Here is a 56,090-nt window from a genome sequence, read left to right on the forward strand (position 1 = left end):
GCCAGGGCAGTACTACCTGGCCAACGATGGCAACGTCTATTTCGTACCCGATTACGGGCCTGTCAGCACACTGACCTCGTCCAGTGTGATCTCGTCGCCGACATTTGCACCGACCATGGGCACATCGGGTGGCGATACGCTGGTTGGTGGGATCGGTAACGATACGATCTATGGCGGGTCCACGACCAGCCAGACCGGTACCGGCAACGATGTGATCAGCGGTGGCAGCGGCAATGACGTGATCTTTGCCGGCGACGGCAACGACACGCTGCAGGGTGGCGCGGGTGCCGATACGCTTTACGGCGGCTCGGGCACCGATACGGTGAGCTATTCCGGCTCGGGCAGCGCGGTCAATGTCAACCTGTCCACGAACACCGCGGTCGGTGGCAACGCGACCGGCGACGTCCTGAATTCGATCGAAGGTGTCATCGGATCGGGCTTCGACGACACGCTGACCGGCTCTGCCGGGCCCAACTACATCGATGGCGGGGCAGGCGCGGATTCTATCTCGGCGGGCGACGGCAACGACACCGTGCTGGGCGGGAACGGCAATGACACGATCAATGCCGGAGCGGGCAACGATTCCGTCTCTGGTGAGAGTGGCAATGACTCGATCCTCGGCGGCACCGGCAACGACACGATCGATGGCGGCAGCGGCACGGACACGATCCATGGCGGCGACGGCGCCGATTCCATCCTCGGCGGCGACGGCAACGACACGATCTATGGCGGCGCGCAGACCGCGACTGCCACTCAGGAGCATCTGAGTTGGATCGGCCAGGGCGCGGGCGGAACCAACCTTGCCGGCGGGTTCACGCAGGATACCGGCCGCATGCATGTGACCGCCAGCTTCGTGAACGATGGCAGCAACACCGCGATCCAGACATCCGGAACAACCCAGTATGTCGGCGGGGGTGAGCCGTTCAGCACGACCTCCGGCCTCTACCTGACCGGTACTGGCGGCCCCAACGTAACGGCATCGCTGACATTCGATGCCGAAAGCGGCAGCGGGCTGACCAGTTCCGTGTCCAACGTGTCGTTCCGCATCAATGACATCGACATGCAGGGCTGGCAGGACATCATCACTGTCACTGCCTACGACATCAACGGCAACCCGATCACCGTGAACATCACGATGACCGGAAACGATTCCCTTTCCGGGAATACGATCACCGCTGCCTATAGCGACGACACGGCAAGCAGCGTGAACGGTTCGGCACTGATTTCCATTCCCGGCCCGGTCCACTCGATCCAGATTTCCTATTCTAACGGCGGCACGGCCGGTCAGGCGCTCTGGGTCACCGATGTCCACTACACAACTGTGCCCGTCTCTAATGCTTCCGATACCGGCGACACCATCGATGGCGGCACCGGGGCCGACCTCATCTATGGCCAGACGGGTGACGACACGATCAACCTGACCGGCACTTTCGGCAACGACACGATTGTCGGTGGCGAGACGGGCGAAACCTCTGGCGATCTGATCAATTCGTCAACGGTGACGCAGGACACGACGCTGACATTCAGCGGCAATGAAACCGGCACGCTGACAGACGGCGTGTCGACCGCCGGCTTCAGCGAGATTGAGCGTTTCCAGCTCGGTTCAGGCGATGACGTCGTCAACGCAACGGCTACGACAGTCGGCGTCAATGTCGATGGCGGGGCCGGAGGCGACACGATGACCGGCGGCAGCAGTGCGGACAGCCTGACCGGCGGCAGCGGCGCAGACAGCCTGTCGGGCGGCGCGGGCAAAGACACTTTGATTGGCGGAGATGGCAACGACACCCTCACCGGAGGTGCCGGAAATGACAGCCTGTCGGGCGGTGACGATCAGGATGTTTTCATCCTCGGTGACGGGTTCGGCAACGACACGATCGATGGCGGATCGGGTGGCGCGGACTGGGATAGGATCGACCTCGGCCCGGCCACGACCGGCGTCACCGTCACCGCGACCGGAAATGAAAGCGGAACAATCTCCGCCGGGTCCGACACCACGACCTACAGCGACATTGAAGAACTGCACCTCGGCAGTGGCGACGACATCTTTGACGGAACCGCCGATACAGACGGTGCGATTGTCGAAGGCGCGGCGGGCGATGATACTCTGATCGGCGGCAGTGGCGACGATCAGTTCAGCGGTGGTGCCGGGGCCGACAGCATCACAGGCGGCGCCGGGGACGACACGATCGATCTGGGGCTGAATGACGGCGTAGCCGATACTGTCGATCTTGATGACGGCAGCGGCAGTGACGTCATCACCAACTTCGTCGCGCCGACCGATAACGGCGACGGCACCTATACTGGCTATGACCAGTTCGACGTCTCTGACCTGACCGATGCCGGCGGCGATCCGGTCAATGCCTGGGACGTGACAGTTTCCGATACGAATGGCGACGGCACCGGCGATGCGATCCTGACCTTCCCCAACGGGGAAAGCGTAACGCTTGTCGGCGTGACCCCGAGCCAGGTTGATAGCGCGGCCAAGCTGAATGCCATGGGCATCCCGTGTTTCACCCGGGGGGCCATGATCGAAACGCCGCGCGGTGAAATCGCGGTTGAGGACCTGCAGGTCGGCGACACGGTCTGGACCCGCGACAGCGGCGCACAGACAATCCGCTGGATCGGCTCGAAACGCATTGCCGCCATCGGACCGCTGGCACCGGTTCTGATCCCCGAAGGAGTGTTGGGAAACACGCGTGACATCAAGGTTTCACCCCAGCACCGCATGCTGATCGGCGGCTGGAAAGCCGAACTCTACTATGGCGAGCCCGAGGTGCTTGTGGCCTCGAAACACCTCGTGGACGGCTCAGTGATCCGTTTTGTCCCGGGCGGCGAGGTGGAATATTTCCACATCCTCTTCGACCGGCACGAAATCGTCGTCGCCGATGGCGCTCCAAGCGAGAGCTTTCATCCCGGAGATCAGGGTCTGAGCGTTCTGGACCAAGAAGCGCGCCGCGAAGTGTTAACGCTCTTCCCCGAGCTAGAGACGAAAGGGCTCGCATCTTATGGCCCGGCCGCTCGGCGCAGCCTGAAGGCGCATGAAGCGGTCCTGCTTCGCATGGAACCTGCACAATCCGCATCCGCCTTGGACCTTCGCAGAGCGTCGGGCTGATCATTCAAGGCAGTTTTCCCGGCGGATCCGCCTCAGGCGATCCGGCGGGATGACGCAGTCCCCGCGCCCGCGGCCCAGTCGTGCACGGCCGCACCGAAAGCCTCAAACAGAGGTCGTGACACCGGGTCCGCGGCGGCGTTCCATTCGGGATGCCACTGTACCGACAGGGTAAATCCCGTCGCACCTTCGACATATAGCGCCTCGGGCGTCCCATCCGGCGCCCAGCCATCGACGACGATCCGGCGCCCCTCGGTCTTGATGCCCTGACCGTGGAGCGTGTTGGTCATAACCTCGGATGCGCCGAACAGCCCGTTGAACACGCCGCCCTCTGTAAAACGCACCGCATGGCGCAGGGCGAATTTCTCCCCCAACGTACCGTCCGGTGGCATCCGGTGGTTCATCCGCCCGGGCAGGTCGCGGATTTCTGGGTAAAGCGTGCCGCCCATGGCGACATTGACCTCCTGAAACCCCCGGCAAACCCCCAGAAAGGGCTGTCCACGCTCCACACAGGCGCGGATCAGCGGAAGCGTGATGGCGTCCCGGCAACGGTCAAACGCCCCATGCGCCTCGGTCGCGGTCTCGCCATATTCCTCGGGATGCACATTGGGCCGCCCGCCGGTCAGGAGGAACCCGTCGCAGGCCTCCATCAGTTCTGCAACACTCACCAGCCGTGGATCGGCAGGGATCAGCAGCGGCATGCAGCCCGAAACCTGCGCCACCGCCTCGGAATTGATCACGCCCCCGGCATGAACGGGATACTCGTCATTGATAAGGTTCATGTTGCCGATGATGCCGACAATGGGCCGTGTCATGTCCGTCCTATCCCGCTGCCCCGTGTCCAGAATAGACCGCAAGTCCGGCAGGGTCGAGTATAGCTGTGCGCAATAGGCCGCGCGTCACTGCACAACGCTCACCACTACCATCGCCTCGCAACCGGTGTCATCCGATACGCCGTAGCGGTGCGGGAAACCCGCTTCAAAATACATCGAATCCCCGGCTTCAAGGCGATGTGTGCGGCCGTGAATCAGCACATCCAGACAACCTTCGATGACATAAATCACCTCATCCCCGGCATGCTGGTGTGGCTCGGTCATCGCGGCCCCGGCGTCGAACCGCGCCCGGTACGCTTCCATCTGCCGCCGGGTGACCGGGAAGTCGAGACTCTCGAAATGAAACGCGGGCTGCCCGTCGGGCCGGTTCGGCAGGCTCAGGCGTTCGTCCCGTCGCACAACCGCCAGAACCGGCGCGGCGCTATCGGCGAAGAAGTGTTCAAGCCCGACGCCGAACACCATGGCGATGCGCATCAGCGTCGGCAGAGTGGGTACCACCTGACCGGTTTCGATCCTGGACAGCATGCCCGCCGAATAGCCGGAATGCTCGCCCAACTGCGCCAGGCCAAGCCCCTTCGCAAGCCGCAGCGCTCGAATCTTTGCGCCGAGTCGGTAGCTTCCAAGCCGCGTGTCCAGTGTATCCGAAAGCACGTGAGTACCCCCCCTTTTTGCCTGTAGAGCATGGTCATCGCCAAAATTTTCACCAGCGACAATTAAAGTTCATATCACGAAATCGTTCCTTTTGTGAAAAACTTTTTAATGATCTGAACATGGCAGTCGCCCACCCCCGGGCTTTGGAAATGAAAGGAAAGATCATGAACTTCCGTCTTCCGTCCCTTGCCGCCGCCGCGTTCGGCGCGTTCGCGTTTCTCACCCCTGCGGTCCACGCCGCCGACATGGATATCGTCGACACTGCAGTTGAAGCCGGCAGCTTCACGACGCTCGCAGCAGCGCTTGAAGCTGCGGACCTTGTCGGCACCCTGAAGGGCGAAGGTCCGTTCACAGTCTTCGCTCCGACCGACGACGCCTTTGCGGCGCTGCCCGCGGGCACAATCGACGACCTTCTGAAGCCCGAGAACAAGGACAAGCTCGTCGCGGTGTTGACTTACCATGTGGTGCCGGGCGCGGTGATGTCGGGCAACCTGACCAATGGCATGACGGCCACCACCGTGAACGGTGCGAGCGTCACCATCATGACCGAAGGCGGCGTCACCGTGAACGGCGCCAACGTAACCGCCGCCGACATCGGGGCCACCAACGGCGTCATCCACGTCATCGACGCGGTCATCCTGCCGCCCGCGCAATAATCCCGAACGCGCCGGGGTCACCCTCGGCGCGTTACCCCCAAGGTGACCAATGACATGCAGATGCTGAACACAGTGACGCTCGTGCTCGTCATCGTGGGTACGCCAAACTGGGGCCTCGTTGGGCTGGTGAATGTCGATCTGGTCGCCGCAATATTCGCCGACGGCACCATTCTCGCGTGGCCTATTTATGTGCTGGTCGCACTATCCGGCCTTTATCAGGCACGGAACCTGACTTCGGCCCGCGCGCTCGCCCACTGATTGCCACCGCGCGGCGGCGAAATCAGGCTTCGCCGACAAAACCCGCCGCCACAATCCCTGCCAAAGCCGCCTCGGCATCGTTGTCCGACGTGTCACCGGTGACACCCACAGCCCCCACGATTGCGCCCACCGCATCGCGGACCAGCACGCCGCCCGGCACCGGAAGGATTTTCCCTTCATAGACCCCACTGAGCGCGGCCATGAAATAGGGTTGCGCTTCGGCCCGTGACATCTGCGCCCGCCCACCGAGGCCAAGCATCACAGCGCCGTGCGCCTTGGCCCGGGCAATGTCAAACCGCCCAGGCGAGGACCCATCGGACCTCTCAAAGGCCAAAACATGTCCACCCGCATCCAGAACCACCACGGACAAAGGTTTCATCCCCGCCGCCTGCCCGGCCTTCAGCGCCTCGGCGATGATTACCCGTGCCGCCTCAATTCCCAACATGACCAGCCTCTTCTTCTTGTCCAAAATACTCCGGGGGAAAGGGCCGTCAGGCCCTTGGGGGCAGCGCCCCTTATCCTGCCGCCTTCACCTCGATCCGCCGCCGGTGAAGAACAGGTTCAGTGTAGCCCGACGGCTGCTCCCGCCCAAGAAAGATCAGATCGCAGGCGGCCTGAAAGGCGATGCCCTGAAATCCGGGCGCCATCGGACGGTAGGACGGATCGCCGGCGTTCTGACGGTCGACAACCGCAGCCATCTTGCGCAGGGCCTCCATCACGTCTTCACGGCTGACCACGCCATGGTGCAGCCAGTTCGCGACGTGCTGGGCCGAAATACGGCAGGTCGCGCGGTCCTCCATCAGGCCCACGTCGTTGATATCGGGCACCTTGGAACAACCGACGCCCTGATCGACCCAGCGCACGACATAGCCGAGGATACCCTGACAGTTGTTCTCCACCTCTCGCGTTACTTGCGCCGGGTTCCATTTGCGGTAGGCCGCCAAGGGAATGTCGAGGATCGTATCAACATAGGCCCGCCGCCCGCCTTTCCGCAGCTTTTCTTGCACCGCGAAAACATCGACGCGGTGATAATGCAGCGCATGAAGTGTCGCCGCCGTCGGCGAGGGTACCCAGGCGCAATTGGCGCCGGATTTCGGGTGGTCGATCTTCTGTTCCAGCATCGCCGACATCAGGTCGGGCATCGCCCACATGCCCTTGCCGATCTGAGCCTTGCCCGACAGCCCGCATTCGAGGCCAATATCGACATTCTGGTTTTCGTAGCCGCCGATCCAGGCCTTGCGCTTGATGAAATCCTTGCGGCTGAACGGACCCGCCTCCATCGAGGTGTGGATCTCATCCCCTGTCCGGTCAAGGAAACCGGTATTGATGAAGGCTACCCGGTGCTTCGCCGCACGGATGCATTCCTTGAGGTTGACAGACGTCCGGCGTTCCTCATCCATGATGCCGATCTTGACGGTGTATTGCGGCAGGCCCAGCGCGGCTTCAACGCGGGTGAAAATCTCGTCGGCGAAGGCGACTTCCTCAGGCCCGTGCATCTTCGGTTTCACGACATAAACCGAGCCCTTGACCGAATTCCGGGCCCCGCCGGTTTTCTTCAGGTCATGCATCGCGATCATCACCGTGACCATCGCATCCATCAGCCCCTCGAAGACCTCCGCGCCCTCTTCATCCAGAATGGCTGGATTGGTCATCAGATGGCCGACGTTACGAACGAGCATCAGCGCCCGGCCCTTGACGGTAAACTCCGACCCGTCCGGTGCGATCCAGACGTGATCGGGCTCCAGCCGCCGGGTCAGGGTCCGCCCACCCTTTTCGAACGTATCATCCAGATCGCCCTTCATCAGGCCCAGCCAGTTGGCATAGGCTCCGACCTTGTCCTCGGCATCAACGCATGCGACGGAATCCTCACAATCCATGATCGCGGAAATCGCGCTTTCCATCCTGACATCAGCCAAACAAGCCTGATCGCGGGCGCCGATGAAATGGGCTCGGTCGAAGACCAGTTCGACATGCAGCCCATTATTGCGCAACAAAACCGCTTCGGGCGCGCGAGGATTGCCGCGGTAGCCTGCGAATTTCTCGGGGCTGACGAGCGGCATATCGTCGATCAGAAGGACGCCGTCCTTGACGTAATAGCGCCGGACGTCGGCATGGCTGGTGCCCTGAATCGGAAAGGCCTCATCCAGAAAAACCCGTGACCGCGCCACGACCCGCGCCCCGCGGCCACGCTCGTAACCACCTTTCGGCGGCAGCGAGCCCATCGCATCGGTGCCGTAAAGACAATCGTAGAGGCTGCCCCACCGGGCATTGGCGGCGTTCAGCGCGTAGCGCGCATTTGTGATCGGCACCACGAGTTGGGGACCAGGGACGCTCGCGATCTCCGGATCGGTATTCGAGGTTTCGATCTGAAAATCCGGCCCTTCGGGCAACAGGTAGCCGATCTCGGTCAGATACGCCTTGTAACCTTCATGATCATGCGGCTTACCGGCCCGGTCCCGATGCCACTGGTCGATCTGCGCCTGCAACTCGTCCCGCCGCGCAAGCAGCGCGCGGTTCTTCAGGGTCAGGTCGGCAAGGATTCCGGCAAAACCTTCCCAGAACTGCTCAACCCCGACCCCGGTCCCAGGCAGTGCTTGATCTTCAATAAAGACGGCGAGCTCCTTCGCCACTTTCAACCTGTTGCGTTCCACCCTCGTCATATGTGCCCCACTCACTCCCGTATGCCGCCGTATGCCATGCTTCCATGACCTATCGCAGCGGTGTGCATGCAGCAACATAGTCACGGTTGAAAATAGTCATGATCAAAAAAGTTAGGAGATCGCCTAAGTTTTAGTTGCGACTCACTCCGCAAACCAGATAGTTAGGAGATGACCTAACTAATATGACGACGATGAACCTTTCTCCCGGCCAACTCGACCTTCTGTTCCAGGCACTCGGTGATCCGACCCGCCGCGCAATCCTCGAACGCCTGGCGCGGGGACCGGCCTCGGTCAGTGAGCTTGCGGCACCATTTGATATGGCCCTGCCCTCGCTAATGGGCCATGTGCGGCGACTGGAAGAGTCCGGGCTGGTGACGAGTACGAAAGACGGCCGCATACGCACGGTTCAATTGGTAACCGGCGCTTTCACACCCGTACGGTCATGGCTCGATGAACAGCGCGCGATCTGGGAAGGGCGACTCGACCGTCTGGACGATTATGTAACCCGCCTCATGAAGGACCGCGAAGATGGATCTTGATCCGGAAACTGACCTCAGCTTCACCCGCACGCTTGCCGTGCCCCGAAGCCTCGTCTGGGAATGTTGGACATCGCCCGTACATATCCCGCATTTCTTCGTACCCCGCCCCCACAAGGTGACCGCGTGCGACATCGATTTGAATGTCGGCGGCCGGTTCAACACGACGTTTGAGGTGGACGGCAACCTGATGGACAACAAGGGCGTCTTCCTTGAGCTCATCCCCGACGAAAAACTCGTCTTTACTGACACCTATTCCGAAGGCTGGAAACCTGCGCCCGACCCGTTCATGACCGCGATTCTGCTCCTGTCGGATGCTCCGGGCGGCGGCACAACCTATACCGCCATCGCCCGTCACCGTTCGCCCGAGACCCGCAAGACGCATGAGGAGATGGGGTTCTACGGCGGTTGGGGCACAGTCGTTGATCAGTTGGAAACGTATGCGCGCGGTTTGCTGAAATGACCGATGCCAACCGCACAATGGTGATCGAGCGGATCATCGCCGCCCCCGTCGCAACCATCTGGGCGGCGTGGACCGATCCGAAGGCCCTGCCGGAATGGTGGGGGCCGGACGGCTTTTCCTGCCGCACCACGCGCATCGACCTGCGGGACGGCGGCGAATGGGTTTTTGACATGATCGGGCCCGATGGCACGGTCTATCCGAACCATCACAAAGGCATCAGGCACCGCCCGATGGAACGGATCGACTACACGCTCCTGTGGGGAGAGAACGGCCCAAAACATGCCGATGCTTCCGTCCGTTTCGAGGATCTGGGTGACCGTACCAAGGTTACCTTGTCGATGACCTTCGTGACGGTCGAGGAATACGAGACGGCCAAGGGTTTCGGCGCCGCTGAACTGGGCCAACAGACACTCAGCAAGCTCTCTGCCCATATCGGGGTCGCCTGACATCGGCCCGGTTGCGGCGCGGGGTCTTAGCGCCTAACGTCCGCTCCGAGATCACCCGGAGCACCTGATGAAAGACGCCGCCCCGCAGCCGACGCTGCTTGCCGATTACGCCCCCTACCCGTTCACAATATCCGACGTCGCACTGACCTTCCGCCTCGATCCTGACGCCACCCGGGTCATCGCGCGGATCGCCTTTGCGCCCAATCCTGAACGGCCCGGGCGCCATGACCTTCGACTGGATGGCGAACATCTGAAGCTGATTTCGGCAAAGGTCGATGGCAAGGCGGTGAAACCGGTGCAGGACGGAACCGGCCTGACGCTATCGGCGGACCAGTTGCCTGAGGGCGCATTCGTCTGGGAGGCCGAGGTGGAGACCGCCCCAAAGGCGAACACCGCCCTGGAAGGGCTTTACATGTCGGGCGGCATGTACTGCACCCAGTGCGAGGCCGAGGGCTTCCGTCGCATCACCTTCTACCCCGACCGGCCCGACGTGATGGCCCCCTTCAAAGTGAGGATCGAAAGCGACCTGCCGGTCCTGCTGTCGAACGGAAACCCGGCGGCAGCTAGCCCCGGCTGGGCGGAATGGCATGACCCCTGGCCAAAGCCCGCCTATCTCTTCGCGCTGGTGGCCGGCGACCTGAAGGCGGTCTCCGACACCTTCACCACATTGTCGGGCCGCAAGGTCGACCTTAACATATGGGTCCGTGACGGCGATCAGGACCGTTGCGCTTATGCAATGGATAGTCTCATCCGCTCGATGAAATGGGATGAGGAGGTGTACGGCCGAGAATACGACTTGGACATTTTCAACATTGTTGCCGTCGATGACTTCAATATGGGCGCGATGGAGAACAAGGGATTGAACATTTTCAACTCCAAGCTCGTTCTGGCCAGCCCGGAAACCGCAACGGACCTCGATTTCGAGCGGATCGAGGGTGTCATCGCGCATGAGTATTTCCACAACTGGACCGGCAACCGCATCACCTGCCGCGACTGGTTCCAGCTGTGCCTGAAAGAGGGGCTGACGGTCTTCCGTGATCAGCAGTTCACCTCCGACATGCGCTCGGAACCCGTGAAGCGGATCGACGACGTGCTGACGCTCCGCGCCCGCCAGTTCCGCGAAGATATGGGCCCCTTGGCCCATCCCGTTCGGCCCGACAGCTATATCGAGATCAACAATTTCTATACCGCGACGGTCTATGAAAAGGGTGCCGAGGTGATCGGCATGCTGAAGCGGCTCGTCGGCGATGACGGCTACCGCAAGGCGCTCGACCTCTATTTTGACCGCCATGACGGTGACGCCGCCACGATCGAGGATTGGCTGAAGGTTTTCGAGGATGCGACGGGCCGCGATCTGACCCAGTTCAAACGCTGGTACACCGATGCTGGCACCCCGCGCCTGACAGTATCCGAGGCGTGGTCGGATGGCACCTATACGCTGACATTCATCCAGAAGACATCGCCGACGCCGGGGCAGGACCAGAAACCGCCCCGCGTCATTCCCATCGCTGTCGGCCTCCTGAACCCCAACGGCGACGAGGTGGTCCCGACCACCGTTCTGGAGATGACCGAGGCCACCCAAAGCTTCCGTTTCGACAATCTGGCCGCCCGCCCCACCCCGTCGATCCTGCGCGGATTCTCGGCACCGGTCGTTCTGGACCGCAATGTCAGCGCGAAGGAACGCGCGTTCCTTCTGGCGCACGACACCGACCCCTTTAACAAATGGGAGGCAGGCCGGGCGCTGGCCAAGGATGTACTGATCCGCATGATCACGGATGAGGAGGCACCCGCCGACAGCCTGACCGACGGGCTCGGCCACGTTCTGGACGACGAAACCCTCGACCCCGCTTTCCGCGCACTCTGCCTGCGCCTGCCGTCCGAGGACGATCTGGCGCAGACGCTGCATGATGCGGGCCGCACGCCTGATCCCGAGCGCATTTCGTCCGAACGGACGGCACTTTCCAAGATCATCGCCCGACAATTGCAGAAACAGCTGACCCAGACTTATGACGGCATGTCGACCGACGCCCCCTTCTCGCCCGACGCCGCCTCGGCCGGGCGGCGGGCGCTGCGGCTCGCCTGTCTCGGACTTCTCAACAAGAACGACAACGGCACCCGCGCCGCTTCGCTCTTCGCCATGGCCGACAACATGACCGATAGCCATGGCGCGCTGGCCTGCCTGATCGACGGCGGCCGCGGCGCACGCGAAATTGCAGCCTTCTATGATCGATGGAGCGGGAACCGACTGGTCATCGACAAGTGGTTCGCAGTGCAGGTCGCCCATGCCGAACCCGACAAGGCCGCCCAGATCGCCGACCGCCTGTCGCAGCACCCGGATTTCGAATGGAAAAACCCCAACCGGTTTCGCGCGTTGATGGGTGCGCTTTCCGCCAACCATGCCGGATTCCACCATGTCTCGGGCGCAGCCTATCGGTTTTATGCCGACTGGCTGCTTAAGCTCGACACCGTGAACCCGCAGACCACCGCCCGCATGTCCACCGCGTTCGAGACCTGGACGCGTTACGATGGCAACCGCAAGGCGTTGATCCGGGCTGAACTGGAACGTATCGCCGCCGCGCCCGACCTGTCGCGCGACACGTCAGAGATGGTGACACGCATTCTCGCGGCCGATGCGTAAGGCGGCACTCATCACCGGCGCCTCAAGCGGGATCGGCCAGGAAACCGCACGGCAGTTCGCCCGTTCGGGCTGGGATGTTGCCATTCACTACAACAGCAATCGCGCCGGTGCCGATCTGACCGCCCAGGCCGTGACCGAGGCGGGGGGGCGTGCGGTCATCCTTCAGGCCGATCTCTCCGATCCGATGAACGCCCAGCGGCTCATGGCGGACTACGATGCCGCGTTCGACCGCATGGACGCGCTGATCAACAACGCGGGCATCGTCGATGTCGCGCGCCGGGTGGAAGAGATGTCGCCGGAACGGCTGATGCGGATGTTCACGGTCAACCTGACCGTGCCGTTCCTTCTCGCCGGGCTGGGGGCAAAGCGCATGTCCACGCGCCACGGCGGCAAGGGCGGCGTGATCGTCAACGTCTCATCGGTTGCCGCGCGCCTTGGCTCTGCCGGGCAGTATGTCGACTATGCCTCAGCCAAGGCGGGGCTCGATACGCTGACCAAGGGGCTTGCCGGAGAGGTCGCGGGCGAGGGCGTTCGCGTCATCTCTGTGCGTCCGGGCATCGTCGACACCGAAATTCATGCCAAAGGTGGCGAACCTGATCGCGTGAAACGTCTGGCATCGGTGATCCCGCTCGGGCGGGCGGGTCATCCTTACGAAATCGGTCGCACCATTCTGTGGCTTGCCTCCGACGATGCATCCTACATCACCGGCACCGTCATTGATGTCAGTGGCGGCCGCTAACCCGAATCAAGGAAAAAACGCAGATCCACGCGCCAGACCGGCGGAATTGCGGGCCAAGGCGCGGCAAGTCCGGGGCGAAAATGTGGCATTGTTCACGAAATAGGCCTCACAGCCCTTCGACGGAGCGTTTGTACTGTTCGCAAAGACGCTCCGGTATTATCCTCAGTGTGTGGTGGCTGGATTTAATGCGATGGTACTTGTTGAAACATTTGAATCCCGTGGTCAGGCCCGCCGTGGCCGGACCTATCTCGCGCTCGGGCTGGGCATGGCCGCGCTCTATTACGCGCTCAAGCATGACATGGACCCGATCGTTCCCGCGCTCGCCGGTGTCTACGTGGCCCTTGTCCTTGTGCGTCTCATCCTTAATCCGACACGCGGGTTCCGACTCGGTGAGAACCGGCTGACCTGGTATGCGGGCCTGCGCCGTTACAGCCTGTCATATGATGATCTCGACACGGTCAGTATCGGCCGCAATCCGAACGGCAAGACGATCTGCGTGGTGACGACGCGGGATGGCCAGACGCTCTCGCTGCCGGGTGTGGAACGCTCCGACCCGGGTAAGCTGATGCGCGAATTCGGGCTTCATGGCGTTCCGATCATGGGCCTTTCGCCTCGTCCGATGGCGGTCTGAAACCTACAGCGGCCTGAGTTCTCATTGCTTCAGAATTCGAACCATTTTCGTTCGGATTCTGAGGCTTAGCGTTTCAAGCAAACTCGGAAAGCGTTACCCGCAATAAGACTGCGCGCGCGTCCATGCTGCGATATCGTCGCGCTTCTTTTCGCTGCGCATCGGGGCCCAGTCGCGGGCAATGCCGCGCCAGCCATCGCCATCGCTGACAATGGCCCCGTCGCGCCCGACCTGCACCGCCGCAATCTTCACCGCACAGGCGAGGTTGGCCTTGCCGTCCGTCAGGCCCTTGCCCTCCGGCAGATCGCAGTCATAGGCATCGGCCGTGCGGGGCGCGATCTGCATCAGCCCGATCCAGCGACCGCCACCGCCCTTGGCCTTCGGGTTCCAGGTGCTTTCATGCTTGGCCAGGGCCGAAAAGAGCCCCGCCCAGAAGGCCCGCCGCTCGGGCAGGGTCGCATCCGCGTATTTCGGGCAGAACTCGTCCACATCAACCGGCACGGTCGAGGCCAGCACCGCGCCTTCCGAACGCAACGCCGCAAGCGTCGCTGCGGTCCAGTCGTCGGCCTCGGGTCTGTGATCCCAGCGCATCGCCGGCAGAAAGGCCTGTTGCGTCACCTCCGGCGCCTCGGCCGTCATGCAGCCAAGGGGCAGAAGAAGAAAGGCAAAGGCCAGCGGCCGGACCGGGCGAAAAGGCATGGGGACTTCAGCCAGTTACACCGGACCTGCGCGCCGGCGGGGGGAACGTCCGCTAAAAGCAGAAACCGCGCAATATGGCCTGACAATCATAGGCGGAACCCCGCCTGATTTTCGCCGCTTTGTCGCGCAACTATTCGCGACAGCAGCCACTTTGGCCACCACGTTATTTAAGTTCAGGAGCGCTTCATGCCCGTCATTCTCGGCCTTCTCGGCGCAATTACCTTGGCCTTCATCTGGATCATGCGCATGCGCAATGCCGCTGAAATGACACATGAAATTGCCGGTGTCGCGCAGGATGTTCTGTCCGCCGCCCGCCGCCTCGGCTTCCGGCGCAAGCTCAACACCCACCCGGTCGACTCGCTGGACGAGCCGAAGCTGGCCATCGGGGCGCTTGGCATCGCGTTCCTTGAGCTTGGCGGCCTGCCCACGGCCGAACAGCAGAACGCGCTTTTGAAATCCTTGCAGGCCCATACCGGACAAAACCTGAGTGACGCTGAAGAGACGCTGATTCTCGGCCGCTGGCTGGTCAATGAAGCGAACGGGCCTGAACCGGCGATCACCCGGCTGTCGCGCCGGTTGGCGAAACTCGATCGCGCGGGAAGTTTCACGCCGCTGATGGCGGTCCTGAACGATGTCGCCAAGGCCAGCCGCGACGGCTCGGTCTCGGACCGCCAGCGCGATGCGCTGACCGAAATCGCCCGGGCCTTCAAACTGTCCTGACCGCTCGCCAGAACGTGAAGCCCCTAAGGCGCTGGTCGCGCTATGAAGGGGGAAACCGAAAAGGTCCCCGATGCGCCGCCTTGCCCTGCTCGTCTGCCTCGCCGCCCTGCCCGCCCCGGCGCAGGATCGGGACGGCAACGACACGCCCGGCGACTGGGTGGTGACGCATCAGAAGCATTTCGGCCTTTGGGATTCCGTCTGCGACGAACGGATGGAAGGCGAGGCGATGCATCAACGCTGCTACATCCGCTATGTCGATGTCTTCTCCCCCCGCCCCGATTTCGCCGCGCATTTCCTCTTTGTCACGCCCGGACCGGACGGGGTGCGGGTCGAATACGGGTCAGAACCCGGCACCCGCTTCGTGCGGGATGGCAACCGGATCGAAACCGATGCCGCGCCGCTCTGGACCGCGACCCAGAACGGGTGCCTGACCGGCGGGTCCTGCGTGTTCGTGGGGGTCGAGGCGGCGTTTCTCTACGAAGCGCTGAAATCCGCAGAAAGCTGGCGTTTCCAGTTTGCCGACCGCCACGGCAAGACACAGGACCTGACCTGGGACCTTGCCCCATTTGCCGCTGCCGCCGAGGATTTCGAGGCCGAGGCAGCCGCACGCGGGCTGCGCTGACCGGCTCAATCTCCGATCACGTCCGGGGTGTGTTCAATCCCCCAGTCATAAAGCGCATTCATGACCGGGCCGAAAGCACGCCCCTTTTCGGTCAACGCATATTCGGCGCGCGGCGGATGCTGCGTGTAGACATGACGCGACAAAAGCCCCGCCTCTTCCAGCTTCTTCAGCCGCGCTGACAGCGTATTGGGCGACAGGCCCAATTCCGCCTGCAAATCAGCAAAGCGCCGTTTTCCCTCAAGAAAGAACTCCCTGAGGATCAGAAGCGACCACTGGTCGCCAACGATATTCGTTGCCCTGAGGATCGGGCAGTTTTGCCGCGTCACGCGTTTCATGAGAACGAGCATATCAGCCTAATTACGGATTCGGAATTGACTACTATATTTATAGTTACTACGAAATATGAACGAAAGGAGATTCGTCATGTTCCAGCTTTTCCTCGAATTCTATGTCCACGCATTTGCGGTTCTGTTGCCCGCTGGTGCGACCGCCATCATTGCGATCTATGCCCTGCGCGCGGGTCTGCCACGGCGCATGATCGTGACGGCCACCCTTGGCCTCGCCACACTATTCGCCCTCTGGCATGCCGGCGCCGCCGCCATGACCGAGGCCGGATTGATCATGCCCCCGCCCACCCTTTTGGATCCGCCCTATGTGATGATGTTCCTCATCGGTGGTGCCGTCCTGCTTTGGGCCCTCGCACGCCTGACGTCGGCCGGCCGCAGCATCACTGATACGATGGGACAGGACGTTCTGATCGGCGTCCAGAGTTTCCGCGTCATGGGATGGGTCTTTGTCCTTGGCTGGGCGCTCGGCGCGATCCCGTGGCAGTTTGCCCTGCCTGCAGGTCTTGGTGATATCTGGGCGGGAGTTGCGGGCTACCGCGCCATGCGGGCCGTGAACCGGGGCGCCCCGGATGCCGACGCGATGGTCTTCCGCGCCAACATCATCGGCCTTGCCGATTTTGCGGTCGCGGTTTTCACGGGCCTCATTACGTCGCAGGGCTTCCTGCACCTTTTGGCACAAGACAACCCCAACATCATCAATGCCTGGCCGCTTGGCCTCTTCCCGGCGTTCTTCGTGCCGATCTTCATCGCCTTCCACCTCTTGTCGCTTGGCCGCCTTCGGGCAGCACGGCACCTGCCCGCAGCGGCCTGACAGCGTGACACTGGCCCTTGCCGCTTCCGGCCCGCTCCCTTAGAAAGCGGGCCGGACAGCCGAAGGACCGCCCCATGCTCGATCTGACCTATGAAGCCCCGAAACCCAAGGTGATTTCCGGCGCCAAGGAAGACTGGGAACTCGTGATTGGGCTTGAGGTCCATGCGCAGGTCGCCTCCAACGCCAAGCTTTTCTCCGGCGCCTCGACCGAATTCGGGATGGAACCGAACTCCAACGTCTCCTTCGTCGATGCTGCCATGCCCGGCATGCTGCCCGTGATCAACGAGTTCTGCGTGGCGCAGGCGGTCAAGACCGGTCTGGGGCTGAAGGCGAAGATCAACCTGACCTCTGCCTTCGACCGCAAGAACTATTTCTACCCCGACCTGCCGCAGGGCTATCAGATTTCCCAGCTTTACCACCCGATCGTGGGCGAGGGCGAGGTGATCGTCGACATAGCCCCGGGCATCGCCCGCCGGGTGCGCATTGAGCGCATTCACATGGAGCAGGATGCGGGCAAGTCGATCCACGACCTTGACCCGACCATGTCCTTCGTTGACCTAAACCGCACCGGCGTCGCGCTGATGGAAATCGTCTCGCGCCCGGACATCCGGGGGCCCGAGGAAGCCGCCGCCTATGTCGGCAAGCTGCGTCAGATCATGCGCTACCTCGGCACCTGCGACGGCAATATGCAGAACGGCAACCTGCGGGCCGACGTCAACGTCTCGGTCTGCCGCCCCGGCGATTATGAGAAATATCAGGCGACGCAGGATTTCAGCCATCTCGGCACGCGCTGCGAGATCAAGAACATGAACTCCATGCGCTTTATCCAGCAGGCCATCGAATATGAGGCGCGGCGCCAGATCGCCATCATAGAGGATGGCGGCAAGGTGGTGCAGGAAACCCGTCTCTACGATCCCGACAAGGGTGAGACGCGGTCGATGCGCTCGAAGGAAGAGGCGCATGATTACCGCTACTTCCCCTGCCCTGACCTCCTGCCCCTGGAGATCGAACAGGCATGGGTCGATGACATCGCCAAATCGATGCCGGAACTGCCCGACGCCAAGAAGGCGCGGTTTGTCACCGATTACGGCATGACCGAATATGACGCCAACGTCCTGACCGCCGAGGTTGAGAACGCCGCCTTCTTTGAAGAAGTGGCGAAAGGCCGCGACGGCAAACAGGCCGCGAACTGGGTGATCAATGAACTTTTCGGACGCCTAAACAAGGAAGGCCATTCGATCGGCGATAGCCCGATCTCAGCGGCCCAATTGGGCGGCGTCCTCGACCTCATCGGCAAGGGCGAGATTTCCGGCAAGATGGCCAAGGACCTGTTCGAGATCCTCTGGACTGAAGGCGGCGACCCGGCCGAGGTGGCCGCGCAGCATGGCATGAAGCAGGTCACCGACACCGGCGCAATCGAAGCTGCGGTGGACGAGGTGATCGCCGCGAACCCCGCGCAGGTCGAAAAGGCCAAGGCCAATCCCAAACTCGCGGGCTGGTTCGTCGGTCAGGTTCTGAAGGCGACCGGCGGTAAGGCAAACCCGGCAGCTGTCAACGAACTGGTGGCGAAAAAGCTCGGCCTCTGAGGGTCGAAGCGGCATCGCCACCGGTTCACCACCGACATGTGAAATGCGCCATAGCCTGACAGGCGGCTCTCTGAAAACGACAGGATTTCAAAATCCTGCCGCTCATTTCTCAGATCAGAACAGCACCTTTCCGCCAGAGGCCCTCTTCCGTCATACTTGCCCGACACCCCCGTTTCCTTTAAGGGCGGGGTCCGGGAAGGCAGGCGAAAGAGGCTTTCGATGCAGCTATATGAATACAGGGTGATCCCCGCCCCGAACCGGGGCGAGAAGGCGCCGGGCGTCAAGACCGGGCCGGATCGTTTTGCCCATGCCCTCGCCTCTGCCATGAACGACCTCGCGCGCGATGGATGGGAATATCTGCGCGCCGACACTTTGCCATCCGAGGAACGGTCGGGCCTGACCAAGCGGACCACAGTCTATCACTCTGTCCTCGTCTTCCGCCGGGCCGTCCCGCGCGTGGCCGACGATGCGCCGCGCCGCGTCCTGACCTCTGCGCAGCCGCAGGGGCGCGCGCCTGCGCTCACACTTGAGCCCAGCGCGCGACAAGACCATCCTGCGGAACCGCAAAGCCAGCCCACGGGTTCAGAGTCCGAATCCCGCTAAACGGGGCGAAACGACGACCGGACCCTGCCCGCCGGGTTCCGTCAGCAATAAACAGCCAGATGAATCGTTGTTTACATTCGAAAAACAACGCCGCCCATGGCCGGTCACTTCGCTCAAGTCATACTTATTATTTTAGAAACATATATTTACACAGCACTCCGCAAGCACTGCGACCCAATAGCGGTGGCAATCGGACACCTTTTTGCCGCATTTCCTTTTCCGCCGCCGCCGCAGGGTACATAATGGCTCGGTAGCGGTGGTGAGAACCAGACATGTATGAGTACAAATTCATTCCGACCCCTCAGCAGGTCAACCTCAATGGAAAACTGAAGAGCGAACGCGGTGGACTTGCGGGCACGCTCGACAGCGAGGCGACATTCCTGTCTGCCTCTGGATGGGAGTTCATGCGCTTTGACCGGGTGCCGGTCATACGCCGCCGCATGCTTGTCCTAAAAGTCAGCGATGAGGAACAGGTCATGGTGTTCCGTCGTCCGGTGAACGAAAACCAGCCAAGCAATATCCCGGCCGCCCCGGCGCCCTTGCCCGAACCTCAAGTTCGGCCGCATCGCCTGTCGCGTGGCCGCAAACGCTATATCCCAGAACGGCTGATGGTTCCCGGTCCGGAAGCGTAATTCCGCGCGAAACCCGGTCGTCCAGGCGGGCTGGAACCGTCAGGTTCCGGCCCTTTGATATGCACAGCCCTATGCGGATATTCTCACAACCCGGTATTTTTCTGCTTCTCCCCCTTCTCTGCGCCGGGAAATAGCCTAAACTCTGGCCCCCGAGTCGAAAAAGCCAAAGTCCGAGGCCAGAGCATGACCAGACCCGATCCTTTCGGTTTCGATATTTCCGCCGCCTCCGACAAGAAGAAGCGGGCGAAGGGACGGCGTGGCATGTCGGGCGCGTTCGAGACATCGACGCGGGCCTGCGACCATGCAGGTTGCGAAGAGGCGGGCCAGTACCGCGCCCCGAAATCACCAGATCAGCTTGAGGACTATTTCTGGTTCTGCAAGGAGCATATCCGGGAATACAATCTCAAATGGAACTTCTTCCACGGCACCAGTGATGAGGAGTTTCAGAAGTTTCTCGACAAGGACCGGGTCTGGGGGCGTGAGACCAAGCCCTTCGCCAAGAAGGGCGACGAGGATCGCGCATGGGCGCGGCTGGGCATCGAGGACCCGATGGAGATCCTCGGCGCCAATGCGACGCAGAATCCCGGCCGCGCCGTGGTCGGCCGCAAGCTGCCGCCGACCGAGCGTAAGGCGCTGGATATCCTTGAGGCGAAGGACAGCTGGACCAAGCCCGAGATCCGCAAGCAGTACAAATCGCTGGTCAAGGACCTGCATCCTGACATGAACGACGGCAACCGCGACGACGAGGAAAGGCTGCAGGAAGTGGTCTGGGCCTGGGACCAGATCAAGGACAGCCGCAACTTCCGCGACTGACCTCAGCCCTCCTTGATAAGTTCACCAATGAACTTGCGATCTTCGTCGCTCCATGCCGAAGGATCCTCACCGTGGGCAATTCGGGCGTGGGTTTCCAAAAGCTGCCAAACCTCAGCCTCCGTTGCGGCGGTCACCTTGCCGGGGCAGTCCTCCATTCCTTCGTAATCAGCGCAGGCATAACTGTAGGTCTTGGCCATTTCGGGCCTCCTTTCCTGTTGCGGGATCGAACGATTGTCAGGGAAACTTCGGAAATGCTTTCAAGGCTTCGTCGAGCACGACCCATGGCTGCTTGTGGTCAAGGTAAACGTTTGTCGTCGGCACTGCGGCAGCCGGATCGTCGAGCGTCGCGGTCATGACGGCGGTATCGGTCCAGTCCTCCCCGGCATAGGTGAGGGATGTGCCGCATTTGCCGCAAAACCCGCGCTCCACACCGGGCGAGGATCGGTAGATCGCAAGCTTGCCCTTGGTGACGGCAAAGTTTTCCGGCGCGACAGCCGAATAGGTGACAAATCCGGCCCCGACAGCACGCTGGCACGAGCGGCAATGGCAATGGGCCGAGTAGGTAAAGGCTCCGGTTAGCCGGTAGCGCACAGCACCACACATACAGCCCCCGTCGTGTACATCGATCGCCATGATCACCCCCGGTTCCCACTTCACGCCCGCAAGTTTTCCAGACCACCCGAAAGAAAGCGATTAAGTAATTTTTGATATCTGTTAGATTATCTGACAGATGAACTGGACCGATATGCCCCCTTTAAACAGCCTGCGCGCCTTTCTCGCTCTGGCCGAGAACGACAGCTACACTGCCGCCGGACGTAAACTGAACGTCTCGCACGGCGCGGTGATGCAGCAGGTTCGAGCGCTTGAGCGCCGACTTGGCGTGGTTCTCGTCGAACGCAGGGGCCGGGGCGTGATCCTGACCGCCGAGGGCCGGACACTGGCACGGGATCTGGCGGACGGGTTCGCGATCATAGAGCGCGGAATCGCTCATCTGACCGGCGATGAGGATCGACGTCCGGTAACGGTGTCGATGTCACCGGCATTCGCCACCAGCTGGCTGATGCCCCGGCTTCCCGACTTCAAGCGCCGCCATCCGGGCATCGCGCTTACGCTGATGCCAACCTCCGAAATTCTCGAGCTCCAGCACGGCGGTGTCGAGCTTGCGGTGCGATACACGGATCGCCGTAACCTTTCCGATCTCGCCGGGGTCGACTTGCTGCTCCTCGCTGACATGGTGGCGGTCTGCACGCCTGACATAATTGGTGGACGCGAGATCACCCGACCCAGCCAACTGGCCGACCTGCCCTGGCTCGAAGAGCTGGGTACCGACGAGGCATCGGACTGGATGCGACGCAAGGCGGGCGAGACCGCCAAACCACCCGCGACATCGCAGATGCCGGGCAACCTGATCATGGAAGCCGTGCGGCGAGGAGACGGCGTTACCTATACGGCACGACCATTCGTCGAGGCTGAGCTACGCGCTGGTACTCTTGTCGAGTTCTTCCCCGATCCACATTTCGGCGTCTATTTCCTCGAGACCGTTCCGGAACCGTACCGTGCTCCGGTCCGAACATTCCTGCGTTGGCTTCGCCGGCAGACCGGCCCGGTCAAGCGGGTTTGAACACCATTGCCAGACCATTCATGCAATAGCGTTTGCCGGTCGGTTTCGGGCCGTCATTGAAGACATGGCCCAGATGCCCGCCACAGCGTCGGCAGTGAACCTCGGTCCTCTTGCCAAGGATGCCCCAGTCGGGCTTGGTGCCGATGGCATTCGGCAGAGGCTCCCAGAAGCTCGGCCAGCCGGTGCCGCTGTCATACTTGGTCTTGGATGAATAGAGCGGCAGGTCGCAACCCGCGCAGTGGAAAGTGCCCTTGCGCTTTTCGCGGTCAAGCGGGCTGGAGCCTGCCCGCTCGGTATCCTCCTCGCGCAGAACCCGGTACTGGGCGGGCGTCAGGATCTTGCGCCACTCCGCCTCGCTTTTCATCACTTCGAAACCTTCGGCGGCGGTCATCCGCTTAGCCCCCGCCATCACGGCGAGCGCCCCGACGCTGAAAGCCAGCATAGCCCTGCGTGTCACCATCATTCCACTCCATCTCTCATCCCGGGCATGATCGGACCGACTATGCCCTGAACCACGGCTGCCCTGCGGTAAAAGATACCCCCGATCAGATAGCAATCGCGTGATCACGGGAAATGGCTGGCCCTATCAAATGTCGGAAATTGGCAGCCCGACTTCGCCCCCTGCCCTTGCACCCCAAGCCGTTATGCTCCATCAAAGCGCGGTGGCGCCCGGGGCCCGTCCGGGGCGCGTTTTGGACATGGGCAGGACGATGCTGGATACGACCGCGAAACCCACCGAGGAAATCTCCGTCCGCGAGGTCTTCGGGATCGACACCGAGATGAAGGTCAAGGGCTTCGCCGACCGCTCCGACCGCGTGCCTGAAATCGACCCGACCTACAAGTTCGACCCTGACACGACCTTGGCCATCCTCGCGGGCTTTGCCTATAACCGCCGCGTCATGATCCAGGGCTATCACGGCACCGGCAAGTCGACCCATATCGAACAGGTGGCCGCGCATCTCAACTGGCCCTGCGTGCGCGTGAACCTCGACAGCCATATCAGCCGGATCGACCTCATCGGCAAGGACGCGATCAAGCTGCGCGACGGCAAACAGGTAACTGAGTTCCACGAGGGCATCCTGCCCTGGGCGCTCCGCAACCCAGTCGCCATCGTTTTTGACGAATACGATGCAGGCCGCGCAGATGTCATGTTCGTGATCCAGCGCATTCTGGAACATGACGGCAAGCTGACGCTTCTCGACCAGAACGAGATCATCACCCCGAACCCGGCCTTCCGGCTTTTCGCCACCTCTAACACCGTGGGTCTTGGCGATACGACCGGGCTTTATCACGGCGTCCAGCAGATCAACCAGGCGCAGATGGACCGCTGGTCGCTTGTCGCCACGCTGAACTACCTCAGCCACGATGCCGAGGCCGCGATTGTTCTGGCCAAGAACCCGCATTACAACACCGAGAAGGGCCGCAAGCAGATCGGCCAGATGGTGACGGTCGCCGACATGACGCGCACCGCCTTCATGAACGGCGATCTTTCCACCGTCATGTCGCCCCGGACCGTGATCAACTGGGCCCAGAACGCCGAGATCTTCCGCAATCTGGGCTATGCGTTCCGGCTGACCTTCCTCAACAAATGCGATGAGCTTGAGCGGCAGACGGTGGCCGAGTTCTACCAGCGCTGCTTTGACGAGGAACTGCCGGAAAGCGCGGCAAGCCAGAGCATAAGGTGATGGGAGTGCGCGGCGGGACATGGGCATTCTGCCTGTCCTGCCTTGCGGCATCGTTCGTGCAGGCGGGTGGCAACGCAGCCCTGTTTGAAGCACAACAGGCCTGCTCGGCCCATTTTGAGGCCAGATCAGATTGGCTGGCGGCCATTGAGGGCAACGAAACGACAGTGGCAATGCTCGCCGGATATTCTGACGAACTGCTCAGTGCTGCGGAGTTCTGGCAGCCCGGTGAAGACTGGGACATGGTCGTGGGGGCACAGGAGGCAGCGGGACACACGCTCGCGGCGCGAAAGAGGGACGCGGCAATGGAGATCATGACCGATTTCGCCCTGCGCGGCTTCAGCGGTCGTGACGTTCCCCTCTGCATGGAAGACGAAGACTGCACTCGGTGCATGGGTGTATTGAAGGCGGCACGAGAATGACCCAACGCTCCGACAACCCAGCCGATCCGTTCAAGAAGGCGCTCGCCGAGGCCACCAAGACCATGGCCGACGACCCGGACCTGACGGTCTCCTACTCCGTCGATCCGCCGGGCATTGCGGGCGAGAATATGCGCCTGCCGCAGGTCTCGCGGCGGATGACGCGGGATGAGGTGCTGATTGCGCGCGGCACGGCCGACGCCTTCGCTCTCCGCCACCGCTACCACAACCCCAAGACCGCCGCGAAATACCTGCCGCAGGGCCAGATGGCTCGCGATCTTTACGAGGCGATGGAAACCGCGCGGTGCGAGGCCGTAGGCGCCCGCGACATGCCCGGCACCTTGGGCAATATCGACGCCAAGATCGGGGCCGAGGCCGCCAAACGCGGTTATGACCAGATCCGCGCCGCGCAGGACGCGCCGCTGCCGCAGGCGGCGGGCTACCTCGTCCGCCACCTCGCCACGGGCCGTCCGATGCCCGGCGGCGCGCAGAACGTGATGGAGCTTTGGCGCCCCTTTATCGAGGAACAGGCGGGCGGCACGCTTGACCATGTGGGCGACGTTCTGGCCGATCAGGCCGCCTTCGCCCGCCTTGCCCGGCAGGTGATCAGGGATCTCGGCTACGGCGACCAGCTTGGCGACGACCCCGACATGGAGGACGAAGCCGAAGGCGACGAGGCCGACACCGAAGAACAGGAAACGCCCGAAAGCGAAGAGGGCGACGACCAGTCCGAGGAATCGGAAGCCAGCCCCGAACAGTCCCAGGAAGATCAGGACGACCAGAGCCAGGCCGAAGTCTCGATGGACGAGATGGCCGAGATGGAGGACGGCGACGAGGCCGAGATGCCCGAGGGCGAAGCGCCATTGGAGCCGCCACCCCCCGCCCCCTATTCGGATGCCGACCCGAACTACACCGTCTACACGACTGATTTCGATGAGGAAATCAAGGCAGAAGAGTTGGCCGAACCGGCAGAACTGGAGCGCCTCCGCGCCTATCTCGATCAGCAGTTGGAGCCCCTGAAGGGCGCCGTATCGCGTCTGGCCAACAAGCTTCAGCGCCGCCTTCAGGCACAGCAGAACCGGTCATGGGAGTTTGACCGCGAGGAAGGCATTCTGGATGCCGGCCGCCTTGCCCGCGTGGTCGCGAACCCGACAACGCCCCTCAGCTTCAAGGTCGAGAAGGACACCGAGTTCCGCGACACCTGCGTGACGCTTCTCTTGGACAATTCCGGCTCCATGCGCGGTCGCCCCATCTCTATCGCCGCGATCTGCGCCGATGTTCTGGCCCGCACGCTGGAACGCTGTCAGGTCAAGGTGGAGATCCTCGGCTTCACCACCCGCGCCTGGAAGGGCGGGCAGGCGCGTGAACGCTGGCTGGCGGCGGGGCGTGAACAGCAGCCGGGGCGACTCAATGACTTGCGCCACATCATCTACAAAGGCGCCGATGCCCCATGGCGGCGCGCCCGGCCCAACCTGGGGCTGATGATGAAAGAGGGCCTCCTGAAGGAAAACATCGACGGCGAGGCGCTGGAATGGGCGCATCGCCGCGTGGTCGGTCGCCCCGAACAGCGCAAGATCCTGATGGTGATATCCGATGGGGCGCCGGTGGACGACTCAACTTTGTCCGTCAACCCCGCTAATTATTTGGAAAAACACCTGCGCGACGTGATCGCTATGGTCGAAAGACGCAAGGCGGTGGAACTGATCGCGATCGGCATCGGCCACGACGTGACGCGCTATTACCAGCGGGCTGTCACTATTACCGATGTGGAGCAGCTTGCAGGTGCGATGACCGAACAGCTTGCCAGCCTCTTCGACAGCGATCCACGAGCGCGGGCGCGCGTGATGGGGATGCGCAAGGCCGGGTAAACCCGGCGACCGTTTACGGTTTTTCCAGCTTGCGACCATAGGATTGGTGCGAATCGCACCCTGTCCGAATCCGACCCATGATGCATCCGGCCTATATTCTTCTGCGGTGGTTTGAATCCTCGCTATGTTATCTGGTGCAGTTCGCAACAGGATTCCTGCTGCTTGCGGTCAGCCTGCTGAACACCGATGTCGCCGTGATCACTCTGCGGGACGGTCCGTCAGCTTTGAACGGCGCGATGAGAGTCGCCGACTGGCTCGGTGCGGGTCTCACGGGGGCCGTCTTTCTGACCTATGACCGCTTCGAACGGCTTCTGACCCGCCTGCGTTACGGCCCGGGTCGGCTCATCCTCGATATTCTGATGGTCACGATCTTCGTCCGGGGTGCGGTTTTCGCCTTTCACGTCGTCCTGAGCCCGAATTCACCGTTGAGTGGACGTCTTGACCATCCATTCTTCTTTGCCGCCGCGTGTGGCTGGCTCGTGATGTTCTTCATCGCGTTCCTTTTGCCCGGACTGGCCTATCGCCGGGTGGAGCCCCTGCCGACCCTGCGCGAGGCGTGGGATGACTATCTCCGGTCACATGATTTCAGCTATGTGCGCATCGTGGTCGTCGGGTCGCTCCTGATCGGCCCGGCCGCACTCGTCATGCCCTCGCTCCAGCTTCTGCCCTGAACGCGCCTATTCGGCCAGCGCCGCTTGCCCGTCAGGGCGCTGTCTTGCTAGGAAGGAGCGTTCCGGCCCCAGGGGGCCGATCCACAACGGGGTGCCCATGTTCCAGAGTTTCGAAAACACCGCTCGTCCCGAACAGGGACCACCCCGGCTTGCTGCTCTTCGGAACGAAATCACCCGCGCCGGGCTCGACGGGTTCATCGTGCCCCGGGCGGATGCCCATCAGGGCGAATACGTGGCCCCGGCGGATGAGCGGCTGGCCTGGCTGACCGGTTTCACAGGGTCCGCCGGCTTCTGCATCGTCCTGCCGAAAATCGCTAGCGTCTTCATCGATGGCCGGTACCGGACCCAGGTCAAGGCGCAGGTCGATCTTGCAAGCTACACGCCCGTGCCCTGGCCCGATATCAAGCCCGGTAGCTGGCTGAAGGAGCAACTGAAATCAGGCGGCCGCATCGGTTTCGACCCCTGGCTGCACACGAAGAAAGAAATCGCCGATCTGGAAGCGGTACTTGAGGGCAGCGGAATCACGCTTTGGCCCGGGCGCAACCTCGTCGATGCAATCTGGGCCGATCAGCCCCAGCCACCGAAGGGGCCGGTCGCCGTTCAGCCCCTCGACCTTGCGGGCGAAAGCGCCGAGGCGAAACGTATCCGCATCGGTGCCGAACTGGCCGCCGCCGGACAGGACGCCGTTGTCCTGACCCTGCCCGACTCGATCTCGTGGCTCCTGAACATCCGGGGTGCGGATATCGAACGTAATCCGGTCGTACAGGCCTTCGCGATCCTTCATGCGACCGGGCGGCTTACGCTCTTCATCGCACCCGAGAAATTGTCGGATACGGTCCGGGCGCATCTCGGTCCCGAAGTGACGCTGCGCCCGCCATCGGCGTTTTCGGCGGCTCTGCGGACGCTGACTGGCCCGGTCCGCATCGACCGCGCAACCGCTCCGCTGCAGGTCGCGCGTGAACTCGAAGACGCGAATATTGTCATCAGCTGGGGCCCAGATCCCTGCCTTCTGCCAAAGGCAAAAAAGAACGCGGCCGAAATCGCCGGGATGGAAGAGGCGCATCTGACCGATGGCGCGGCGATGGTCGAGTTCCTCGCCTGGCTCGATGCAGAACTGCCGGGCGGCGGATTGACCGAGATTGACGTGGTCCGGGCTTTGGAAGGGTTCCGGCGGGCGACGAACCAGCTGAAGGAAATCAGCTTCGAGACGATCTGCGGCACTGGTCCGCACGGCGCGATCATGCATTACCGCGTGACGGAAGACACGAACCAGTCATTGCGTCCCGGCGAGATCGTGGTCATCGATTCCGGTGGCCAGTACCTGAACGGCACGACCGATATCACCCGTACCGTCGCCGTCGGCCCGGTCGACGCGGACGCAAGGGCCGCCTTCACCCGTGTGCTGCAAGGCATGATCGCCATATCCCGCCTGCGCTGGCCGAAAGGCATTGCCGGTCAGCACCTCGACGCAATTGCGCGCTACAACCTCTGGCTCGCCGGGCAGGATTTTGACCATGGCACCGGCCATGGCGTCGGCTGCTATCTTTCTGTCCACGAAGGTCCGCAGCGCCTGTCGCGCACGGGCGATGTCGTGCTGGAAGCCGGAATGATCCTGTCGAACGAACCCGGCTATTACCGCGAAGGCGCGTTCGGCATCCGAATCGAGAACCTCGTACTTGTCGAGGATGCGCCCAACCTGCCCGGCGGCGACGATCACCGAACGATGCTGCGGTTTCGGACCCTGACCTTCGCCCCCATCGATCGGCGGCTGATCGACGCAGGGGCCTTGACCGAAGCCGAGCGGGCATGGCTCAATGCCTATCACGCCGAGGTGGCGGAGCGGATCGGCCCGCGCGTCTCAGCGCCGGCGCGCGACTGGCTCGGCGAGGCGACGAAACCGGTCTGACATATTCCTGAAAGACTGTTCGGCGAATGTACCCGCAAGGGGCAACAAAAGAGGTGCGAGATGGCAGGACAAATCCGGATCAGGGAAGCGGGCGGCACGTGGGTGGTACGCGCAGGTGGCGCGGTGATCGGCGAGTCGAAACGGGCGCTGGAGCTTTCTGAAGGCAGCTATGACCCGGTGATCTACTTTCCCCGCGATGACATCGCGATGGCCTTTCTCGACCCGAGCACGAAGCAGACGGTCTGCCCGCACAAGGGCACGGCGAGCTATTTCACCATCGCCGCCAAAAGCGGGCCCATCGCCGATGCCGCATGGAGCTACGAGACCCCGAAAACGGGAATGGAGGCCATCGCAGGCCACCTCGCCTTCTACCCAGACAAGGTCACGGTCGAGAGGCTGTAAGAGGGCCGGCGGTCAGCTGTGTTCCTCGGCGGCTGTATCCGCCAGCGCCTTGGCATAGGCGCGCAGCGCATCGGTCTGGAATACCGCGCCCAGCAGCTCCGGCTCATCCTCGCCCGGTGATTTCCGGATAATCGGGATGAAATCGGCCCCGGTTGCCTCGAAGGTCCGCAAGGCCGTCTCAAGCGTCTGGTTCTCTCCCAGCATCGTGCCCTCGCCGATCATTTCGCGGCAAAGGGCTTGGGGCGCGGCCCGCCGATGGTCCATCCCGCGCAGGATCGCCGACAGCCGGATCGTGTCGGCAAGATAGGCCTGCGGCCCCGCCGCCAGATGCACACCCCGGCGTTCAAGCTGAGTCAGGAAGAACGAGCGGTCGACCAGACGCGAGGCAAGCGCCGTTGACAAAGACACGGCGGTCATGACGGCAAGTCCAGTTTCCCAATCCCCCGTCAGTTCGAAAACAATCAGCGTGGTGGAGATCGGCGCGCCGAGAACCGCTGCCGCAACCGCACCCATTCCAGCCAGTGCATAGATCGTCTCCGCCCCGGACACTTCCGGCAGGACACTTGTCGCGATCAGGCCATAGGCAAGGCCCGTCAGGGCCCCGACGACGAGCGCGGGCGAAAACATGCCACCGCCCATGCGCCCCCCCATCGTCACCGCAACGGCCACGACCTTGACCACCGCGTAAAGCACCGCCGCACCCAGCCCGATCTGGCCTGTCAACGCGGCAGAGGTCGTCTCGTACCCGACCCCGATGATATGCGGGAATGGGATCGCGATGGCGCCAAGAACGGCCCCCGCAAGCATCGGCCTTAGGTATCGCGGAATGCCGAGCGCTTTTTGAACGGAGTTGCCAACGTCCTCGGCAAAGATCACCGACTTCATCAAAGCCACCGCGACGAGACCCGAGACGAGACCAAGAAGCAGGAAGGCAGGCAATTCGGCATAGAAGGCCAACCCACCCTCGGCGGGCAGCATGAACTCGGTGACACCACCGAATTCCAGCCGGTTGATCACGGTTCCGGCGACCGAGGCGATGGCGATGGGGGCAAAGGCGTGGACGGCAAAGTGGCGCAGGACCACCTCCAGCGCAAAGATCGCCCCGGCGATCGGGGCGTTGAAGCTGGCCGATACGGCCGCCGCGACGGCGCAGCCCAGCAAATCCCGCCCGGTAATCCCGTTCGCATTGATCCGGTTCGACACCCAGGTCGATATCACGGCGGCCAGATGCACCACCGGCCCTTCGCGCCCCGACGATCCGCCAGAGCTCAGCGTGATCAGCGATGCCGCTGCCGAGGCAAGTCCCGCGCGCCGCTCCACCCGCCCGGCATTCAGCGCCGCGCCCTCGATCACATCGGCCACCGCCCTGACCCGCCCGTCCGGCGTGAACCGGTCAAGGATCAGCCCCACGATCAACCCGCCAAGGATCGGCAGGCTGAGAACCCACCACCACGGCAATTCGCCCGCGACCGAGGCCAGGCGCAGATCATCACTGCCGTAAAGAAAGGTCTGGAGTGCCGAGATCCCCTTGCGGAAGGCCAAGGCCGCTACCCCCGCCGCGATCCCGATGGCCAGAGCGATGAACCAGAACTGGATCTGGCTCGGCCCCCGCTTCCGCATCACGCTCAACGCCCGCGCCAGTTCGGCGCGGACCGCCGACATCTGCCGGCGGGTCCAGTTCGGGGTCTCTTCCGTCACCCGGCACATTTCCGCGGGGCCGCTTCCTCAGGGCTTCCCCGGGCGGCCCGCTTGGCCTAGGGTCGCCGCGCCCACCCCCCGAGGTTTTCATGCCCCACGACGCAGCGCTTGCCGAACTTGCAACCTTCTTAGGAGATCGCCTCGCGCGGTCCAAGGCCGAACGTGACCAGCATGGAAAGAACGAGGCCTGGTTTCCCGACGCGCCCCCCGATGCCGTGGCTTACCCTGAGACGACCGAAGAGGTCGCTCGTATTGTCGGCACCTGTGCGCGCCACAACTGCCCGGTGACCGCCTGGGGCACCGGGACCTCGCTCGAAGGCCACGCGCTGGCGATCCGGGGCGGGGTCACAATCGACCTCATGCGCATGAACCGCGTGTTGCAGGTCCGGGCCGAGGACATGCAGGCCGTCGTCCAGCCGGGACTGACGCGCGAGGCGCTGAATACCGACCTGCGCGCCACGGGGCTGATGTTCTCGGTCGATCCCGGTGCCGACGCCTCACTCGGCGGCATGGCCGCGACGCGGGCCTCGGGCACCACCGCCGTGCGCTACGGCACGATGCGCGACAATGTCATGGGGCTTGAGGTGGTGCTGGCTGACGGGCGCATCATCCGCACCGGGTCTGGCGCGCGCAAATCCTCGGCAGGCTACGACCTCACCGGCCTCTTCGTCGGCTCCGAGGGCACGCTTGGCATCATCACCGAACTGACATTGAAGCTCCACGGCCAGCCCGAGGCGATTTCAGCCGCCGTCTGCGCCTTCGAGGATTTCGAGGCCGCCGTCCAGACCGTCATCACGACGATCCAGATGGGCATCCCCATGGCCCGGATCGAGTTCCTCGACGAAACCGCCGCCGCCGTCTTCAACGCCGCCAATGGCACCGCCCTGCCCGAAAAGCCCCACCTGATGGTGGAATTCCACGGCTCCGAAACCTCCGCCGCCGAGGATGCGAAACGGTTCGGCGAGGTCGTGGCCGAAATGGGCGGCGCGCATTTCGACTGGGCGACGACGACCGAGGACCGCAACCGGCTCTGGAAGATGCGCCACGGCGCCTATCCCGCCTGCCTCGCCTTCCGCCCCGGCTCCCTCGGTCTTGTCACCGATATCTGCGTCCCGATCTCGCGGCTCGCTCAGGCCGTGCGGGAAACCCGGGCCGATATCGCGGCAAGCGGCCTGACCGGGCCGATTCTTGGCCATGTTGGCGACGGCAATTTCCATGCGATCCTGCTGATCGAACGCGGCAATGAGGCGGAGCTGAAAACCGCCAAGGCGCTGGCACGGAAGATGGCGGAACGCGCGCTCAGCCTCGGCGGCACGATCACCGGCGAACATGGAATTGGCTTCGGCAAGAAGGACCTGATGGCGATGGAACATGGTGAGGCTTGGGAGGTGATGGCGCAGATCAAGCGGGCGCTCGATCCCGACGGTATCCTGAACCCCGGCAAGGTGGTGGAGGTGAACCAGTGACCCTGCCCGCCCCCGACGCCTTCCCCCGCGCCTTCGCCAATGCCTGGGCCGGGCACGACGTAAAGGCCATTGCCGCACTCTTTGCCGAAGATGCCGATTTCCTAACCCTGACCGGCCATTGGGCCGAGGGGCGGAAGGCGATTGCCGAAACGCTGGCGGGTGAACTTGCCGGAGCCTTTGCGCGGGCGAAACTCGTGACCGGGCGGACCAAGCAGCGCACACTCGCGCCCGGCGCCGCACAGGTGATGCAGCGCTTCGTGCTTTCCGGCATCCTCCACCCCGATGGCAGCGATGCGGGTCGGGTCGGCGCGATCCTGTCGGCTGTGCTGGTCGAGGGGCCGCAGGGCTGGACGGTGGCGGCGGCGCAGTTCACCGCCGAAGGCTGAGCACCCCTCATCGTCGCCCGTTCCGGGCGCTCTTCGGGAGTGCGCCCCGACGAGAAGCGAAGCGCACGAGGAGGGTTCAGCCCTCCAGCTTCGTCAGATCGGCGACGCTGAGGCAGATCGTGCGGATGCGGCTGAGCAGGTTCAGCCGGTTGCGCCGGACGATTTCATTGTCGGTATTGACCTGCACCGCCTCGAAGAACGCGTCGATGGGCGCGCGGAGGGAGGCCATGGCCGACATGGCCGCGCCGAAATCCTCGGCCTTCATCGCGGGCTGGATGGCGGCCTCGGCCGTGTCGAGCGCGGCAAAGAGTGTGCGTTCGGTCTCATCCTCGGCAAACTTCGGATCGGCCCCGAAGCTGTATTCGACCCCGTCCTTTTCCTCGGCCTGGCTCAGGATGTTGTTCGCGCGCTTGAAGCCCTGAATGAGGTTGCCGCCGTCATCGGTCTTGAGGAAGGCGCTGAGCGCCTCGGCGCGTTTGACCAGCAGCGTCAGGTCGTCATTGCCGGGCATGGCGAGGCAGGCGTCGATGACGTCATGGCGGATGCCCTCATCGCGGAGATGGACCTTGAGGCGGTCGTGGAAGAAGGCGAGGAGGTCGGGAGAACGGGCATCTACCTTTCGACCATCAAGCTCACGCGTAACGGTCGCAACACCCAAGGAGAAGCTTGTTACTCCTGAAGCCGTTTCCTCTTTGAATTTTTTTGCCTTTTCGTCGTGATGTCGCTTCTGCGCGGTCGCGATTGCCATATCGTTTCTCAGCAACTGTTCCGAGAAATGATCGTGAAGGGCCATCCTTCTCTTATTCGCCAGCACCAACCGGATCACGCCCAACGCCGCCCTTCTCAGCGCAAAGGGGTCTTTTGATCCCGTGGGCTTCTCGTCGATGGCCCAGAATCCGGTCAGTGTGTCGACCTTGTCGGCGAGCGCCACAGCGACGGAAACCGGATCGCTCGGCACGGCGTCGGAGGGGCCGAGTGGCTGGTAGTGTTCCTTGCAGGCATTGGCCACGGCGTCGGGCAGACCGGCGGCCTTGGCGTAGTAGACGCCCATCGTGCCCTGAAGCTCGGGGAATTCCCCGACCATCGCCGATTGCAGGTCGGCCTTGGCCACCCGTGCCGCCTCTGCCGCCAGGTCGGGCTTGGCCCCGACCAAAGGTGCGATCTCGCGCGCCAGCGCCTCGATCCGGTCGATGCGGTCCTTCTGCGACCCGAGCTTGTTGTGGAAGGTGACATTGGCCAGCCCTTCGGCCATGCCTTCCAAGCCCGTATGAGCAACGGTCCGCAAGTCATTCTCCCAAAAGAACTTTGCGTCGCTGAGCCGCGCCGACAGAACCTTCTGGTTCCCCGCAAGGATCGTGGCCCCGTGGTCCGCCGGTTCGTTGTTCGCGACCGTGATGAAGCCCTCGATCCGCCCGGTCTTGGGGTTCCGGCAAGAGAAGAACTTCTGGTGTTCCTTCATCGAGGCCTGCAACACCTCGGGCGGCAGGCCGAGGAAGTCCTCACCGATCCGGCCCATCAGCACGACCGGCCATTCAACGAGCCCCGCAACCTCGGTCAGCAGGCCCTTGTCCTCGACCACTTCCAGCCCGGCGGCAAAGGCCGCATTGGTGGCGTCGTGCCAGATATGTTCGGCCCGCTCCTCGGGGTCGAGCATCACCTTCGCACGCTTCAGCTTCGCCGCGTAATCCTCAAAAGACGTTACCGAAAATGCCTCCGGAGCAAGAAAGCGGTGGCCCCGCGTGGTATTGCCGGACGCGATGCCGTCCACATCAAGCGGTACGACCTCGGCCCCGCCCTCATCGCTCAGGATGCAGAGGATCGAATGCAAGGGCCGCACCCAGCGCAAACTGCCCGACCCCCAGCGCATCGATTTCGGCCAGGGGAAAGTGCGGATCGCCCCCTCCAGCACTTCGGCGACGATATCAGCTGCCTTGCGGCCCGGCTTTTCGATCACCGCGAAATAGGCCTGCCCCTTGCCCGCATCGCGGACCTCAAGCTGATCCATCGTCAGCCCGGTCGAGCGCAGGAAGCCCTGCACCGCCTGCTCCGGCGCGGTCGTCGCAGGGCCTTTCCGTTCCTCGCGCACCGACTTGCTTTCCGCGGTCAGCCCCTCCACCGCCAGCGTCAGGCGGCGCGGGGTGGAAAGCGCGTGGGCGCCTGCATAGGTCAGCCCGGCCTCGACCAGCCCGTCGGTAATCAGTTTCTTCAGGTCCTCGCGGGCCTTGCCTTGCATCCGGGCGGGGATTTCCTCGGAGAAGAGTTCGATGAGAAGGTCGGGCATTTACTTCTCCGCCGTTTCATTGAGTTCGTGCCAGGCAAAGGCCTGGCCGTCGGCATAAACCGCGACAACGCGGTCGACACCGGGATGGATGTTCTTTTCCGCCAGGAACGCCAAGGCCGCGCCGGATTGCAGGTCGGCGCCGATCCGTTCCGCATCGAAGCAGGGGAACTGGCGCGGGCCGATCAGGGGTTCGGCACCGGGATAGTCGGCATAGGTCTCACTCATCAGCGCGAGCGACATCGGCACCTTGAAACAGGCGCGGAAGCGCAGGGGGGAACTGTCGGAATCGATCCCCTCGAAACCGTCCGTCGGCACCGGCTCTACTGCGCCCGACAAAGCGGTCAGGCGGATTTCAGCGGCGGCAGAGGCGGGCTCCACCGGCGCGTAATACGCGTATTCCTGCACATAATAGAGGCCGATGCCGGCCAGAAGCGCCGTTACCACGATGAACCCCGCAACGATCTTGCCGTTCACGCCGCCCGGCCTTCCGAAGCGCCGCCCGCTTCGGTCGTCACGAACGCATCGGCGCATTTTTTCGCAAGCGCGCGGACCCGGCCGATATAGGCCTGCCGCTCGGTGACCGAGATCACGCCCCGCGCGTCGAGAAGGTTGAAGAGGTGGCTGGCCTTGATGCACTGGTCATAGGCGGGATGCGCCATGACGATCCTGCGGCCTGCCCCGTCGGTCTCATCCGCGGCAAGGATGCGGGTGCATTCGGCCTCGGCATCCTCGAAGTGCTTGAGAAGCATCCCGGTATCGGCCTGATCAAAGTTCCAGCGCGAATATTCCTGTTCGGTCTGGCGGAAGATGTCGCCGTATTTCAGGGGGATCGGCGCGTCGGGATCGTTGAACGGCATGTCCATCACATGATCGACGCCCAGAACATACATCGCCAGACGCTCCAACCCATAGGTCAGTTCGCCCGAAACCGGGTGGCAGTCATGGCCGCCGACCTGCTGGAAATAGGTGAACTGGCTGACCTCCATCCCGTCACACCAGACCTCCCACCCGAGCCCCCATGCGCCAAGCGTCGGGCTTTCCCAGTCATCCTCCACAAAGCGGATATCATGGACCGAGGCATCGACACCGATTGCGGCGAGCGAGCCGAGATAGAGCGCCTGAAGATCGGGCGGCGAGGGTTTGATGATGACCTGATACTGGTAGTAGTGCTGCAGCCGGTTGGGGTTCTCGCCATAGCGCCCGTCGGTCGGGCGGCGCGAGGGCTGAACATAGGCCGCAGCCCAGGGACGCGAGCCCAAGGCACGCAGGGTCGTTGCCGGATGGAAGGTGCCCGCTCCCACCTCCATGTCATAGGGTTGCAGCACCGCGCAGCCCTTCGAGGCCCAGTAGGTCTGAAGCCTCAGGATGATCTCCTGGAACGAACGGGGGGCTGTGGTGGTCATGTCTGGCCTGTCCTCGGGCGAAAGCGCGTTCTCAATAGGCAACAGGTGCGGGGCGGTCAATCGGCGGCGAGGCGATTGTGACGTGACGCCGCCAGCGAGACTGCTAGGTTTGGGACCGGATTCGTTCCGATAAGAAACGACAAGGGGTTTTTAGGAATGCGTTTTACGGGCCTGGTTGCCGGATTTCTGATGATGATTGCCGCTGTTGCGGCCGAGGCTCAGGAAACATGGGTGCAGATCGAGGCGCAGCCGTCCCTGCGCGAGGGCGAAGAACGCGCCCGCGCCTATTCGGGCGTCTTTCCCAATGTGAACGGATTTGCGATGACGACCGGCTGGTATGCGGTCGTGCTGGGCCCCTTCACACCTGAGGAGGCTGAGCGCCAGCTCTTCCTGCTGAAAAGCGAACGGCTGATCCCGGCGGACAGCTACATCGCCACCGGCTCCCGCTTCCAGAGCCAGTTCTGGCCCGTTGGCGGCACCGCCGCCTTGCCGCAACCCGAAGCGCCCGCTGTCGACACCCTGACGGCGACCCAGCCCTCGACTCTGCCGGACGAAACCCCGAACGAGGCGCGCCGGTCCGAGGCGCTGCTCTTGGCCGAGGAACGCCGTGCGCTGCAGGAAGCCCTGCAATGGGAAGGCTTTTATACCGGTGCCATCGACGGTGCCTTCGGTGCCGGCACCCGCCGCTCGATGGGCGCGTGGCAGGCCGCGATGGGATACGAGGCGTCCGGCATTCTCACGACCGCCCAGCGCGCCGAACTCATGGCGGCCTATCAGGCTGACCTTGCAGCGATCGGGCTTGAAACCGTGACCGAGGACGAGGCCGGGATCGAGATTGCCCTGCCCCTCGCGCTGATATCCTTCGACCGCTATCAGCCGCCCTTCGTCCATTACGGCGAAAAGGACGGGTCCGGGTTCCGCGCATTGCTGATTTCGCAAAAGGGCGATCGGGCGACGCTGTCGGGGCTCTATGACATCATGCAGACGCTGGAAATCGTTCCCGTCTCGGGCGACCGCCAGCTGAACGCGACATCGTTCGTGCTGACCGGCCAGAATGACCGCCTGCAATCCTACAGCCAGGCCGAACTGGCGGGTGGGACGATCAAGGGCTTTACCCTTGTCTGGCCCACTGCCGAAGCAGACCGGGCGGCCCGCGTAGTCGACGCGATGAAGGCGTCCTTCCGGTCCATCGGCGATACCGCCTTGGATGAGGGGCTCGGCACGCCATTGGCCGAGGATCATGCGACCCTGATGTCCGGTCTGGAAATCCGCCGCCCGGCGCTGTCGCGGTCCGGGTTCTATCTCGACGGGACCGGGCTGGTCGCGACGACGGACGAGGTGATCGCCGAATGCCGCCGTCTGACGCTCGATGGCGGGATCGAGGCCGACACGGTACTGCATGATGCAGCGACCGGCCTTGCCGTTCTCAAGCCCCGCACATCCCTTGCGCCCCGGGCACAGGCCAATCTCAGCTCCGGTCGGGTCAATTCTGAAATCGCCGTTGCAGGGTTCTCCTATCAGGATGCGCTCGACACCGCCGTGATGAGCTTCGGCACGCTTGCCGATACGCGCGGACTCGGCGGTGAGGAACAGCTGACCCGGCTCTCGGTCCGGACGCTCGACGGCGATGCGGGCGGCCCGGTTCTCGACGCGACGGGCGCCGTCGTGGGCATGCTCCTGCCGCGCGACAAGGATGGCAGCCGGGTATTGCCGGAGGATGTCGGCCTCGCGCTCGACGGAACCACGATCCGGGCGGCGCTCGCCGGGGCGGGGCTTGTCGCCGAACCGGTGGCGGAGACGGCAAGCACCGCCGCCCTTGCCCCTGAGGACCTGACCATGCTCGGGCGCGACATGACCGTGCTCGTCTCCTGCTGGAACTGAGCCGGGCCGTCAGGCCCGCCAGAACCGCGGCAGGAAAAGCACCAGAACGACCAGGAGCTCGAGCCGGCCGAGCAGCATCGCAACGGTCAGGATCCACTTCGCCAGATCATTGATCGCGGCAAAGTTTCCAGCCGGCCCTATGATCTCGCCCAGCCCTGGGCCGATATTGGCAATGGCAGTCGCCGCGCCCGAGATCGACGTCGTGAAATCAAGCCCGGTTAGCGCAAGCGACACGGCAATGAGGCCAAGGCTGACGACGAAAAGCCCCAGAAAGCTCATAACCGAGGACAGGACCTCATCCGTCACCGGCTGCCCGGCGTAACGCGGCGCGAAAACCCCGTTCGGCGAGTGGATGCGGCGGATCTGGGCGCTGACCGCTGCAATCAAAAGCTGATAGCGGAAGATCTTGACCGAGCAACAGGTCGATCCGGCGCAGCCGCCGATGAGGCCGATGAAGAAAAAGAGAACGATCGAAAACGGCCCCCAAAGCTGGTAGTCGGCGCTGGCATAGCCTGTCCCGGTGATGATCGAGGTTACGTTGAAAACCGCCTCGCGCAGCGCATGCAGGACGCTGTCCGCGCGCACGAACACGCGATAGGCCCAGATCACCGCGATAAGAACGGCGAGCGTCCACAGAAAGCCCCGCACCTGTGCATCCTGCCAGAGCGGCCGCGCGCTGCCAGCCACAAGCTGGACGTAGCGCACGAATGGCAGCGCCGCGACGACCATGAAAAAGGATGACACATATTCCGGCGCGCCCTGAAAGAGCCCGAAGGATGCGTCCGAGGTTGAGAACCCTCCGGTGGCGATGGTTGTCATCGCATGGTTCACGGCCTCGAACCCGGTCATGCCGACGGCAACATAGGCCAGCCCACAGGCGATGGTCAGGCCGACATAGATCCCCATGATCTGCGCCGCGATCTGGGCGGCACGCGGCAGGACCTTGCCACCGGTGTCGAACCCTTCGGACCGGAAGATCTGCATGCCACCGACCCTGAGTTCGGGCAGGAAGACCATGGCAACGACGATGATCCCGACGCCCCCAAACCATTGCAGCATCGACCGCCAAAGCAGGAGCCCGGCCGGAAAGTCGTCGAGCCCGATGAAAACCGTGGCCCCGGTCGTGGTCAGACCGGACATCGCTTCGAAAACGGCATCCACCACCCGCGCACCGGTCGCGCCGAAATAAAAGGGCAACGCCCCGAAAAGCGGCAGAACCATCCAGACACCGGTCGCCAGAAGGAAGGTCTGCTGAAGCGACAGCCGCCGCTGAACCCCATTGGCGCAGGCCACCGCCATGAAGCCGCCGCCAAGCCCGGCGATCAATGCGCTTTGCCCGAATGCCTGCCAATGGCCATTGGCATAGGCAAGATCGACCGCCATGGGAACGATCATCGTCACCCCAAGCACGGCGGTCAGCAGGCCGATCACATATCCGACGGGGCGCAGATCCAACATGCCAGAGCCATGGCGGGGCATCGCGAATCTGTCAAGCGTGACAGGATGGGACGTGAAAGGTTCAGGCCCGCCAGAAGCGCGGCAGTGCCACAACGAATATCGACAGAAGCGACAGACGGCCCATGATCATCGCTAGGATCATCAGAAGTTTCGCGGGGTCGGGAAAATCGATGAACGTGCCCGTCGGCGCTACCATCGGGCCATAGCCGTAACCGATATTCCCGATGGAGGTCCACGAGGCGAAGATCGCGGATTCGATATCGACGCCCGTATCGAGGATCAGCACCGCGACAACGCCGAAGGTCAGGATATAGGCGCCGAGATAAAGCGTTATCGCGTCCAGCGTATCGCGGTCCACGGTGCGGCGGTCGTATCGCAAGGGTACGATCCGGCTGGAAGAATGGATGCGCCGGATCTCGGCCATCAGCCCGTTCAGCAGTACCTGGACCCGGAACACCGACAGGCCCGCCGCGCTCGACCCCGAACAGGCACCGATAATACCAAGCCAGAGTGCGACCATGATTGCATAGCCCCCCCAGCTCGGGAAGCTTCCGGTTCCGAAACCGGTGGACGACATGATCGAGACAAGGTTGAACAGTGCCTCGCGAAAGGCAGGTTCCACCGACTGGTCGCTGGTCAGCACCCGCCAGAGCGTGACCGATGCCACCGCCGCGGCGATCCAGCCCAGATAGGCCCGCACCTGTGCATCACGATACAGAGGCTTGGCGGTGCCGTGCACGAGCTGCACGTACCGGATGTAAGGCAGACTGCCGAGGATCATGAACAGGACAGTGGTATACTCGATCGGTGCTGAATAGCCCGCGAAGGAAGCCGCGCGCGGAGAGAAACCACCTGTCGCGATCGTTGCAAAACCATGTGCCACGGCTTCGAAAACGGGCATCCCGAGCAGCGAATAACTTTCCATGCACAGGATGGTCAGCCCGGCATAGACGAAAAACAGGTCACGTGCAATGTCGGTCGCGCGCGGCAGAACCTTGCCGAACGTGTCGAACCCCTCGGCCCGGAAGAACTGCATGCCACCGACCCGCATCACCGGCAAGAAAATCATGGCAATGAAGGCAATCCCAAGTCCGCCGAGCCAGTTGAGCATTCCGCGCCAAAGAAGAACCCCGGCGGGCAGGCGGTCGACGTCCACGAAGACGGAGGCTCCGGTCGTCGTGATACCGGAGACTGCTTCGAAATACGCATCGATCAGGCTGACTTCCGGCTCACCTATGACGAAGGGCAAAGCGCCAAAGAACGGCACGAACAGCCAGATCCCGACCGTCAAAAGAAATGCCTGCCGTATCGACAGGCTGTTCCCGGCACGGTTCTGGCAGGCGAGCGCGGTCAAGCCACCTGCACCGATGCTGAACAAGGCCGCCTCTCCAAAGGCATCGGCGTTGCCGGTGTTCAACGCAAGGTCGGTGATAAACGGGGCGACCATCGTCAGGCCCAGACAGGCGATGACGAGTCCGACGACGTAACCAACGGGGCGCAGATCGACCATGACGGGGCGAAGCCATGCGCCTCGTCCCGCAAAGTGTCAAGGGTGGCCGTTCCGCGTCGCCGCGCGCTGGAACAGCACTGTTCCGGCCACGATGAGCATGACGGCAGGCCAGAAAGCGGGTGGCAAAGCCTCGCCCAGGGCCACAACGGCAAGGACGGCTCCGACCATGGCGGCAACCCCGCCGATCTGGCTCATATAGACCGGGCCTGCCTGCGCCTGCAGGCGGAATTGCAGAACATATTGCGCCGCCACCACGGCAGATCCCGTCAGGATCAGAAGCAGGATGTCATGATCGGTCCAGAGCATGGAAAGCCGGCGACCTTCGCTGACCACGGCCATCGGCAGGACCAAAGCCGCGCCAATCAGGACCGACAGAGCAGCAAGCGTCAGCGGCGCTTCTCCAACGGGCCAGAACCGTGTGCGAAAGATGTTGCCCAATGCCAAAGCTACCGGAATGGCCGCCGCGACACCTACCCAGAGCGCCCCGTCGCCGGGCCCGCCGGTCTCGGCCAGCTTGCCGGATGCCAGGACCACGCCACCAACCAGTGCCGCAGCGACGCCCAGCCCCTGACCGCGTCTTGCGCCATCCATCCGCAATACCCGCGCGATGACCCATGTGATCAGGACTGGAAATGCGAATGTCAGCGAGACGAAGCCAGCACCGACATGGCCAACAGCAAGATATCCGGCGGCACTCGGCGCCATCATCAGCGCGCCCGCGCCCAAACTGTAGGGCAAGAGCCGGCCAAGACCAGCCACACCCCGTCCGATCAGAACCGGCAGGATCAGGATTGCTCCGGCCCCGACCCAGACCGCGCCGAGATAGCCAAGCATCGGGGCCCCTGCGGCTGCGGCAAGTTTCGACAACGCGACCGCCGTCGCGATCAGCGAACCGACCGCGATCAGAAGAAGCGGCGCGGCAAGGGACGACCCCATGACGCGGGGGGGCATCCCCGCGCGGGAAACAGCATCCGCCATTTGATTTCACTCCGAATTGAATTAGTATCTTGTCGGAAACTAACTTAGTGAAAAGTATCTTGATGTCAAGACAAATGGATCGTGCGGCCTTCGCCGTATCTCAATGGCGTCAGGAAATGCCTGACCTCGACCTCAGTGCGATGGAGGTTCTGGGCCGGTTGTCCGAACTTGCACTGGTGATCCGCCGCGATCATCTGGTGCCGGTTTTCGCCGAGTTCGGCCTTCAGGACGGCGAATTCGACGTGCTGGCCGCGCTCCGGCGCTCCGGTTCGCCCTACCGGATGACCCCGACCGAGCTTTATGGCGTCACGATGCTTTCTTCAGGCGGCATGACCGCAAGGCTCGACCGGCTGGAGAAATCGGGGCTGATCGAACGCCTGCCAAATCCCGCCGACCGGCGCGGCACGCTCGTCCAGCTCTCTGACAAGGGGCGCGGCCTGATCGAGCGGGCGCTCACCGCTCATTCGCAGAACGAAACGCGGATATTGTCGGCGTTGAGCGAAGACGAACAGGCCCAGTTGGGCGCCCTGATGGCAAAGCTGCTCTCCGGGCTTCCCTCCGGCACCTGACCTGCGGCATTCTTTGCCGCGTTCAATGCGCCCCACCCGCAGACCAAGGACCAGACTGACCCAATGACACGGATATCAAAGGAAGCGCTTGTTAAGGAAATCGAAGCGCGCACGCACAGCCACGACCGCCTGCTGGTCGGCTTTGCAGGCGCACCCGGCTCGGGCAAGTCGACGATCGCCGAAGATCTGGCTGCCCGTCTGGGACCCACAGCGACGGTGCTGCCGATGGACGGGTTCCATCTCGACAATGATCGCTTGCGGCAAATGGGGCTCCTGCATCGCAAAGGCGCGCCTGAAACCTTTGACGCAGACGGTTTCGTCGCTCTCGTCCGCAAGCTGCGCCAGAAGGGCACCGTTGAATTTCCCACTTTCGACCGGGAAGCTGACAGCACCGTGCCCGGCGCAGGCCGGATCGGCGAAGACATCCGTATCGTCCTGATCGAAGGGAACTACCTGCTGCTTAATACGCATCCATGGTCGGATCTGGCGGGGCTTCTCGATCTGCAAATCCGTCTGGAGGTCAGCCGCGACGAGCTTGAGGCCCGGCTGATCAGACGGTGGCTCGATCACGGGCTTTCCCCGGATGCGGCGCGCACGCGCACCCGTGACAACGACATGGCGAATGTCGATTACATCGCCCAGCATTCCCGGGAACCCGACTACGTGTTGGCGGACGGATAGCGGAACGGCTTAGGCCCCGGGCGCGACCACCTCTCAGACAGGCTCCGATCCAATCCCAATTGTCGCTGGTCTCCTGCTATGCTAGCGCGGCACCGAACGCGAACGGGGGAGTGGAATCATGAAAGTCGTCGTCATGGGCGCCGGGGTGATTGGCGTCACCACCGCCTATTACCTCGCCCGTCAGGGTGCCGAAGTCGTGGTGCTGGACCGCCAGCCGGGCCCCGGCATGGAGACGAGCTATGCCAATGCGGGCGAGCTTTCCTACGGCATGACCTCGCCCTGGGCCGCGCCCGGCATCCCGATGAAGGCGCTGAAATGGCTCTTCATGAAACGTCGTCCGCTGTTCATCTGGCCGCTGATCAGCCCCACTATGTGGAAATGGGGCGCTCAGATGCTCTCCAACTGTACCGAAGACGCCTATGCGCTGAACAAGTCCCGCATGGTCCGCGTCTCGAACTATTCGCGCGACGTGATGCCCGACCTGATCGCCGAGACCGGAATCGACTATGACGGTCGCGAGCAGGGTACACTCCAGCTTTTCCGCACCGACAAGCAGCTCAAGGCGTCGAAAGCCGATCAGGCGATCCTCGCCGAGTTCGACAGCCCCTACGAGGTCCTCGACCGCGACGGTTGTATCGAGGTCGAACCCGCACTGGCCGAGGTCAAGGACAAGTTCGTGGGCGGGCTGCGCCTGACCGCCGACCGCACCGGCGATTGCCGGATGTTCACCATGGCGCTCGCCGAAAAGGCCGCGGCCCTTGGCGTCACCTTCCATTACGGCCAGAAAATCAGGCTGATCCAGACCCGCGGCGAAGAGGTGATCGGCGTCCTGACCGAAAGCCTCGGCCGGGTCGAGGGCGATCGCTATGTCTGCGCGCTGGGATCGTTCGGGCCAAAGCTGCTCAATCCTATCGACATCCGCCTGCCGGTCTATCCGGTCAAGGGATACTCAGTCACCCTGCCCGTCACCGACGACGCCTTCGCGCCGCAATCGACGATCATGGACGAAACCCACAAGGTCGCGATCACCCGGCTCGGCGACCGTATCCGGGTGGCGGGCACCGCCGAGATCGCCGGCTATTCCGACCGGCTCGGGCCCCATGCGACCGATACGGTGCGCCATGTCATCGGCGATCTCTTCCCCAAGGGCGGCGATCTTTCGCAGGCCGAAGGCTGGACTGGTCTTCGGCCGATGACGCCCGACGGCACGCCCGTTCTTGGCCCCACCCGCTACCGCAACCTCTACCTGAACACAGGCCACGGCACGCTCGGCTGGACCATGGCCGCCGGTTCGGGCCGCGCGGTCGCCGATCTGGTCATGGGCAAGAAGCCCGAGATCGACTTCGACGGCCTCACCGCCGCGCGCTACGGGATCTGAGCCGGTTTATTTGCGGACGTATTTCCGGGTGGTGTCATCCTCCACCCGGTAGTCCCATGCCGTTCCGTTCGCCGCCATCGCGGCGTTGACGACCGCCTTTTGCGGCAGCCGCGCCCAGACATCGGCCTCGATCGCGTCGAGGTCGAAGCGCCCGCTGGTGATCACGGCGTTCAACTCGGCCTCGATTTCGGCCACGGCAGGGTCGCCCGCGCGGTTCACCCACTCGCCGGGATCTTCGTCGATGTTGAACAGCTGCGGCGCCGAACGGTGGCAGTAGATGTACTTCCACGGCCCCTTCCGCACCATGAAGCTCGACCGCATGATGCCCTCGCCGTGATACTCGGCGATGACCGGAACCTCCTCCAGCGCCCCGCCCCGCAGCGCGGGCAGAAGCGACCGCCCCTCCATCGGCCGCGCCAGTTCCTGCCCGGCCAGATCGGCCAATGTCACGGGCAGGTCCATCAAGGAAACGGGTGTCGCCACATCGCGCCGAGTGCCGCCCGGAATTGCCACGATCAGCGGAATGCGTGCCGACCATTCGTATAGGCTGCGCTTCTGGATCAGCCCCTTCTCGCCCAGCATCTCGCCATGATCCGAGGTGACGATGACGATGGTGTCCTCGACCAGCCCCTGCTCATCCAGCACATCCATCAATTCGCCGACCTTATCGTCGACGTAATGGGCAAGTGCTGCAAAACCCCGCCGCATGGCGATCAGATGTTCGGGGTCACGGATCGACTTGCGGTCGAGCCCGTACCAGCGCAGGAAGGCACGATCGAAGTCGGAATACTTCGCGTCCATGTCATCGGGATAAAACGGCAATGGCAGGTCGGCGTCCTTGTACATCTCCCAGTACTTGCGCGGCACCACATAGGGCGGATGGGGATTGGTGAAGCTCACTGTCAGCATCCACGGCCGGTCCTTCGGCGCATGGCGCAGATATTCCAGCGACCGGAACTGGGTTTCCTCATCATATTGCAATTCGGCCGTCCAGCCCGGCCCGATATTCTCCGCCCGGTATTGTGGCGCGAAGTCGAAGGCCATCGCCTCCGGATCATCCTCAGGCAAAAGCGGATAGGACCAGAGGAAACCCGATGGATAGATGTCGGTGTTCAGCCGCCTTGCATAGCCATGCAGCTGGTCGGCACCGATGAAATGCATCTTGCCCGACAAGACCGTGTCATAGCCCGCATTGGTCAGGTAATGCGCGAAGGTGGGGATGAAGCTCGGGTACGGGTCGCCGTTGTCATAGCACCCCGTCGTCGAGGTCAGAAGCCCGGTCATCAGGCAGGACCGGGCAGGCACGCAGATCGGGCTTGGCGTATAGGCATTGGTGAAATTCACCGCCCGGTCGGCAAGCGCCGAGATATGCCGGGTGCGGGCACCGGGATAGCCACATGCCTCCAGCATGAAGGGTGTCATCTGATCGGCAATGATCAAGAGAATGTTCGGCAGGCCGGTTTTTCCAGTCATCGCTGTCTCCGTGTGACGTCCGACCCGGTTCAGGCCCTACGTCAACCTGCGGTCGGCATCGGCGAACCGCGCGCCCGTTTGCGACAGTTTTTTGGAGTTCAACTGCCGTAAACCGCCGCCCAGCGCTCGATCAGTTGCTGCTGCATCTTCCGAGACCGGCCCGCCCATGCTTTGCCACCCTCGGGCCGCTCTTTCTGATTGTCGGGCACCGCGTCGCGCCGGGCGATATCGCCGGTGAAAATCGCGAAGGCGAGATTGCTGCCACCGGCCGAGACGTAACCGGCAAGCGCCGAGACGAAGTTCAGTGTGCCGGTCTTGGCCAGCACCTGCACATGCGACAACGGCTTGCCCCCGCTGTCCTTGTAACGGATTTCCTTCATCAGCCCGCCCAACTGCCCGCCGGGGCCGAGTTTCACCAGAATCCGCACCATATCGGCCGCCGAGATGCGCGAGGCGCCGGCAAGGCCCGAATGATCGGCAAAACGCGGCGTGGTGACCCCGGCGCGCGCCTTGGCCCAGTCCGACATGGCCCGGCCCGAGGCGACATGGCTCGTGACGCCACCGCGGACCGAGGCCGCCATGCCAACCGCCTCGGCGGTCATGTTTGTCGAATACTTCATCATGCCGCGCAGGATCGAGCGCAGTTCCGAACTGCCATGCTGGGCAATGACCGTCCCCCCCGGAAGGCCCTGCACCGCCTCCGGTGCGGGCAAGGGCACACCCTGCGCACGCGCCAGCGTCTGGAACACATCGCCCGCGTAAAGGTCAGGCCGACGGACCGGCAACCAGCGGCTTCCGCCCTTGCCCAGCGCGCCCTTTGCGACGGTCCATTCCTCGACCTTGCCGCCGTTTCTGTAGGTATAGACCGGAAGGCTGCGGTCGGCGATCGTCACCCGTGCCGAGTAGACCTGCGGCGCAAAGCGCGTATCGCGGGCATCCATGCCCACCTCATAGCCCGATCCCGCCCGTTTCCAGACGAAATTCACCCGGTTGAAATTGAGGTTCAGCCCAGAGACGGCGGGATTGTAGCCCAGCCATTCCGGCTGGCTGCGGTCGATCGCCTCCAGATACGGAAGCGCCCCGCCCCAGACAAGGAACCGACCGGTGATCCCGGTCACGCCCGCCTTTCGCAGCTGGGCAGCCAGATCGCCCAGATCGTCGGTCGACAGAACCGGATCGCCGCCGCCCGCCAGCACCAGATCGCCCTGCACCTTGCCACCGGAAACCGGGCCGGTCGCGATCAGCCGCGTACCGAAACGGTGCCCCGGCCCGAGATGATCCAGCGCATAAAGCGAAGTGATGATTTTTGCCGTCGAGGCGGGCGGCATCGGCAGATCGGCCTCCGAAGCCTCCAGCACCAGACCGGTCCGTGCATCGGCCACGACAAAGCCCACGCGCCCGCCAAGCCCCGCCGCCCGGATCAGTTCCTCCGCCGGGGGGGCCGAAACTGCGCCAACCCGCAGTGGCCGCGCCTTTGGCCGTGGCGACACGAGAGGCGCCTCGGCCAATGCCCGGCCCGCAAGCCCACCCATCATGCCCGTCAGAATAAACCGCCGCGTCAGCCGCGTCATCGCCACCTGTCCTCCCGCGCCGGAATCTCGCCGATGGGCAGGCCGGAGGCAACCCCCTTCAGGCCCGCCAATCCCCACGTGCGCGGATTGCCGTCGAGGACAGGTTCACCATCGGCACGTCGAGGAAAGCCCAGACCGGCGGCCGCATCCGGGGCAACAGGAGCGCCGCTTGCGATGGCAGCCGGAACCGCGCAAATTCCTCCGCCGTCCGCGCGCCCCGCGCCTCAAGCCGCGCGCCGGGCCGGGCAAAGACCCCGACCGGCACGTTATGCATGATCCATTCCCAGTCCTGCCACAGATGGAACTGCGCCAGATTGTCTGCACCCATCAGCCAGACGAACCGCACCCCGGGGTAAAGCGCCATCAGGCGCTGCAGGGTCTCGGCCGTATAACGCGTGCCAAGCCGCGCCTCGATATCGCTGATCACCACACGCGGATGGCCCATCACCTGCCTGCCCTTCGCGATCCGGGTCTCCATCGGCGCGGGCTGGCGCGTCTTCAGCGGATTGCCGGGGCTGACCAGCCACCACACCCGGTCAAGCCCGAAGCGCTTCAGCGCCTCTCGCGTGATATGGGCATGACCCTCATGCGCCGGATCGAACGACCCGCCGAGAAGACCGATGCTCATACCGGGATATGCGACGGGAAAGCCTTGCACGTCCTGCTCCTTGCCTGCCCGCCCTTTGTTCCCGCCGCCCTTGCCGCTGTCAACGCGGACTTGCGCCTGAAATTTATCTGACTAAAGTCAGCTATCATGATCAGCGCATCCGCACGCATCCGCCGCTTCAACCGCGCCGTTACGCAGGAAATCGGCGCTCTCGACAACTCCTACCTCGGGCGCGGTCGTCCGTTGGGCGCCGCGCGCCTTCTTTGTTCGATCGGCCCTGACGGGGCCGAGGTCGGCGCGCTCCGCGATCTGCTCAGCCTCGACAGCGGACTCCTCAGCCGCCTTCTGCGGGGACTGGAAGAGGAAGGGCTGATCGTGACCGAACCCGACCCCGCCGACCGCCGCCGCCGCATTGCCCACCCGACGGCGCGCGGCAAACGCGAAATCGCCGCTTACGACCGGCTGTCCGACGCCCGCGCCGATGCGCTCATGTCCCGCCAGTCGCGGGGGGCAGACGCGCTTCTGGCCGCGATGGACCTTGTGGCGACCGCCCTCACCCGGCACCGGATCACCGTGAGCCGGATCGACCCGGAAACGCCCGAGGCACGCTACTGCCTGAACGAATACTACGCCGAACTGGCCCGCCGTTTTGAGACGGGCTTCGACGTCACGACCAGCCTCGATCCCGAAGCCCTGAACCTGCGTCCGCCGCTTGGCAGCTTCCTTGTCGCGCTGTCGGACGGCCTGCCTCTCGGCTGCGTCGCTCTGAAAGGCAACGGCAGCGAGACGGGCGAGATCAAGCGCCTCTGGATCGCCCCCGCCGCGCGCGGTCTCGGGCTGGCCCGCCGCCTGATGAAAAGGGCCGAGACAGAGGCCCGCGCTTTGGGCATCCGAACGCTCCGGCTCGACACCAACCGGACACTGACAGAGGCAATCGCGCTGTACCACCGCCTTGGCTGGCACGAGATCCCGGCCTTCAACACCGAACCCTACGCGCATCACTGGTTCGAAAAGCGACTGTCAGAACATTAGTATTCGCACATAGAATAGCCATGTATCCAATATCAGTGCGCCTGCGCACATTTCCTGTTTGACTTCACCGAATTGCCCCAAAGGTCCACTGGCCTCAATTTGCGGCGCAGCGAAACACAGTCCGCAAAGGAGACTGACATGACGACCAATACGCTCGCCGCCCTGCCCGGCACCGCCGCAGACCGCACCGACCTCGCCGCTCTGATCCTGCGCGTGACGAACGGGGTCTTCTTCATCATCCACGCGCTTCTCAAGATCGTGGTCTTCACGCCCGCAGGCACGGCAGGCTTCTTCGAAAGCATCGGCCTGCCCGGCCCCCTCGCCTATCTCGTGATCGCGGCAGAACTCTTCGGCGGCATCGCCCTGATCGTGGGCTTCAAGACCCGCCTCGTCTCGCTCGCCCTCGTTCCCGTCCTCCTCGGCGCGATCTTCACCGCCCACTGGTCCGCGGGCTTCATCTTCTCGAACCAGGGCGGCGGCTGGGAATATCCCGCTTACTGGGCCGTGGCCCTCATCGTACAAGCCCTGATCGGCAGCGGCCTCTATTCGCTCGACAACCGGGAATGAGCCCTGACCCATCGAACAAGGGCCGCCTTCGGGCGGCCTTTTTTTTCGCCGCCAATTGCCCTTCCCGGCACTCTTGACTAGAGGAGAAGGCCACATCGGATCGCGGAGGGAAAAATGGCATCCTATCAATACGTCTACCACATGGATGGCGTCTCCAAGACCTATCCCGGCGGCAAAAAATGCTTTGAGAACATCCGCCTGAACTTCCTGCCCGGCGTCAAGATCGGCGTCGTCGGCGTCAACGGCGCGGGCAAGTCCACGCTCCTGCGCATCATGGCCGGGATCGACAAGGATTTCTCGGGCGAAGCCTGGGCCGCCAAGGGCGCGACCGTCGGCTACCTGCCGCAGGAACCGCAGCTTGACGAAAGCCTCGACGTGCGCGGCAACGTGATGCTCGGCGTCGCCGCCAAGAAGGCCAAGCTCGACCGCTACAACGAGCTTGCCATGAACTATTCCGACGAAACCGCCGACGAAATGGCGAAGCTTCAGGATGAGATCGACGCCGAAAACCTCTGGGACCTCGACAGCCAGATCGACGTCGCGATGGAGGCCCTGCGCTGCCCGCCCGACGACGCGGCCGTGGCCACCCTTTCGGGCGGGGAACGCCGCCGCGTCGCGCTCTGCAAGCTGCTGCTTGAAGCGCCCGACATGCTGCTTCTCGACGAACCGACCAACCACCTTGACGCCGAAACCATCGCCTGGCTGCAAAAGCACCTCATCGAATACGGCGGCACGATCCTCTGCGTCACCCATGACCGCTACTTCCTCGACGACATCACCGGCTGGATCCTCGAACTCGACCGCGGCCGGGGCATCCCCTACGAGGGCAACTATTCCGCCTGGCTCGAACAGAAGGCCAAGCGGCTGGCGCAGGAGGCGCGCGAGGACAAGGCGCGCCAGAAGGTCCTCGAACGTGAACTCGAATGGATCCGCGCCGGGGCCAAGGCGCGGCAGTCCAAGCAGAAAGCCCGGATCGACCGCTATAACGAGCTTGCCGACCAGTCCGAGCGCGACAAGCTGACCCGCGCCCAGATCATCATCCCGAACGGCCCCCGCCTCGGCGGCAAGGTGATCGAGGTCGAGGGGCTGAAGAAGCACATGGGCGACAAGCAGCTGATCGAGGACCTCTCCTTCGCCCTTCCCCCCGGCGGCATCGTCGGCGTCATCGGCCCGAACGGCGCGGGGAAAACCACGCTCTTCCGCATGCTGACCGGTCAGGAACAGCCCGATGCCGGAACGGTGACCTACGGCGACACGGTGAAGCTCGCCTATGTCGACCAGTCCCGCGACGCGTTGGACGCGAACAAGACGGTGTGGGAGGAAATCTCCGGCGGTGCCGAGCAGATCGAACTCGGTGACGTCCAGATGAACTCCCGCGCCTATTGCTCGGCCTTCAACTTCAAGGGCGGCGACCAGCAGAAGAAGGTGGGGCTGTTGTCAGGCGGCGAACGCAACCGCGTCCACATGGCGAAACTCCTGCGCTCGGGCGGCAACGTGCTCCTGCTCGACGAACCCACCAACGACCTCGACGTCGAGACCCTGCAGGCGCTCGAGGCCGCCCTCGACGACTTCGCCGGCTGCGCCGTCATCATCTCCCACGACCGCTTCTTCCTCGACCGCCTCTGCACGCATATCCTTGCCTTCGAGGGCGAGGCCCATGTCGAATGGTTCGAAGGCAACTTCGAGGCCTATGAGGAAGACAAGATCCGACGGCTGGGGCCGGATAGCGTTGAACCCAAAAGGGTGAAATACAAGAAATTCAGCCGCTGAGGCGGCTGGATTGCTTGGATTTCGCTCGCGGGTTCAACGAGTGCGCGAAAGCGATTGCGAAGCAAACGCGTGCGGCACCCGGTGAAGGTAACGTTCTGTCGCTGGCACCGAAGCTGGTGAAGTGCCAGAAATCCACGAGGCAAGTCGAACCAGATGTCTCCACCTTTTAAAATCCCACCAAGGAACGACAATGGAATATTCATATTTTTTAGCGCACCGCCGGTTTGCCTTTTAAGTAATTCTCAAAAGAGTTTTATACGAAATTTCTTTCGTCAGTGTAACTCTGTCGTGAACTTGCATTCCGCGACTAGAGAAAACCGCGGGAACACGTTCTTTTTTACACTTGCGCGGGCGTTGGTATCGGAACTTGACATCTTAAGGTATGCAGTGAGCCGCATGCCGTACCAAAATTTCACCGCAGACAGCTCTACAAAGGAAAGCCTTTCCGACCTACTAATCACTTTCAAGGAACTATTTGGGAACGTTCGAGAATTGCGCAACGTGATTCAACACCATGGTGAGTTCGTTTTTGGAGACATGCGTGCGGCAAAAGTACGAGTATCCGAGATAAAACGCGTTGGCTTGCCTATTGACGTTCACCCCGGCGGATCAATTGGTGCCATATCGGATTTTTTTTACAATGATTCACTGCTTGTTAGCTCTGATCAATCAGGAAACCTACACGAGGTTTACATCGGGAAGGACTTTCCCTTACGTATCGCAATGGTGGCAGCGCATTTCTGCGAAGGCGTTACAAAAAGCGGCTTAGTGGATCTAAAGCTGGTATCGGGATTGACAGAGTTAGAAGTTCGACAAATTTCGAATAATAATGGCTGGTGAAATCCAGCAAGCCGTAGGGTGGGGTTCTACCCCACCATTTCCCTCGCCAATGCATGCTGCAGTCCGACCCGGCATGTGGTGGGTTGAAAACCCCGGGGCTCCACCCGTTTGGCGCTGAAGTCGTGCCACTGGCGCGATTTCCGGGCGCGCCTCACCCCTACTCCCCAAAACAAGCGTAGGGTGGGTGCCAACCCACCATGCCGACCCGTCAACTCTCGCAACACTGGTGCGTTTCACCCACCCTACTCCCCGAACGCACCGTCGGTGATGATCCCTGACCATTCGGGCTCCGCGATGCCGCGCGCGATATCCCGATGAATCGACGAATACGGCCAATCCACTGCCCGCTCGACGAACCCATGTTTGACGGGGTTGATCCAGCAATACCGGACATGGGCGGCGTAATCGGCCTCGTCCCGGATATGGTGTTCCCAAAACCGCCGCTGCCATATCGCCTGCTCACGCTTGTTCCGGCGTAGGCCGGGCTTCAGCCCGGCATATTTTCCGGATTGTACGATGGGTAACTCCGTCGGAAGGGGGGCCGGGCTGAAGCCCGGCCTACCGTCTGCCTGACGGAGGGACATCGTGAACCGCGCCTTGATCGCACCCCAACGCACCGAATAATCCGCATCATCTTTCGGCAACGTCCAGACACAATGCAAATGATCCGGCATCACCACCCATGCGTCGATCCCGAACGGCCTCTCCCTTCTCGTCGCCGCCACCGCCGCCCGGAGTCGCCCGATCTCCCGCACCAAGAGATCCGACCCACGCTCGGCGAGCGCCACGGTGAAGAAGACGGTTGCGCCGGGCGCATGGGGGCGGAGGTAGCGGGACATGGCGCACCCTTGCCTGCCCATGGTTAACGGGTGATCAACGGGCCGGGTGTCCCTGCCATACGTTTTGCCGACGGAATGCCGACCGTTGGCCGACGCCCTGCCCGCCTACCCTTCCGGCACCACCCGCGGCCGCCCGGCCTCGTCGATCGCGACGAAGGTAAAGACCGCCTCGGTCACCTTCTCGCGCTGCCCATGGCGGTCGCGCAGAACCCAGGCCTCGATTTCCAGGGCCATCGAGGTGCGGCCGATCCGGGCGATTTTCACATAGATACAAAGGACATCGCCGACCTTGACCGGCCGGATGAACTTCATCGCATCGACGGCGACAGTGGCCACCCGCCCCCTCGCCCGGGCGCCTGCAACGATCCCGGCAGCGATATCCATCTGGCTCAGCACCCAGCCGCCGAAGATATCGCCGTTCACATTGACATCGCGCGGCATCGCCAGCGTTCGGAGGGTCAGTTCCCCCTCGGGTGCGTCCTGCTTCATTCTCATTCCCCCGGAACCATTTGCGGCCAGACTAACGCAAGCCGCGGGCCCCGCAAGCGCGGTGTGGTGGCTCCCGGGAACCGTTCGGCCTAGTTGAAAATGGACTCGCCCTGCTGGTCGATGAGCGATTTGGCCTTGCGGAGCGTCATCTCCGCCGCGGCCTCGGCGGTGGAGACGGTGTCGGCCCGCACCATCCGGTGTACCCTCACCTCGCCGCCGATCTCCTTCTCGATCCGCGCCGCGACCCGGAAGCCCGCGCTTTCCTTGATCGGATCGACGAAGATGCGAAAGCCCTCGTGAAGAACCGGCTCGGCTTCGGGTTTATCGCCAGAGGAGCCGGCAAAGAGGCGGGACAACCATGACATGGGGACACTCCGTGTTTCCCCGATTCTACTACGGGAAGGGCGGGCTGGCCAGACGTGCGACAGGCGACGGAAGCGGCGCAACCGAGGGCAGCGCCCGGCCCGGGGGTGGGCGCCAGAAGCGCCCGCCCATGGGGGCGGGTCGGGCGCTGCCCGGTTCGCAGGCGAACCGGGCAGTCACATGTGAATTTAAGGCAAGCAACCTCAAGTCGCCGGCATCTACAACCGCTGGACCGAGAGCACGAAGACACCCAAGTCTGAACCCACGGCGAATATTCGCAGGCTTTGGGGTGCCGTTGACGCAAGCAGACCCCTGCCAGGACCAAGAGGAAATGGGCTCCAATAGGACGGCACTGTGATGCAGCCTTCAATGGAAGCGCTGTGAAGATGTGCTCCTGCGGGGCAGTGACCGATTTCCGCATTTGTCTCGATCGTGCTGAACTGGGCTACAAACTTCGCTGAAACAAATGGAACACCGACTAAAACAATGGCGTTCATCGACGCGGCTGCGAGGATTGGAAACACCACCCACGCAGTAGCGAAACTCTGATTGAATAACAAAGGCGGAGTTGGTGGTTTTGACCGCGCCACCTTGCACTCGAAGCGATAGACAAACACACCAAACAGCAGCGAAACCAAAAGACTTGGCGGAAGGGCAACCGAAAGCCAGCGACGGCTGATCAAGAAGTCACCCGAAAGCGCAATTCCAACGATGACCATGAGCGCCAAACCGCAGCTTACGACCACCAGCCACGGCAACTTAGCGTTTAACTTTGTGAGGAAAAGCCTCCCAGACCTCACTGATCCAAGAAACTCCGGAGCTTCCGCGACCGCGACGGATGCTTCAGCTTCCTCAAGGCCTTCGCCTCGATCTGGCGGATGCGTTCGCGGGTGACGCTGAACTGCTGGCCCACCTCCTCCAGCGTATGATCAGTGTTCATGCCGATGCCGAAACGCATGCGCAGGACGCGTTCCTCGCGCGGCGTCAGCGAGGCCAGCACCCGCGTCGTCGTCTCTTTCAGGTTTTCCTGAATGGCCGAATCCAAGGGCAGGATCGCGTTCTTGTCCTCAATGAAATCGCCGAGCTGGCTGTCTTCCTCGTCGCCGATGGGCGTTTCGAGCGAAATCGGTTCCTTGGCGATCTTCATCACCTTGCGGACCTTCTCGAGCGGCATCTGCAGCTTTTCGGCCAGTTCCTCGGGCGTCGGCTCGCGGCCGATCTCGTGCAGCATCTGGCGGCCGGTGCGCACCAGCTTGTTGATCGTCTCGATCATATGGACCGGGATGCGGATCGTGCGGGCCTGATCGGCGATCGACCGGGTGATCGCCTGGCGGATCCACCATGTCGCATAAGTGGAAAACTTGTAGCCGCGGCGGTATTCGAACTTATCCACGGCCTTCATCAGGCCGATATTGCCTTCCTGAATGAGATCAAGGAACTGCAGGCCGCGGTTGGTGTATTTCTTGGCGATGGAGATGACCAGACGCAGGTTCGCTTCTACCATTTCCTTCTTGGCCTGCCGGGCTTCCTTCTCGCCCTTCTGGACCTGATTCACGATGCGGCGGAATTCCGAAATGTCGACACCGACATACTGGCCGACCTGCGCCATCTCGGCGCGCAAAGCCTCCACCTTGTCCTGCGACTTCTCGATCAGCCCCTGCCAGCCGCGCCCGGCCTTTTCGGCCATGCGGTCAAGCCATGTCGGGTCAAGCTCATAGCCACGGTATTCGTCGATGAATTCGCGCCGGTTGATGCGGGCCTGATCGGCGAGCTTCACCATGTTCGAGTCGATCGACATGATCTTGCGGTTGATGCCGTAAAGCTGGTCGAT

Annotated in this window: 57 protein-coding genes (2 of these 57 running past the window's edge); 33 read left to right on the forward strand and 24 right to left on the reverse strand. The window is 62.9% G+C overall.

Going from position 1 to position 56,090, the window contains the following annotated elements; all coding sequences use genetic code 11:
• Positions 1-3,112, forward strand: the 3' portion of a protein-coding gene (locus tag QKW60_RS07510; protein WP_282367656.1) for a Hint domain-containing protein. 164 nt of this gene lie to the left of the window's left edge; 3,112 of the gene's 3,276 nt are visible here — the last part of the coding sequence; its start codon lies beyond the left edge, outside the window; its stop codon occupies positions 3,110-3,112.
• A 32-nt stretch (positions 3,113-3,144) separates the two neighbouring features.
• On the opposite strand, the gene QKW60_RS07515 is transcribed toward QKW60_RS07510, so the two are convergent.
• Positions 3,145-3,924, reverse strand: coding sequence for a gamma-glutamyl-gamma-aminobutyrate hydrolase family protein (locus QKW60_RS07515; RefSeq protein ID WP_282367657.1), 780 nt, complete (start codon positions 3,922-3,924; stop codon positions 3,145-3,147).
• An 84-nt stretch (positions 3,925-4,008) separates the two neighbouring features.
• Positions 4,009-4,593: a helix-turn-helix domain-containing protein gene (locus QKW60_RS07520; protein WP_282367658.1), complete on the reverse strand. Its 585-nt coding sequence runs from the start codon at positions 4,591-4,593 to the stop codon at positions 4,009-4,011.
• A gap of 149 nt (positions 4,594-4,742) precedes the next feature.
• Between QKW60_RS07520 and QKW60_RS07525 the strand changes: the two genes are divergently transcribed.
• Both QKW60_RS07525 and QKW60_RS07530 read left to right on the forward strand, forming a co-directional pair.
• Positions 4,743-5,249: a fasciclin domain-containing protein gene (locus QKW60_RS07525; protein WP_419762650.1), complete on the forward strand. Its 507-nt coding sequence runs from the start codon at positions 4,743-4,745 to the stop codon at positions 5,247-5,249.
• Between the two features lie 54 nt (positions 5,250-5,303).
• Positions 5,304-5,507, forward strand: coding sequence for a DUF378 domain-containing protein (locus QKW60_RS07530; RefSeq protein ID WP_282367659.1), 204 nt, complete (start codon positions 5,304-5,306; stop codon positions 5,505-5,507).
• Positions 5,508-5,529: 22 nt separating this feature from the next.
• Here QKW60_RS07530 and QKW60_RS07535 read toward each other — a convergent pair whose 3' ends face one another.
• Both QKW60_RS07535 and QKW60_RS07540 read right to left on the reverse strand, forming a co-directional pair.
• Positions 5,530-5,952, reverse strand: a complete 423-nt coding sequence (locus QKW60_RS07535; RefSeq protein WP_282367660.1) for a GlcG/HbpS family heme-binding protein — start codon at positions 5,950-5,952, stop codon at positions 5,530-5,532.
• A gap of 70 nt (positions 5,953-6,022) precedes the next feature.
• Positions 6,023-8,167, reverse strand: a complete 2,145-nt coding sequence (locus tag QKW60_RS07540) for a malate synthase G (RefSeq protein WP_282367661.1) — start codon at positions 8,165-8,167, stop codon at positions 6,023-6,025.
• A gap of 191 nt (positions 8,168-8,358) precedes the next feature.
• On the opposite strand from QKW60_RS07540, the gene QKW60_RS07545 reads away from it, so the two are divergent.
• The 6 genes from QKW60_RS07545 (at position 8,359) to QKW60_RS07570 (ending at position 13,620) form a co-directional block, all read left to right on the forward strand.
• Positions 8,359-8,706: an ArsR/SmtB family transcription factor gene (locus QKW60_RS07545; RefSeq protein ID WP_419762662.1), complete on the forward strand. Its 348-nt coding sequence runs from the start codon at positions 8,359-8,361 to the stop codon at positions 8,704-8,706.
• Positions 8,696-9,166 carry an SRPBCC family protein gene (locus QKW60_RS07550; protein ID WP_282367663.1) on the forward strand — a complete coding sequence of 157 codons (471 nt, stop codon included), beginning with the start codon at positions 8,696-8,698 and terminating at the stop codon, positions 9,164-9,166. The genes QKW60_RS07545 and QKW60_RS07550 overlap by 11 nt, the downstream gene beginning before the upstream one ends.
• Positions 9,163-9,612, forward strand: coding sequence for an SRPBCC domain-containing protein (locus QKW60_RS07555; RefSeq protein WP_282367664.1), 450 nt, complete (start codon positions 9,163-9,165; stop codon positions 9,610-9,612). The genes QKW60_RS07550 and QKW60_RS07555 overlap by 4 nt, the downstream gene beginning before the upstream one ends.
• Positions 9,613-9,679: 67 nt before the next feature.
• Complete coding sequence (gene pepN, locus QKW60_RS07560; RefSeq protein ID WP_282367665.1) at positions 9,680-12,250, forward strand: aminopeptidase N; 2,571 nt, start codon at positions 9,680-9,682, stop codon at positions 12,248-12,250.
• Complete coding sequence (locus tag QKW60_RS07565; protein ID WP_282367666.1) at positions 12,243-12,989, forward strand: SDR family oxidoreductase; 747 nt, start codon at positions 12,243-12,245, stop codon at positions 12,987-12,989. The genes pepN and QKW60_RS07565 overlap by 8 nt, the downstream gene beginning before the upstream one ends.
• Positions 12,990-13,179: 190 nt before the next feature.
• Positions 13,180-13,620: a hypothetical protein gene (locus QKW60_RS07570; RefSeq protein WP_282367667.1), complete on the forward strand. Its 441-nt coding sequence runs from the start codon at positions 13,180-13,182 to the stop codon at positions 13,618-13,620.
• Positions 13,621-13,713: 93 nt separating this feature from the next.
• Here QKW60_RS07570 and QKW60_RS07575 read toward each other — a convergent pair whose 3' ends face one another.
• Positions 13,714-14,316: a transglycosylase SLT domain-containing protein gene (locus tag QKW60_RS07575; RefSeq protein WP_282367669.1), complete on the reverse strand. Its 603-nt coding sequence runs from the start codon at positions 14,314-14,316 to the stop codon at positions 13,714-13,716.
• A 186-nt stretch (positions 14,317-14,502) separates the two neighbouring features.
• Here QKW60_RS07575 and QKW60_RS07580 point away from each other — a divergent pair, with 186 nt between their 5' ends.
• Positions 14,503-15,036, forward strand: a complete 534-nt coding sequence (locus QKW60_RS07580; RefSeq protein ID WP_282367670.1) for a hypothetical protein — start codon at positions 14,503-14,505, stop codon at positions 15,034-15,036.
• 70 nt (positions 15,037-15,106) lie between these two features.
• Positions 15,107-15,658: a hypothetical protein gene (locus tag QKW60_RS07585; RefSeq protein WP_282367672.1), complete on the forward strand. Its 552-nt coding sequence runs from the start codon at positions 15,107-15,109 to the stop codon at positions 15,656-15,658.
• 5 nt (positions 15,659-15,663) lie between these two features.
• On the opposite strand, the gene QKW60_RS07590 is transcribed toward QKW60_RS07585, so the two are convergent.
• Positions 15,664-16,005, reverse strand: a complete 342-nt coding sequence (locus tag QKW60_RS07590) for a winged helix-turn-helix transcriptional regulator (RefSeq protein WP_282367674.1) — start codon at positions 16,003-16,005, stop codon at positions 15,664-15,666.
• Positions 16,006-16,081: 76 nt separating this feature from the next.
• Here QKW60_RS07590 and QKW60_RS07595 point away from each other — a divergent pair, with 76 nt between their 5' ends.
• From QKW60_RS07595 to QKW60_RS07615, 5 genes are all read left to right on the forward strand, one after another.
• The gene (locus QKW60_RS07595) at positions 16,082-16,816 is read left to right on the forward strand and encodes a hypothetical protein (protein WP_282367675.1); all 735 of its coding nucleotides are present in this window, start codon (positions 16,082-16,084) and stop codon (positions 16,814-16,816) included.
• A gap of 74 nt (positions 16,817-16,890) precedes the next feature.
• A complete protein-coding gene (gatB, locus tag QKW60_RS07600) occupies positions 16,891-18,402 on the forward strand; it encodes an Asp-tRNA(Asn)/Glu-tRNA(Gln) amidotransferase subunit GatB (RefSeq protein ID WP_282367676.1) in 1,512 nt (503 codons plus the stop codon).
• A gap of 219 nt (positions 18,403-18,621) precedes the next feature.
• On the forward strand, positions 18,622-19,005 hold the full coding sequence (locus QKW60_RS07605; RefSeq protein WP_282367677.1) for a DUF4177 domain-containing protein: 384 nt from the start codon (positions 18,622-18,624) through the stop codon (positions 19,003-19,005).
• Between the two features lie 272 nt (positions 19,006-19,277).
• Positions 19,278-19,637, forward strand: a complete 360-nt coding sequence (locus QKW60_RS07610; RefSeq protein ID WP_282367678.1) for a hypothetical protein — start codon at positions 19,278-19,280, stop codon at positions 19,635-19,637.
• A 183-nt stretch (positions 19,638-19,820) separates the two neighbouring features.
• On the forward strand, positions 19,821-20,450 hold the full coding sequence (locus tag QKW60_RS07615; protein WP_282367679.1) for a J domain-containing protein: 630 nt from the start codon (positions 19,821-19,823) through the stop codon (positions 20,448-20,450).
• A 2-nt stretch (positions 20,451-20,452) separates the two neighbouring features.
• Here the strand turns inward: QKW60_RS07615 and QKW60_RS07620 are convergent, their stop codons facing one another.
• Complete coding sequence (locus QKW60_RS07620) at positions 20,453-20,647, reverse strand: DUF1059 domain-containing protein (RefSeq protein ID WP_263740779.1); 195 nt, start codon at positions 20,645-20,647, stop codon at positions 20,453-20,455.
• Positions 20,648-20,684: 37 nt separating this feature from the next.
• Entirely contained in the window at positions 20,685-21,083 is a 399-nt protein-coding gene (locus QKW60_RS07625) for a GFA family protein (RefSeq protein WP_282367682.1), read from the reverse strand.
• 97 nt (positions 21,084-21,180) lie between these two features.
• Between QKW60_RS07625 and QKW60_RS07630 the strand changes: the two genes are divergently transcribed.
• Positions 21,181-22,071 carry a LysR family transcriptional regulator gene (locus QKW60_RS07630; protein WP_282367684.1) on the forward strand — a complete coding sequence of 297 codons (891 nt, stop codon included), beginning with the start codon at positions 21,181-21,183 and terminating at the stop codon, positions 22,069-22,071.
• On the opposite strand, the gene msrB is transcribed toward QKW60_RS07630, so the two are convergent.
• On the reverse strand, positions 22,058-22,528 hold the full coding sequence (msrB, locus tag QKW60_RS07635; RefSeq protein WP_282367798.1) for a peptide-methionine (R)-S-oxide reductase MsrB: 471 nt from the start codon (positions 22,526-22,528) through the stop codon (positions 22,058-22,060). The genes QKW60_RS07630 and msrB overlap by 14 nt on opposite strands.
• Positions 22,529-22,781: 253 nt before the next feature.
• Between msrB and cobS the strand changes: the two genes are divergently transcribed.
• The 6 genes from cobS to QKW60_RS07665 all read left to right on the forward strand — a co-directional run bounded on the left by cobS (position 22,782) and on the right by QKW60_RS07665 (position 29,019).
• The gene (gene cobS, locus QKW60_RS07640) at positions 22,782-23,756 is read left to right on the forward strand and encodes a cobaltochelatase subunit CobS (RefSeq protein ID WP_419762651.1); all 975 of its coding nucleotides are present in this window, start codon (positions 22,782-22,784) and stop codon (positions 23,754-23,756) included.
• Positions 23,757-23,761: 5 nt separating this feature from the next.
• A complete protein-coding gene (locus QKW60_RS07645; RefSeq protein WP_282367688.1) occupies positions 23,762-24,175 on the forward strand; it encodes a hypothetical protein in 414 nt (137 codons plus the stop codon).
• Positions 24,172-26,040, forward strand: coding sequence for a cobaltochelatase subunit CobT (gene cobT / locus QKW60_RS07650; protein WP_282367690.1), 1,869 nt, complete (start codon positions 24,172-24,174; stop codon positions 26,038-26,040). Before QKW60_RS07645 ends, cobT begins: the two co-directional genes overlap by 4 nt.
• A gap of 134 nt (positions 26,041-26,174) precedes the next feature.
• Positions 26,175-26,711 carry a hypothetical protein gene (locus QKW60_RS07655; protein WP_282367691.1) on the forward strand — a complete coding sequence of 179 codons (537 nt, stop codon included), beginning with the start codon at positions 26,175-26,177 and terminating at the stop codon, positions 26,709-26,711.
• A gap of 97 nt (positions 26,712-26,808) precedes the next feature.
• Positions 26,809-28,617 carry an aminopeptidase P family protein gene (locus tag QKW60_RS07660; RefSeq protein WP_282367693.1) on the forward strand — a complete coding sequence of 603 codons (1,809 nt, stop codon included), beginning with the start codon at positions 26,809-26,811 and terminating at the stop codon, positions 28,615-28,617.
• 60 nt (positions 28,618-28,677) lie between these two features.
• Positions 28,678-29,019 (forward strand): DUF427 domain-containing protein, encoded by a 342-nt coding sequence (locus tag QKW60_RS07665; protein WP_282367695.1) that lies wholly within the window; start codon positions 28,678-28,680, stop codon positions 29,017-29,019.
• 12 nt (positions 29,020-29,031) lie between these two features.
• On the opposite strand, the gene QKW60_RS07670 is transcribed toward QKW60_RS07665, so the two are convergent.
• On the reverse strand, positions 29,032-30,681 hold the full coding sequence (locus QKW60_RS07670; protein WP_282367799.1) for a chloride channel protein: 1,650 nt from the start codon (positions 30,679-30,681) through the stop codon (positions 29,032-29,034).
• Positions 30,682-30,806: 125 nt separating this feature from the next.
• Between QKW60_RS07670 and QKW60_RS07675 the strand changes: the two genes are divergently transcribed.
• Together QKW60_RS07675 and QKW60_RS07680 are read left to right on the forward strand one after the other, a co-directional pair.
• Positions 30,807-32,183 (forward strand): FAD-binding oxidoreductase, encoded by a 1,377-nt coding sequence (locus tag QKW60_RS07675; RefSeq protein WP_282367696.1) that lies wholly within the window; start codon positions 30,807-30,809, stop codon positions 32,181-32,183.
• Positions 32,180-32,569 (forward strand): SgcJ/EcaC family oxidoreductase, encoded by a 390-nt coding sequence (locus tag QKW60_RS07680; RefSeq protein WP_282367698.1) that lies wholly within the window; start codon positions 32,180-32,182, stop codon positions 32,567-32,569. Before QKW60_RS07675 ends, QKW60_RS07680 begins: the two co-directional genes overlap by 4 nt.
• A gap of 76 nt (positions 32,570-32,645) precedes the next feature.
• Here QKW60_RS07680 and glyS read toward each other — a convergent pair whose 3' ends face one another.
• From glyS to QKW60_RS07695, 3 genes are read right to left on the reverse strand one after another with little or no spacing between them, the layout of a single operon-like run.
• Complete coding sequence (glyS, locus tag QKW60_RS07685) at positions 32,646-34,850, reverse strand: glycine--tRNA ligase subunit beta (protein WP_282367700.1); 2,205 nt, start codon at positions 34,848-34,850, stop codon at positions 32,646-32,648.
• Positions 34,851-35,324 (reverse strand): DUF6446 family protein, encoded by a 474-nt coding sequence (locus tag QKW60_RS07690; protein WP_282367702.1) that lies wholly within the window; start codon positions 35,322-35,324, stop codon positions 34,851-34,853. It lies immediately after the preceding gene.
• Complete coding sequence (locus QKW60_RS07695; protein WP_282367704.1) at positions 35,321-36,253, reverse strand: glycine--tRNA ligase subunit alpha; 933 nt, start codon at positions 36,251-36,253, stop codon at positions 35,321-35,323. Before QKW60_RS07695 ends, QKW60_RS07690 begins: the two co-directional genes overlap by 4 nt.
• Before the next feature lie 156 nt (positions 36,254-36,409).
• Between QKW60_RS07695 and QKW60_RS07700 the strand changes: the two genes are divergently transcribed.
• On the forward strand, positions 36,410-38,134 hold the full coding sequence (locus tag QKW60_RS07700) for a serine protease (protein WP_282367705.1): 1,725 nt from the start codon (positions 36,410-36,412) through the stop codon (positions 38,132-38,134).
• A 9-nt stretch (positions 38,135-38,143) separates the two neighbouring features.
• On the opposite strand, the gene QKW60_RS07705 is transcribed toward QKW60_RS07700, so the two are convergent.
• The 3 genes from QKW60_RS07705 to QKW60_RS21035 all read right to left on the reverse strand — a co-directional run bounded on the left by QKW60_RS07705 (position 38,144) and on the right by QKW60_RS21035 (position 41,693).
• Positions 38,144-39,592, reverse strand: coding sequence for a TrkH family potassium uptake protein (locus tag QKW60_RS07705; RefSeq protein WP_282367706.1), 1,449 nt, complete (start codon positions 39,590-39,592; stop codon positions 38,144-38,146).
• Between the two features lie 61 nt (positions 39,593-39,653).
• A complete protein-coding gene (locus QKW60_RS07710; RefSeq protein WP_282367707.1) occupies positions 39,654-41,102 on the reverse strand; it encodes a TrkH family potassium uptake protein in 1,449 nt (482 codons plus the stop codon).
• 36 nt (positions 41,103-41,138) lie between these two features.
• A complete protein-coding gene (locus QKW60_RS21035) occupies positions 41,139-41,693 on the reverse strand; it encodes an EamA family transporter (RefSeq protein ID WP_419762652.1) in 555 nt (184 codons plus the stop codon).
• Positions 41,694-42,142: 449 nt separating this feature from the next.
• Here QKW60_RS21035 and QKW60_RS07720 point away from each other — a divergent pair, with 449 nt between their 5' ends.
• The 3 genes from QKW60_RS07720 to QKW60_RS07730 all read left to right on the forward strand — a co-directional run bounded on the left by QKW60_RS07720 (position 42,143) and on the right by QKW60_RS07730 (position 44,708).
• Positions 42,143-42,649 carry a MarR family winged helix-turn-helix transcriptional regulator gene (locus tag QKW60_RS07720; RefSeq protein WP_282367710.1) on the forward strand — a complete coding sequence of 169 codons (507 nt, stop codon included), beginning with the start codon at positions 42,143-42,145 and terminating at the stop codon, positions 42,647-42,649.
• A gap of 63 nt (positions 42,650-42,712) precedes the next feature.
• Complete coding sequence (locus tag QKW60_RS07725; protein ID WP_282367711.1) at positions 42,713-43,330, forward strand: nucleoside/nucleotide kinase family protein; 618 nt, start codon at positions 42,713-42,715, stop codon at positions 43,328-43,330.
• 118 nt (positions 43,331-43,448) lie between these two features.
• Complete coding sequence (locus QKW60_RS07730; protein WP_282367712.1) at positions 43,449-44,708, forward strand: D-amino acid dehydrogenase; 1,260 nt, start codon at positions 43,449-43,451, stop codon at positions 44,706-44,708.
• 6 nt (positions 44,709-44,714) lie between these two features.
• Here the strand turns inward: QKW60_RS07730 and QKW60_RS07735 are convergent, their stop codons facing one another.
• The 3 genes from QKW60_RS07735 to QKW60_RS07745 form a co-directional block, all read right to left on the reverse strand.
• A complete protein-coding gene (locus QKW60_RS07735) occupies positions 44,715-46,181 on the reverse strand; it encodes a sulfatase-like hydrolase/transferase (RefSeq protein ID WP_282367714.1) in 1,467 nt (488 codons plus the stop codon).
• Between the two features lie 98 nt (positions 46,182-46,279).
• A complete protein-coding gene (gene dacB / locus QKW60_RS07740) occupies positions 46,280-47,752 on the reverse strand; it encodes a D-alanyl-D-alanine carboxypeptidase/D-alanyl-D-alanine endopeptidase (RefSeq protein WP_282367715.1) in 1,473 nt (490 codons plus the stop codon).
• A 58-nt stretch (positions 47,753-47,810) separates the two neighbouring features.
• The gene (locus tag QKW60_RS07745) at positions 47,811-48,380 is read right to left on the reverse strand and encodes a nicotinate-nucleotide adenylyltransferase (protein WP_419762663.1); all 570 of its coding nucleotides are present in this window, start codon (positions 48,378-48,380) and stop codon (positions 47,811-47,813) included.
• A 126-nt stretch (positions 48,381-48,506) separates the two neighbouring features.
• Between QKW60_RS07745 and QKW60_RS07750 the strand changes: the two genes are divergently transcribed.
• The 4 genes from QKW60_RS07750 (at position 48,507) to QKW60_RS07765 (ending at position 52,568) form a co-directional block, all read left to right on the forward strand.
• On the forward strand, positions 48,507-49,391 hold the full coding sequence (locus tag QKW60_RS07750) for a helix-turn-helix domain-containing GNAT family N-acetyltransferase (RefSeq protein ID WP_282367717.1): 885 nt from the start codon (positions 48,507-48,509) through the stop codon (positions 49,389-49,391).
• Positions 49,392-49,529: 138 nt separating this feature from the next.
• On the forward strand, positions 49,530-49,958 hold the full coding sequence (locus QKW60_RS07755) for a DoxX family protein (protein WP_282367719.1): 429 nt from the start codon (positions 49,530-49,532) through the stop codon (positions 49,956-49,958).
• A 114-nt stretch (positions 49,959-50,072) separates the two neighbouring features.
• A complete protein-coding gene (ettA, locus tag QKW60_RS07760) occupies positions 50,073-51,728 on the forward strand; it encodes an energy-dependent translational throttle protein EttA (RefSeq protein WP_282367721.1) in 1,656 nt (551 codons plus the stop codon).
• 387 nt (positions 51,729-52,115) lie between these two features.
• Positions 52,116-52,568, forward strand: a complete 453-nt coding sequence (locus QKW60_RS07765; RefSeq protein ID WP_282367722.1) for a hypothetical protein — start codon at positions 52,116-52,118, stop codon at positions 52,566-52,568.
• 242 nt (positions 52,569-52,810) lie between these two features.
• Here the strand turns inward: QKW60_RS07765 and QKW60_RS07770 are convergent, their stop codons facing one another.
• From QKW60_RS07770 to rpoD, 5 genes are all read right to left on the reverse strand, one after another.
• Positions 52,811-53,407 (reverse strand): REP-associated tyrosine transposase, encoded by a 597-nt coding sequence (locus tag QKW60_RS07770; RefSeq protein WP_282367723.1) that lies wholly within the window; start codon positions 53,405-53,407, stop codon positions 52,811-52,813.
• Between the two features lie 105 nt (positions 53,408-53,512).
• Positions 53,513-53,896 (reverse strand): acyl-CoA thioesterase, encoded by a 384-nt coding sequence (locus tag QKW60_RS07775; RefSeq protein WP_419762653.1) that lies wholly within the window; start codon positions 53,894-53,896, stop codon positions 53,513-53,515.
• 89 nt (positions 53,897-53,985) lie between these two features.
• Positions 53,986-54,261 (reverse strand): HlyU family transcriptional regulator, encoded by a 276-nt coding sequence (locus QKW60_RS07780; protein WP_282367725.1) that lies wholly within the window; start codon positions 54,259-54,261, stop codon positions 53,986-53,988.
• A 216-nt stretch (positions 54,262-54,477) separates the two neighbouring features.
• On the reverse strand, positions 54,478-54,978 hold the full coding sequence (locus tag QKW60_RS07785) for a hypothetical protein (protein WP_282367726.1): 501 nt from the start codon (positions 54,976-54,978) through the stop codon (positions 54,478-54,480).
• A gap of 77 nt (positions 54,979-55,055) precedes the next feature.
• Positions 55,056-56,090, reverse strand: the 3' portion of a protein-coding gene (gene rpoD / locus QKW60_RS07790) for an RNA polymerase sigma factor RpoD (protein ID WP_282367727.1). The gene runs 954 nt beyond the window's last position; the window shows 1,035 of its 1,989 coding nt (coding positions 955-1,989); the start codon falls outside the window, past its right edge — the gene reads right to left on this strand; the stop codon is at positions 55,056-55,058.

This window comes from Albidovulum aestuarii, from assembly GCF_029961185.1.
Classification (GTDB): domain Bacteria; phylum Pseudomonadota; class Alphaproteobacteria; order Rhodobacterales; family Rhodobacteraceae; genus Albidovulum; species Albidovulum aestuarii.

Coding starts and splice junctions, on each gene's coding strand:
- QKW60_RS07515 (WP_282367657.1), bottom strand. CDS start 3,924: ATGACACGGCCCATTGTCGGCATCATCGGCAACATGAACCTTATCAAT.
- QKW60_RS07525 (WP_419762650.1), top strand. CDS start 4,743: ATGAAAGGAAAGATCATGAACTTCCGTCTTCCGTCCCTTGCCGCCGCC.
- QKW60_RS07530 (WP_282367659.1), top strand. CDS start 5,304: ATGCAGATGCTGAACACAGTGACGCTCGTGCTCGTCATCGTGGGTACG.
- QKW60_RS07535 (WP_282367660.1), bottom strand. CDS start 5,952: ATGTTGGGAATTGAGGCGGCACGGGTAATCATCGCCGAGGCGCTGAAG.
- QKW60_RS07540 (WP_282367661.1), bottom strand. CDS start 8,167: ATGACGAGGGTGGAACGCAACAGGTTGAAAGTGGCGAAGGAGCTCGCC.
- QKW60_RS07545 (WP_419762662.1), top strand. CDS start 8,359: ATGAACCTTTCTCCCGGCCAACTCGACCTTCTGTTCCAGGCACTCGGT.
- QKW60_RS07550 (WP_282367663.1), top strand. CDS start 8,696: ATGGATCTTGATCCGGAAACTGACCTCAGCTTCACCCGCACGCTTGCC.
- QKW60_RS07555 (WP_282367664.1), top strand. CDS start 9,163: ATGACCGATGCCAACCGCACAATGGTGATCGAGCGGATCATCGCCGCC.
- pepN (WP_282367665.1), top strand. CDS start 9,680: ATGAAAGACGCCGCCCCGCAGCCGACGCTGCTTGCCGATTACGCCCCC.
- QKW60_RS07565 (WP_282367666.1), top strand. CDS start 12,243: ATGCGTAAGGCGGCACTCATCACCGGCGCCTCAAGCGGGATCGGCCAG.
- QKW60_RS07570 (WP_282367667.1), top strand. CDS start 13,180: ATGGTACTTGTTGAAACATTTGAATCCCGTGGTCAGGCCCGCCGTGGC.
- QKW60_RS07575 (WP_282367669.1), bottom strand. CDS start 14,316: ATGCCTTTTCGCCCGGTCCGGCCGCTGGCCTTTGCCTTTCTTCTTCTG.
- QKW60_RS07580 (WP_282367670.1), top strand. CDS start 14,503: ATGCCCGTCATTCTCGGCCTTCTCGGCGCAATTACCTTGGCCTTCATC.
- QKW60_RS07585 (WP_282367672.1), top strand. CDS start 15,107: ATGCGCCGCCTTGCCCTGCTCGTCTGCCTCGCCGCCCTGCCCGCCCCG.
- QKW60_RS07590 (WP_282367674.1), bottom strand. CDS start 16,005: ATGCTCGTTCTCATGAAACGCGTGACGCGGCAAAACTGCCCGATCCTC.
- QKW60_RS07595 (WP_282367675.1), top strand. CDS start 16,082: ATGTTCCAGCTTTTCCTCGAATTCTATGTCCACGCATTTGCGGTTCTG.
- gatB (WP_282367676.1), top strand. CDS start 16,891: ATGCTCGATCTGACCTATGAAGCCCCGAAACCCAAGGTGATTTCCGGC.
- QKW60_RS07605 (WP_282367677.1), top strand. CDS start 18,622: ATGCAGCTATATGAATACAGGGTGATCCCCGCCCCGAACCGGGGCGAG.
- QKW60_RS07610 (WP_282367678.1), top strand. CDS start 19,278: ATGTATGAGTACAAATTCATTCCGACCCCTCAGCAGGTCAACCTCAAT.
- QKW60_RS07615 (WP_282367679.1), top strand. CDS start 19,821: ATGACCAGACCCGATCCTTTCGGTTTCGATATTTCCGCCGCCTCCGAC.
- QKW60_RS07620 (WP_263740779.1), bottom strand. CDS start 20,647: ATGGCCAAGACCTACAGTTATGCCTGCGCTGATTACGAAGGAATGGAG.
- QKW60_RS07625 (WP_282367682.1), bottom strand. CDS start 21,083: ATGGCGATCGATGTACACGACGGGGGCTGTATGTGTGGTGCTGTGCGC.
- QKW60_RS07630 (WP_282367684.1), top strand. CDS start 21,181: ATGAACTGGACCGATATGCCCCCTTTAAACAGCCTGCGCGCCTTTCTC.
- cobS (WP_419762651.1), top strand. CDS start 22,782: ATGCTGGATACGACCGCGAAACCCACCGAGGAAATCTCCGTCCGCGAG.
- cobT (WP_282367690.1), top strand. CDS start 24,172: ATGACCCAACGCTCCGACAACCCAGCCGATCCGTTCAAGAAGGCGCTC.
- QKW60_RS07660 (WP_282367693.1), top strand. CDS start 26,809: ATGTTCCAGAGTTTCGAAAACACCGCTCGTCCCGAACAGGGACCACCC.
- QKW60_RS07665 (WP_282367695.1), top strand. CDS start 28,678: ATGGCAGGACAAATCCGGATCAGGGAAGCGGGCGGCACGTGGGTGGTA.
- QKW60_RS07670 (WP_282367799.1), bottom strand. CDS start 30,681: ATGTCGGCGGTCCGCGCCGAACTGGCGCGGGCGTTGAGCGTGATGCGG.
- QKW60_RS07675 (WP_282367696.1), top strand. CDS start 30,807: ATGCCCCACGACGCAGCGCTTGCCGAACTTGCAACCTTCTTAGGAGAT.
- glyS (WP_282367700.1), bottom strand. CDS start 34,850: ATGCCCGACCTTCTCATCGAACTCTTCTCCGAGGAAATCCCCGCCCGG.
- QKW60_RS07695 (WP_282367704.1), bottom strand. CDS start 36,253: ATGACCACCACAGCCCCCCGTTCGTTCCAGGAGATCATCCTGAGGCTT.
- QKW60_RS07700 (WP_282367705.1), top strand. CDS start 36,410: ATGCGTTTTACGGGCCTGGTTGCCGGATTTCTGATGATGATTGCCGCT.
- QKW60_RS07705 (WP_282367706.1), bottom strand. CDS start 39,592: ATGTTGGATCTGCGCCCCGTCGGATATGTGATCGGCCTGCTGACCGCC.
- QKW60_RS07710 (WP_282367707.1), bottom strand. CDS start 41,102: ATGGTCGATCTGCGCCCCGTTGGTTACGTCGTCGGACTCGTCATCGCC.
- QKW60_RS21035 (WP_419762652.1), bottom strand. CDS start 41,693: ATGGATGGCGCAAGACGCGGTCAGGGGCTGGGCGTCGCTGCGGCACTG.
- QKW60_RS07720 (WP_282367710.1), top strand. CDS start 42,143: ATGTCAAGACAAATGGATCGTGCGGCCTTCGCCGTATCTCAATGGCGT.
- QKW60_RS07725 (WP_282367711.1), top strand. CDS start 42,713: ATGACACGGATATCAAAGGAAGCGCTTGTTAAGGAAATCGAAGCGCGC.
- QKW60_RS07730 (WP_282367712.1), top strand. CDS start 43,449: ATGAAAGTCGTCGTCATGGGCGCCGGGGTGATTGGCGTCACCACCGCC.
- QKW60_RS07735 (WP_282367714.1), bottom strand. CDS start 46,181: ATGACTGGAAAAACCGGCCTGCCGAACATTCTCTTGATCATTGCCGAT.
- dacB (WP_282367715.1), bottom strand. CDS start 47,752: ATGACGCGGCTGACGCGGCGGTTTATTCTGACGGGCATGATGGGTGGG.
- QKW60_RS07745 (WP_419762663.1), bottom strand. CDS start 48,380: ATGAGCATCGGTCTTCTCGGCGGGTCGTTCGATCCGGCGCATGAGGGT.
- QKW60_RS07750 (WP_282367717.1), top strand. CDS start 48,507: ATGATCAGCGCATCCGCACGCATCCGCCGCTTCAACCGCGCCGTTACG.
- QKW60_RS07755 (WP_282367719.1), top strand. CDS start 49,530: ATGACGACCAATACGCTCGCCGCCCTGCCCGGCACCGCCGCAGACCGC.
- ettA (WP_282367721.1), top strand. CDS start 50,073: ATGGCATCCTATCAATACGTCTACCACATGGATGGCGTCTCCAAGACC.
- QKW60_RS07770 (WP_282367723.1), bottom strand. CDS start 53,407: ATGTCCCGCTACCTCCGCCCCCATGCGCCCGGCGCAACCGTCTTCTTC.
- QKW60_RS07775 (WP_419762653.1), bottom strand. CDS start 53,896: ATGAAGCAGGACGCACCCGAGGGGGAACTGACCCTCCGAACGCTGGCG.
- QKW60_RS07780 (WP_282367725.1), bottom strand. CDS start 54,261: ATGTCATGGTTGTCCCGCCTCTTTGCCGGCTCCTCTGGCGATAAACCC.
- QKW60_RS07785 (WP_282367726.1), bottom strand. CDS start 54,978: ATGGTCATCGTTGGAATTGCGCTTTCGGGTGACTTCTTGATCAGCCGT.